The organism is Mesorhizobium sp. B1-1-5, assembly GCF_006443065.1.
Lineage (GTDB): Bacteria > Pseudomonadota > Alphaproteobacteria > Rhizobiales > Rhizobiaceae > Mesorhizobium.
On sequence record NZ_VFWS01000003.1, the window covers coordinates 1 to 55,053 of the forward strand.

Genomic DNA, 55,053 nt, shown 5'->3' on the forward strand with positions numbered 1-55,053 from the left:
GTCTCACTCCGCTGGAACACCCCTCATCCGTCTCGGCGCTGCGCGCCGATCCACCTTCTCCCACAAGGGGAGAAGGACAGGGCGATCACTTCCCGGCGGTCCCGACCGTTTCCAGCGTCTTCGGCTTAGCCAGCCGGCCATGGCCCGAGACCGCGTTGCCGGCCTCCGGCGCAAGCCGCATGAAAGTGATCGATGCCGCCGCCGAGACGGCTGCCACGATGAAGAAGGCGATGTGGAAATCCCGTAGGGTTAGCGGCCCGCCATGGATCGAGGTCGACACTTCGAGGATGCCGCCAGCTAGCGCCACGCCGAGCGCGATCGACAATTGCTGGAAAACCGCCGTGATCGGCGTCGCCTTGCTGGTGTCGGCGGGCATGATCTCGGCATAGGAAAGCGCATTGACGCCGGTGAAGAACATCGAGCGGATGAAGCCGCCGACCAAAAGGATCGCCAGCATCAGCGCATAAGGCGTCTGCGGCGTGAACAGGCCGTAGATGGCGATCGATGCGGCCGCGACAAGCGAGCCCCAGATCAGCACGCGGCGGAAGCCGGCGAGCCTGAAGATCAGCGCGGTCACGAACTTCATGCCGATGGCGCCGATCGCCGAGACGAAGGTGATCATGCCGGACTGGAAGGGCGTCAGCCCGAAGCCGATCTGGAACATCAGCGGCAAAAGGAACGGCACCGCGCCGATGCCGATGCGAAACAGCGAGCCGCCGAGCACCGAGGACCGGAAAACCTGGTTGCGGAACAGCTCCAGCGCCAGCAGCGGGTTCCCGGCGCGGCGGGCATGGAGGAGATAGAGCGCGCCCGAGATTACGCCGACGACAATGGTGACGAAGCCGGCCGTCGGCGGCAGCGCCGGCAAGCTGACGACGGAAAGGCCGAAGACGACGCCGGAAGCGGCAAGGCCGGAGAGCACGAAGCCCGGGAAATCGAGCGGCGGCGTCTCGGCGGGCTCCGTCCTGGGCAAATAGCGGGTGGCGAGCCACATGCCGATGAAGCCGATCGGCACGTTGATCAGAAAAATCCAGTGCCAGGTGAAGTATGTGGTGATGAAGCCGCCGATCGGCGGGCCGACGAGCGGGCCGACCAGCGCCGGCACGGTCAGCCAGGACATCGCCGCGACCAGCTCGCTCTTGGGCGTGGCGCGCACCAGCACCAGGCGGCCGACCGGCGTCATCATCGCCCCGCCCATGCCCTGCAGGAAGCGCGACACCACGAAAGCCGGCAGTGAATTGGAAAACGCGCAGGCAACCGAGCCGGCGATGAAGACGCCGATCGCAGCGCGAAAGACGTTTTTGGCGCCGAACCGGTCGGCCATCCAGCCGCTGATCGGAATGAAGATCGCCAACGACACCAGATAAGCCGTCAGCGCCAGCTTCAGCGCGATCGGGCTGGTGTGGATGTCGACAGCGATCGCCGGCAGCGACGTCGCGATCACGGTCGAATCCATGTTCTCCATGAACAATGCGACCGCCAGGATAAGCGGGATGATGCGGTTCAAGGGAAACGCCCTGATCTGTCTTCGCGATTCTAGGCCCGGCTTGGGGGCGAACCGGTGCGACCGGGCGGTTATCACGCCTCGGCCCGGATGTCGCATTAAATTGCTGTCACTTTTGCGGGAGCGCAACCAGTGGTAGGGCAATTTCTCGGCGGAATGTCGTTGTACCGGGCGTACCGTCATACTACCGATGCTGCATGGAGTGCTGACATGGACAACACCGTTTCCATAGCTGACGTCGAACGCAAACTCTCCTTCATCCTGCGCGGAGCCAGTGAAGGACGGAGCTATGTCGTCGTAAGCAATGGGCGGCCTATGGCGCGGATCGTCCCTGCCGACGCGCATGACTTATTTCCCCGCTCGCGCGCAGCGTTGTTGTCTCGGCTCAAACAACAGCCGGTTGTCGCTGTCGGAAACTGGACACGCGACGACACTTACGACGACTAACGATAAGGTTCTTGGCGCGAAACAGGAACGCGTCCCATCCCGCAACGATCGGCTTTTCAACCGCCCCAGGACGTGGTACCAGCCAGCGCCAATCCTGAAAGGGAAGATGAGAGTCGGCGCTGGCCAATCGGCCTGGCGCCTTTTCCGCATTCAAAAGGACTGGCCATGGCAAAAATCATCGAAACGTCCACCGGCGCGCTGGCGCTGACCTTCGACGACGTGCTTTTGCAGCCCGGCCATTCCGAAGTCATGCCTGGCGAAACCGACATCCGCACCCGCATTGCCGGCGACATAGATCTCAACGTGCCGATCCTGTCGGCGGCCATGGACACCGTCACCGAGGCGCGGCTGGCGATCGCCATGGCGCAGGCCGGCGGCATCGGCGTCATCCACCGCAATTTCTCGCCGTCCGAACAGGCCGAGCAGGTCAGGCAGGTGAAGAAATTCGAATCCGGCATGGTGGTGAACCCGGTCACCATCGGCCCCGACGCAACGCTGGCCGATGCGCTGGCGCTGATGCGCGCCTATTCGATTTCCGGCATTCCGGTGGTCGAAAATGGCGGCACCGGCGGCCATACGGTCGGCCGTCTGGTCGGCATCCTCACCAACCGCGACGTGCGCTTCGCCTCCGACCCGGCGCAGAAGGTCTACGAGCTGATGACGCGTGAGAACCTGATCACGGTCAAGGAGAATGTCGACCAGGACGAAGCCAAACGTCTCCTTCACAAGCACCGCATCGAGAAGCTGGTGGTGGTCGACAGGAATGGCAATTGCGTCGGCCTGATCACCGTCAAGGACATCGAGAAGTCGCAGCTCAACCCGCACGCCACCAAGGACGCGCAAGGTCGCCTGCGTGCCGCCGCCGCCACCAGCGTCGGCGATGACGGCTTCGAGCGCGCCGAGCGCCTGATCGACGCCGGCGTCGACCTTTTGGTCATCGACACCGCGCATGGCCATTCGCAGCGCGTGCTGGATGCGGTGACGCGGGCGAAGAAACTGTCGAACTCCGTGCGCATCCTGGCCGGCAATGTCGCCACGGCCGACGGCACGCAGGCGCTGATCGATGCCGGCGCCGACGCCGTCAAGGTCGGCATCGGCCCGGGTTCGATCTGCACCACCAGAATCGTGGCCGGTGTCGGCGTCCCGCAGCTGTCGGCGATCATGTCGGCGGTCGAGACGGCCAGCAGGGCCGGCGTCAGTGTCATTGCCGATGGCGGCATCAAATATTCTGGCGATCTCGCCAAGGCGCTTGCCGCGGGAGCAAGTGCGGCCATGATCGGCTCGCTGCTTGCCGGCACCGACGAGAGCCCAGGCGAGGTCTATCTGCACCAGGGCCGCTCCTTCAAGGCGTATCGCGGCATGGGTTCGGTCGGCGCCATGGCGCGCGGCTCGGCCGACCGTTACTTCCAGGCTGAAGTTCGCGATACGCTAAAGCTGGTTCCGGAGGGCATTGAAGGGCAGGTTCCCTACAAAGGACCTGTGGCTGGCGTGCTGCACCAGCTTGCAGGCGGCCTGAAAGCCGCTATGGGTTATGTGGGTGGACGTGACCTTGCAGATTTCCGCGAGCGCGCCACTTTTGTGCGCATATCCAACGCCGGACTTCGTGAAAGCCATGCCCATGACGTCACGATCACCCGCGAAAGCCCCAATTACCCGGGCGGAATTTGATCGGGAGGCCGATCGGCCCGACCGCCGGGGGCTGTGGCGTTACTTGAGCGTGGCGGTGCTGCGGCTGTCGCGTCACGCGGCGGCGCTCTCCATTGCCTCGATTGCGCTGTTCCTGGTCATGACGGCGCTGGAGTTTCTCTATTTCCAGCGCTTGAGCGGCGGCCTGGCCTCGCTCGACATGCGCGTCGCCGGCTTCACGCCCGACGAAGGCATGGCGTGGCTCACCGCGCTCGGCCGGCGCGGCGGCGAGATCATTATCGTCTGGCACTATTTGACCTTCGATCTTTTGTTCCCGGCGCTGCTGTCGCTTACGCTGGTGAGCCTTATCCTCGCCTTCGGGCGGCGACTCAGCACCTTCCGCGCCATGCCGGCGCAGTTGCAGGCCCTGTTCTCGCTGGTGCTGGTGGCGCCCTATGGGGTCGCAGACTACGCCCAGAATTTTGCCATGGCGCGGCTGCTCTCCGATTTCCAGCTGGCCAATCCCGATTCGCTGGCCTTCGCCTCTTCGCTGACGGTCACCAAATTCGCGCTGCTGGCGATCCCGGTCTTCGTCATCGCGGTCTTCGCGCTGGCCGGGCGGCGACGCTGAGGACAAGCAGATGCGCCAGACAGCCATCTTCTGGCCGATGCTGGCACATGTTCTTCTGGTCTATGTCGTCTATCTGGTGATGTTCAAGCGGCGCTATCTCGCCGTTAAGTCGGGCGAGGCCAGGATCGGCCAGTACAAGGTCCGCTCAACCGAGCCCGCCTCGAGCATCACCGTCGCCAACAACCTGATCAACCAGTTCGAGCTGCCGGTTCTCTTCCACGTGCTGTGCCTGGCGCTGTTCGTCACCAACGGCGTGAACTACCTGACGCTGACGTTGATGTGGCTGTTCATAGTCACGCGCTATGTCCACGCCTGGGTGCATCTCGACAGAAACCATGTGCTGCACCGCAGCCGCGCCTTCTTCCTTGGCGCCGGCATACTTCTCATCGCCTGGATATGGTTCGCGCTCCACCTGCTCGAGGTGGTGTGAGCTTTCCCTTCTCCCCCTGTGGGAGAAGGTGGCCGCGCAGCGGCCGGATGAGGGGTGTTCCAGCTTGACACGGACTTAAGCCAGCATTGGATGCCGCGATAAGAGATCGCCAGCGTTTCACTCCGCTGGAACACCCCTCATCCGTCTCGGCGCTGCGCGCCGATCCACCTTCTCCCGCAAGGGGAGAAGGGGGAGGCGCTACAGCTCGAACAACGCGATCCGGCGCTTGTCGAATTTGATGCCGATCTCGCCGCGTACCAGCCTTAGCGCCTGCTCGCCGAAAACGGCGCGCCGCCAGCCCTGCAACGCCGCCACGTCGGCTTCGTCGCCCTCGGCGGCTATGCGGTCGATATCGTCGCTGGAGGCAAGCACCTTGGTAGCCACGCCTTCCTTCTCCGCGACGATCCTGAGCAGCACCTTGAGCAGTTCCGCCGCCGCGCTCGACCCCTCCGGCGGCTGCACGCTTTTCGGCAGTTTCGGCATCGCGTCCTTGGGCAGCGCCAGCGCCGCGTTGACCGCGCCGAGCAGCGCGGTTGCCGTCGCGGAGCGTTCCCAACCTTTCGGCGTGGTGCGCAGCTTGCCGAGCGCGGCCGCATCGCGCGGCGCCTGCTGGGCGATCTCGTAGATCGCGTCGTCCTTGAGCACACGGCCGCGCGGCACGTCGCGCTCGCGCGCCTCGCGCTCGCGCCAGGCCGCCACCGTCTGCACGATCGCCAGCTCCTGCGGTTTGCGCAGCCGCATCTTCAGCCGTTTCCAGGCATCCTCGGGATGCGGATCGTAGGTGTCGCGCGAGGTGAGGACATCCATCTCCTCGTTCAGCCAGTGGCCGCGATTCTCGCGCTTCAGCTCGGCGCTGAGATGCTGGTAGACCTCGATCAGGTGGGTGACGTCGGCAAGCGCGTATTCGAGCTGCTTGTCGGAGAGCGGCCGGTGCCGCCAGTCGGTGAAGCGCGAGGACTTGTCCAGCCGGGCTCCGGTGACCTTCTGCACGAGCTGGTCGTAGGAAACGCTGTCGCCGAAGCCGCAGACCATCGCCGCCACCTGGGTGTCGAACACCGGATGCGGCACCAGATCGCCGAGATGGACGATGATTTCGATGTCCTGGCGCGCCGCGTGAAAAACCTTCAGCACCGCTTCGTTGGCCATGAGCCGGAAAAACGGTTTCAGGTCGATGCCGGGCGACAACGGGTCGATAAGCGCCTCAATCCCAGGCGCGGCGATCTGGATCAGGCAAAGGATCGGCCAGAAGGTCGTCTCGCGGATGAATTCGGTATCGACGGTAACGAATTCCGATTTTTCGAACGCCGCGACAACGCTCTCGAGTTCTTCTTGTGTGGTGATGACCTGCATCAAATCGCTTTTGGCACAATATTAGGCCTCTTTCAATTTCAGCCGCGCGCGCATTCGTCAAGCGCCGCGACGTCGTCACGCACCGCTAGTTTCGCGCGATGGCGATATGCGATGGCCCGGCGGGGCGGTTCAGGCCTCGCCGGCCTGCGCCTCCACGCTTTGCCTTGCGGTGTCCGCGGCTTCGGCCGATGGCCGTCGGCCAAGCGCGCCGGCTGTGGCCAGGCTGAGCAGGATGAACGGGATACCGATGCCATAGGCCGAGCGGATACCCCAGTGGTCCGACACGAAGCCGAGCAGCGGCGGGCCAAGCAGAAAGGCGACGAAGGAGATCTGCGACAGAGCCGCGACATTGATCGCCGCCGGACGGTCTGTGCGCTGCGCCGCAGCCGAGATCGCCAGCGGAAAGATGGCGCTGCTGCCGATGCCCAGAAGCGCGAAGCCCAGCATCGAGATGAGGGGCAGGGGCGAGAAGAAGACGATGAACACGCCGACCGCCATTGTTGCCAGCAGCACGCGCGCTACGCCGCTCGGCGAGTGGCGGTCGACAAAGCTGTCGGCGAAGAAGCGTGTCGTCGCCTGCGAGAAGGCGAACAGCGCCACGGTGAAGCCGGCAACGAAGGGGCCTGAGTCGAACACTGTGCGCATATAGATGGCGGACCAGTCCATGCTGGCGCCTTCCATCAGCATTGCCGACAGTGTCACCGCGACGAGGATGAGGATCGGCAGCGTCGGGCGGGCGAATATCGGCGGCTTGTCGCCGGTCGCGGCGAAACGGGCAGGTGCGGGTTCGAAGCCGCCCAGGAACAGCGCCATCGCAACCGCCACGGTCGGCACCACCAGCGCCAGATGCAGTTGCGGCGACAGGCCGAGATGCGCCAGCGCGCCGCCGAACAGGCCGGCGCCGAAGAAGCCGATGCTCCAGAACGAATGCGCCCGGTTCATGATGCGCCGCTTGAGCAGGAACTCGGTCCTGTCCGCCTCGACATTCAAAATGATCTCGATGCTGCCGATCATTAATCCGACCGGGAGCAGCATCAGGAACAGGGCCGCGGGGCCTGACGCATGCACCGCGACGGCATAGGCGAAGCCAAGCAGCGGCACCAGCCACAGCAGCGCGCGGCGGAAGCCGACGCGCTCCAGGATCGGCGTCGCCAGCGTCAGCGCGATCAGAGTGCCGATCGGCGTCCCGATCAGGGCGAGACCGAGCGTGCCGTCCTCGATCTGCATGGCCCGCTTGATATCGGGCAGCCGCGGAAAGATATTGCCCATGGCAAAGGAATAGATCGCGAAGCCGGCATAGACGCGGTGCTGGGGGGCGAGTTTCAGGCCAAGGGTCATCAGGCAAATCCGATAAGGAGTTTTTGGCGGCGGCTCTCAGGCTGCCGGTGACGTTGTTTCTTGCATGAACAGGCAAAACATGCAATAACGTGCACAAATAAATAGGATCGTGCATGCTTACTGAAGAACGCCACCAACTCATTCGCGACCGGCTTGCGGCCGACGGAAAGGTGCTGGCGGGCGAGCTCGCCAGCCGTTTCGGCGTGTCGGAGGACACTGTGCGCCGCGATCTGAGGGAACTGGCGAAGGCCGGGCAGCTGCGTCGCGTTTATGGCGGCGCTGTCCCATCGGGGCCCTTTGCAGCCGCGCCGCTCAGCCAGCGCAGCCGTCATGCGGTCGAGGAGAAAACCCGGCTCGCCAAGGCGGCTGTTGCGCTGCTCGGCGCGGGGCAGTCGCTGTTCATCGACGGCGGCACGACCAACGAGGCGATCGCCCGGGCGATCCCGCGCGACATGGAGCTGACCGTCGCCACCAACTCGCTGGGCGTCGCCTCGGCTCTGACGGACCTTCCCCTGGTCGAGCTGATCGTGCTCGGCGGCCGCTACGTGCCCGATCTCGGCACCTGCGTCGGGACCGATACGCTCGCCGCTGTGGCGCAGCTCGGCGCCGATCTGTTCTTTCTGGGCTCCTGCGGGCTGGATGTCGCGCGCGGCGTCACCGCCTTCGATTCGGCCGAAGCCGAGGTGAAGCGCGCCATGGCGAAAAACAGCGCCGGCATCGTCATTGCCGTCACCAACGACAAGCTCGCCACCGCGGCGCCCTATCGCGTGGCGGAGGCCGATGCGATCCGCCATCTCGTGGTGGAAAGGACCGCACCTGCTGCCACGCTCGCCGATTTCCAAAGTCGGGGTGTGCAAGTCCACTTTGCCTGAACGGTCGCAGCGGCGCGCCTGTGTGACCGCTTGCCTTGACAAAGCCGGCCTCTCATGCGCTTTTCGCGCCAATTTTCGAGCCGGGCCGGCGCCCGCAATTTCCGGACTTACCCCATGACCATGCATCGTTACCGCAGCCACACCTGTGCCCAGTTGAGAAAGAGCGATGTCGGCAATTCCGTCCGCCTGTCGGGCTGGGTGCATCGCGTGCGCGATCATGGCGGGCTGCTCTTCATCGATCTTCGCGACCATTACGGCCTGACCCAGATCGTCGCCGATCCGGATTCGCCGGCCTTCAAGGTCGCCGAGACCTTGCGCGGCGAATGGGTGATCCGCGTCGACGGCGAGGTCAAGGCGCGGCTGCCGGAAACCGTCAATCCGAACCTGCCGACCGGCGAGATCGAGATTTTCGCGCGCGCGATCGAAGTGCTGTCGGCCGCCAAGGAGCTGCCGCTGCCGGTGTTCGGCGAGCCGGATTACCCCGAGGACATCCGCCTGAAATACCGCTTCCTCGATCTGCGTCGCGAGACGCTGCACAAGAACATCGTCGCGCGCACCAAGATCATCGCCGAGATGCGCAAGCGCATGGGGGAGGTCGGCTTCACCGAGTTTTCGACGCCGATCCTCACCGCGTCGTCGCCCGAAGGCGCGCGCGACTTCCTGGTGCCGTCGCGCATCCATCCCGGCACCTTCTACGCGCTGCCGCAGGCACCGCAGCAGTACAAGCAACTGATCATGGTCTCCGGCTTCGACCGCTATTTCCAGATCGCGCCCTGCTTCCGCGACGAGGATCCGCGCGCCGACCGCCTGCCGGGCGAATTCTACCAACTCGACCTCGAGATGAGCTTCGTCGAGCAGGACGATGTGCTCTCCACCCTAGCGCCGGTGATGACGTCCGTGTTCGAGGCTTTCGCCAATGGCAAGCCCGTCACCAAGGAATGGCCGCGCATCCCCTATGATGTTGCCATGCGCAAATACGGCACCGACAAGCCGGACTTGCGCAACCCGATCGTAATGCAGGCGGTTTCCGATCATTTCCGCGATTCCGGCTTCAAGGTCTTCGCCAACATCCTGGCCAACGATCCGAAAGCGCAGGTGTGGGCCATCCCGGCAAAGACCGGTGGCAGCCGCGCCTTCTGCGACCGCATGAATTCCTGGGCGCAGGGCGAGGGGCAGCCTGGCCTCGGCTACATCTTCTGGCGCAAGGAAGGCGAAAAACTCGAAGGCGCCGGTCCGCTCGCCAAGAACATCGGTGAGGAGCGCACCGAGGCGATCCGCCTCCAGCTCGGCCTTGCCGACGGAGACGCTGCCTTCTTCGTCGCCGGCGACCCGAAGAAGTTCGTCTCCTTTGCCGGTGCGGCGCGCACCCGAGCCGGCGAGGAATTGAACCTCGTCGACCGCGACCGCTTCGAGCTCTGCTGGATCGTCGACTTCCCGTTCTTCGAATGGAACGAGGACGAGAAGAAGATCGACTTCGCCCACAATCCGTTCTCGATGCCGCAGGGCGGCATTGACGCCCTGACCAACCAGGAGCCGCTCGGCATCAAGGCCTTCCAGTACGATGCGGTCTGCAACGGCTTCGAGATCGCCTCGGGCGGCATCCGCAACCATCTGCCGGAAACCATGGTCAAGGCCTTCGAGATGGTCGGTCTGGATCGGCAGACGGTCGAGGATCGCTTTGGCGGCCTCTACCGTGCCTTCCAGTATGGCGCGCCGCCGCATGGCGGAGCGGCATTCGGCATCGACCGCGTCGTCATGCTTTTGGTCGGCGCCAAGAACCTGCGCGAGATCACCATGTTCCCGATGAACCAGCAGGCCTACGACCTGTTGATGAACGCGCCTTCGGAAGCGAGCCCGCAGCAGCTGCGCGAGCTGTCGCTGCGCGTCGCCGCGGCGAAGAAGGAAGGCTAAAAGCCGTAGCCAGGATATTCTTTTCGCTACAAGAACCGCCTTCAACAAGAAAAGCCCGGCATCGCTGCCGGGCTTTTCTTTGGACTGACTGTTCGATCAGTCCTGGTTCGCCTTGACCTTGACGCCAAGCGTCTTCGGCAGGTCGAGCGGGTTGGACATGGCGCCGGCCATGATCAGCGCGAACGGCACCGACGACGGCGGCTCGGCCGAGATTTCCAGGCTCTTTGGATTGTCGAGGAAGGTGTTGACCGCCGCCGAGACTTCCGCCGTCAGCTCGGGATTGTTGAGCTGCGCCATGCCGAACGGCACGATCGCCTTGGCCTGGTTGGCGACGTCCTTGGCCGACATGCCTTGTTGCTTGCCGACATAGTCGAGCACCTTGCCGGTGAGCGAATCGTCCTCGAAGCGCACCGATGCGCCGTTGAAGGAAAGCTGCTGCATCAGGCCGAGCATGGCCATGCCTTGCGCGGAATTGTCGGCGCCTTCCGGCTGGGCGGCGAGCTTCTTCTGCATCTCCTGCATCGACTTGATGAAGTCGAGCGTGTAGCCGCCGAGGTTGAAAGTCATGCCGAGCGTGCCGGCATTCTCGACCGATACGTCATATTTCGACAGCTCCATCTTGCCGTCGCTCGGCTGCCAAGTGCCGGCCATCGAGATGTTGCCCGAGATGTTCTGGTAGCCAAGCGCGTCGATCGCTTCCTTGGACTTCGGATCGTCGACCAGCGACAGGTCGGCGGTGAATTTTTCGGTGTTGGCGGTAAAGTCCATCGCCTTGCCGTCGGCCGGGGGGGTGATCTGGACGGCAAGCCCGTCCATCGCGAAAGCCGTCTTGTCGCCGACCTTGACCGTCATGTTGGAAAGTTCCGCCGACTTGTACATCATCAGCGAGCCGAGCGGATCGGTGCCGCCTTCGGCCGGGACCTTCATGTCGTGGACGACCACCGGGCTGAGATTGAGCGTAACGCCGTCCTTGCTGTGCTCGAAAGGCGAGGTCGAGAGGGTTGCGATCTCATAGCCGCCATTGGCTTCGCTGACTCCTTCCAGCTTCACGTCGCCTATCGGCAGCGCTTCCTTCTCGGCCGCCGGCTTGATGGAAACACCTTGCAGGACGGCGTTCGAATCGTCGCCGGAGACGCCTGTCCAGGAAATCTCGACGCCCTGGGCGGCAAGGGCCGCCTTGATGCGCTCGGCCACCGCCGGATCGGCGGCGAAGGCCGAATTGAGCGGCAGCGTCAGCAGAAAGGTCGAAAAGGCCAGTTTCTTGAGTGTTGAGCGTTGGATTGTCATGGCGAGTTCCCTGTCCTGGATTGCCTATTGTGAAATTATTTTTGACATCTGCTCCATCACCATTCCGTGACGAACGGGACGGGAAAAAGGCATTTCCGGGCCCATTTGTCGAAAACGGCGATGAAAAGCAAACGCCGGTCGGCAGCTATTGCCCGATGCGGTGAATTTGTCATGAAGACCGCGGCTTTCCTCCGCCAGCGCGTTGCATTGCCAGATAGCGGCCGCATGTAACGGATTGATGTTGGCCGGCGTTGTATTGCCGACTAAGCCTGTTGCAGATCGGCGGCAAATTGCAGCCGCCGCGGCGCCGCTTCCGTGAAATTCTTCACACCGCCGGCTGCGCATCTATAGCCGCGGCGAATGCGCCGACGTTCACGCGGCGCTTGCCGCGAATCACCCGCTCGGCTAGTCCAAATCCATGGGAAAAAGGCTTTTGCCGCCTGACGACAATGGCGGCGGCGATAAAATCGAACCGGTCGATCTGAAGGAAGCGCTCGAGCGGCGCTACCTCGCTTACGCGCTGTCGACCATCATGCACCGGGCGCTGCCGGACGTGCGCGACGGACTGAAGCCGGTCCATCGCCGCATCATGCATGCCATGCGGCTGCTCAGGCTCAACCCCGATCAGGGCTTCGCCAAATGCGCCCGCATCGTCGGCGACGTGATGGGCAAGTTCCATCCGCATGGCGACCAATCGATCTACGACGCCTTGGTGCGCCTCGCGCAGGATTTCTCGATGCGCTACCCGCTGGTCGACGGGCAGGGCAATTTCGGCAACATCGACGGCGATAACGCCGCGGCGATGCGCTACACCGAAGCACGCATGACCGAGGTGGCGAGCGAGCTGCTTGCCGGCATCACCGAGGACGCGGTCGATTTTCGGCCGACCTACAATGAAGAGGACGAGGAGCCGTCCGTCCTGCCGGGCGCTTTCCCCAACCTGCTCGCCAACGGCTCGTCGGGCATTGCCGTCGGCATGGCGACCTCGATCCCGCCGCACAACGCCGCCGAGCTTTGCGACGCAGCACTCCATCTGATCGAGCATCCCGAAGCGCCGGTGGCGAAGTTGATGGATTTCGTCCAGGGGCCGGATTTTCCGACCGGCGGCATCATCGTCGACAGCCGCGCCTCGATCCTCGAAGCCTATGAGACGGGCCGCGGCGGTTTCCGGGTGCGCTCCAAATGGGGCCAGGAGGACCAGGGCAGGGGCACCTGGAGCATCGTCGTCACCGAGATCCCTTATGGCGTGCAGAAGGCCAGGCTGATCGAGAAGATCGCCGAGCTTTTGATGGCGCGTAAGCTGCCGCTGCTCGAAGACATCCGCGACGAGAGCGCGGAGGACATCCGCATCGTCCTGGTGCCGAAGAGCCGCACGGTCGATCCCGGCATCCTGATGGAATCGCTGTTCAAGCTCACCGAGCTTGAAAGCCGCTTCCCGCTCAACATGAACGTGCTGTCGCGCGGCAAGGTGCCGAACGTCCTGTCGTTGAAGGGCGTGCTGAGGGAGTGGCTCGACCACCGCCGTGAGGTTCTGATCCGCCGCTCGAAATACCGGCTCGGCGAGATCGAGAAGCGGCTGGAAATCCTCGCCGGCTACCTGATCGCCTATCTCAACATCGACGAGGTCATCAGGATCATCCGCGAGGAGGATGAGCCCAAGCAGGTGATGATGGCCCGCTGGTCGCTCACCGACAACCAGGCCGAAGCGATCCTCAACATGCGCCTGCGCGCCTTGCGCAAGCTCGAAGAGATCGAGATCCGCAAGGAATTCGACGGCCTCACCGCCGAGAAGAAGCAGATCGAGGCCCTGCTGGCTTCGGACGCCAAGCAATGGTCGACGATCAAGTGGGAAGTCGCCAAGGTCCGCGACACGTTCGGTCCGCAGACCGAGCTCGGCAAGCGTCGCACCCAGTTTGCCGATGCGCCCGAGCACGACTTGACCGACATCGCGCATGCGATGATCGAGCGCGAGCCGGTCACTGTCGTTGTGTCGGAAAAGGGCTGGCTGCGCGCCATGAAGGGCCACCTGACCGACCATTCGCAGCTCACCTTCAAGGAAGGCGACAGCCTGAAGCTTGCCTTCCATGCCCAGACCACCGACAAGATCCTGGTCTTCACCACCGGCGGCAAGTTCTACACCATCGGCGCCGATCGGCTGCCGGGCGGGCGCGGCCATGGCGAGCCGATCCGCATCATCGTCGACATGGAGAACGACCAGGACATCGTCACTGCCTTTGTCCATGATCCGAAGCGCAAGCTGCTGCTCGTCTCATACGACGCCAACGGCTTCGTCGTTTCGGAGGAGGAGGTCGTCGCCAACACCCGCAAGGGCAAGCAGGTGATGAACGTCAAGGCGCCGGACGAGGCCAAGCGCTGCATTCCGGTTTCGGGCGACCATCTCGCCATCGTCGGCGAGAACCGCAAGTTGCTGGTCTTCCCGCTGGCCGAAATCCCGGAGATGGCGCGCGGCAAGGGCGTGCGGCTGCAGAAGTACAAGGACGGCGGCGTGCTGGACCTGAAGACCTTCACCCTGCAGACGGGGCTCTCCTGGCAGGATTCGGCCGATCGCACTTTCACCAAGTCGCGCGAGGAGCTGGCCGAGTGGATCGGAGCCCGCGCCGCCGCCGGCCGCATGGTGCCGAAGGGTTTCCCCAGGACGGGGAAATTCGGGTAGCGAGGCTCCACCTTCTCCCACAAGGGGAGAAGGCAAGGGCATCTATTTGGACTATCGTCACGATTGCTGCACTATGATGGTGCATAAGCATCCATCGAACCATCAGGCAGGGAGCAACGCCGGATTGAAGCGGGCTGAGATCCAGAAGCCGGGGCAGCGACTGTTCGGCCTGTCGACGCCGCTCAGGGCGGCCGTCATCCCGCCACTGTCGGCGGCGCGTTGGCTCCTGGTGCTGATCGTCGCCGCCGGTGTCTATTTCTTCCACGGGTTCCTGTTCCCGGTGCTGGCGGCGCTTGTCATCGCCTTCGCCAGCTGGCCGCTCTACCGCCGGCTCCTCGTCGGCGTCGGCGGCAACCGCACGGTCGGCGCGACTTTGGCGATCCTTTTCATCCTCACCTTCCTGGTGGTGCCGATCGCGCTTGCCGGCACCTATGCCATCAATGAGCTGCGCGAGTGGGTCACCTGGGCGATCGAGACCAATCGCCACGGCGCCGTGACACCGGGTTGGATCGCCACCATGCCGGTGGTCGGCGAATGGCTGAACGAGCAGTGGACGGCCTATCTCGGCCACCCCGGCGGCATCGGCGAGTTGATCCAGCTGATCAGCGGCTCCAACATCGGCAGCATCTATCGCGGCGCCCTGGCCGCCGGCGGCAGCGCCTTCAGCCTGATGCTGACGCTTCTATTCATGATGATTGCGCTGTTCTTCGCCTATCGCGACGGCGAAGCTTTCGCGGCCCAGATCGATCGCCTCGGCGAACGCATCCTGCCGACGCGCTGGGAGCGGATCTCGCGCGTCGTGCCGGCAACCATTTCCTCGACCGTGACGGGCATGACCATCATCGCCATCGGCGAGGGCCTGGTGCTCGGCATCGCCTATTGGCTGGCCGGCGTGCCGTCGCCGGTGACGCTCGGCGCGCTCACCGGCATCATGGCTCTGATCCCGGGCGGTGCGCCGCTCTCCTTCACCCTGGTGTCGATCTACCTCGCCGCCAGCGGCAAGCTTTTCGCTGGCACGGCGCTCTTCATTTGGGGCGCGGTCGAGCTCTTCATCGTCGACAAGACCTTGCGGCCCAAGCTCGTCGGCGGCCCGATCAAGCTGCCCTTCCTGCCGACCTTTTTCGGCCTGATCGGCGGCGTCAAGACGATGGGTTTTCTTGGCCTGTTCATCGGCCCGGTGTTGATGGCGCTGCTCGTCGCCATCTGGCGCGAATGGCTACGCGAGGTCGAGATCATGGACGAGCTTCCGCCTGTCGCCGACGAGGCCGGCGCGCCGCCGCAGATCGAAGCGGCGGCCGAGCCGAGGAAAGTTCAGGCCGGGTAAACCACGGCAAGCGCAGCACGGCGCTTGCGGCCCTCATGCAATTGCCACAGCGAATGCGCGACCAGCGTCACGATCAGGATCGTGCCGCCGATCAGGCTGTTGCGCGTGGGCGCCTCGGCGAAGATCAGCCAGACCCAGACCGGCGCCAGCACCGTCTCCAGAAGATAGAACATCGCCACCTCTGGGCCTGAAATGTATTTCGGTCCGTTGGCAAGGCAGAAGAACGAGATCGGCATGATCACGGCGCCGTTGAAGACGATCCACCACGGCGCGTTCACGTGAACGCCTTCGCCTGAAACCATGAAGACGGCGAGCGCCAGCGGCAGGATGACGCCGACCAGCGCGGTGAAGCCCATGTCCTTGCCGCTGGCGCGCGAAATGGTGATGGCGAGGGCGACGAAGAAGGTCGAGCAAAGCGCCATGAAATCGCCGAACAGATGCCCGGTGCCGACGGAGCCGCCGACGATGATCAGCACGCCGAAGATCATCGCGAGCATGGCGATGACGGTTGCAGGCCGTGGTCTTTCCTTGAGGAAGAGCCATGACAGCAGCGCCGCGAACACGGTGTTGAAGGCCAGGATGAAGACAAGGTCGGCTGTCGAGGTGTGATAGACCGCCGTGACGAAGCATATCCCGGTCATGCCGTAGCAAAAGGCCACGGCAAGTCCCGACCAGCCCGGGATGAGCCGGGGCGCATTCCGGTCGAACGACCGCCAGACGGCCCACACCACCAGCCCGGCCAGCAAGGTGGTGGCGGTGCGCAACATCATGATCGTCCAGGGCGTGCCGTCGGCGAGCCGGATCAGCGGTATGTCGATGGTCAGTGTGAGGCCGCCTACGGCGGTGATCAGGAGGCCTTTCTGGTGGTCGGTATGGGTGGACACTTGGGCATCTCGCAAACAATCTTGAGGAGGCGCACAGCGGCCACGCCGCGCTCGTTCCAGCCTGAGGGCCGAAAGACCGGCGTTCTCCTCCTTGAAACAGTTAAGGATGAAGCGTGGGGCGGTTCAGCGACTGACCGCTTCGTGGTCGTAGCGTTCCCAGCCTTTCGGGCCGAGATGCTCCTGCGGCATGAAGCGCATCTTATAATTCATCTTGCGCGAGCCGTTGACCCAGTAGCCGAGATAGACATGGGGCAGTCCCATCGCCTTGGCGCGGGCGATGTGATCGAGGATCATGAAGGTGCCGAGCGAGCGGTCCTCGAAGTCGGGATTGAAGTAGGAATAGACCATCGACAGGCCATCGGCCATCTTGTCGGTGAGCGCGACGGCTATCAGCTCGCCATGGCCCTTGCCGGTGATGAACGTGTCGGGGCCGCGACGCCGGTATTCGATGATCTTGGTGTCGACATGCGTGTCTTCCACCATCATCGCATAGTCGAGCACGGTCATGTCCGACATGCCGCCGCGGCGATGCCGGGCGTCGAGATAGCTGCGGAAGAGGGAGTATTGCTCGGTCGAAGGTTGCGCGTCATGCATGGCGCCGACGAGGTCGGCATTGTGCTGGATGACGCGGCGCATGTTGCGGCTGGGGCTGAATTCCTGTGCCAGGATGCGGACCGACACACAGGCGCGGCACGATTCGCAGGCCGGACGGTAGGCGATGTTCTGCGAGCGCCGAAAGCCGCCTTGCGTCAAGAGGTCGTTCATCTCCGGCGCCTTGTCGCCGACAAGATGCGTGAACACCTTGCGCTCGAACTGTCCCTCCAGGTAGGGGCACGGCGACGGCGCGGTCAGGAAGAACTGCGGCGACTGGGTCGGATGCTGCGTCATCTAATCTTGGAAACGCTCCTGCGAATCGCCCTACCTTTGGCCCGGTCGCCGAAAAATTCAACAGGATTATGCTGCCGCGATGGCCTTGGCCTGTTCATATTTAAGCACAGGCGACGCGGCGGTTTGATGCGCGCGGCCGTGAATCCGTCAGATATCGGTGCGGGTTACCACGGTGCCGAGCAGCAGGTCGTGCAGCGTGCGCTTGCGGTCGGAGAACAGCGTGACCAGAAGCACCAGCGGCGTCAGGATAACGTTGCCGGCCCAAAACAGCACAGAGTGCACCACGGCCGTCATGCCGTCGATGCGGCTGCCGTCGAGCTTCTCCAGGCGGATGCCCATGATCTTCATGCCGGTCGTCGCCTGGTCGCGGCTGCCCAGCGTGTTCCAGATGTAGAGGATGGCGACCATCGGCACCAGCACCGAAAACAGCGCCCAGCCGAGGCCGAAGGTCAACAGGCCGAGAATGGCGACCAGAATGGCGAAGGGAATGGTCAGTAGCGCGACGAAGAAATAGTCGAGCAGGAATGCGAAAATGCGCCTTGTCCGCACCCCACGATAGGCGCGGGTGTCCTCGAACCTCGTCGTGATGATCTCGCCGTCCAATACGCGTGCGTTCATATCAGTTCCTCGATCGCAGCACCCCCAGGGAATGCCTGCCGCCTTTTCAAATGGTGAAGGCGGCCTGGAATTCAAGGAACGTGCCCGTCACCGCCGGGCGCGATGTCAGAAGATGCCGGGACAGAGCCTGTAGCGAACCCGCCCGAGATAGTCGCGATACTCCTCAGTCAGCGCCAGGATGCGCTCCTCGCGCAGGATGCGATGGACCTGGAACAGGGTGATGATCGCGTAGACGGCGAAATTGTAGAGCGAGAAGCTCGACAGCAGGAACAGGATGTGCCCTGCCAGATAGCCGGCATAGATCGGGTGCCGCACGAAGCGGTAGGCGCCGCCGGTGACGACGCCGCGATTGGCAGGCAGGATGGCGAAGGAACGGCCAAGCGACATCTTGCCCCAGATCACCAGCCACAGCGCCAGGAATTGCAGCGGTGCCGCGATATAGAGCGGGATGATGGCGATGCCGTCCTGGAGCGATATGAAACCCGAGCCGAAACCGGCCGTCAGCGAGATGAATACCGTGAAAGGGCTCCAGTCGCGGACAATCGGTCGGCGCGCCAGCAGCAGCCAGGTAAAAGTCAGCACATCGGAGATCATGAGCAGCAGAATGTTCAGCCGGCCCGGATCGATGACCAGATGGTACGCGCCGCGATAGACGAAGACCGCGGCGACGGCCAGCGCGATGAAACGGAACAGGCCTTCGCGCAGGTCGGTGACAACCGCGCGGCTCTGAAGGCCGGACCAGAAACCGGTCTCTGCGCCAGGCAGCGCATCGCTTTTGGAAATCGCCAACTCTGTTGCCCCGGTGGTCCCCTCGACATGGACAATTGCACGCAAGCCTTGCCGTCCGGTTAAGGTTTCGCATGCTTTTGGTTGCGTCGGCGGATTCGCCTGCCGAGGGAATGGTGTTGCCTGTTGAACATGACATTCTTCCCGGTCTAGCTTGCTGCGGCGCACAAAGGGGACGGGACATGGACTACGACATGCTGGTCATCGGCAGCGGCCCTTCGGGGCGCCGCGCCGCGGTGCAATCGGCCAAGCTCGGCAAGTCGGTGCTGGTGGTCGACAGGGGCCGGCGCCTGGGCGGCGTCTCGGTGCATACCGGCACCATCCCGTCGAAGACGCTGCGCGAGACGGTGCTCAATCTCTCGGGCTGGCGCGAACGCGGTTTCTACGGACGCGGCTACCGGGTCAAGCAGGACATTTCGATCTCGGATCTGGTCGACCGGCTGCACAAGACGCTCGACCATGAGGTCGAGGTGCTGCAGCACCAGTTCATGCGCAACACGGTGAAGAGCGCGCGCGCCGCGGTGAAGTTCCTCACGCCGAACAAGGTCAGCCTGACCGCCGACAATGGCGACTACAGCGAAGTCGGATTCGCCAACGCGCTGATCGCCGTCGGCACCAGGCCGCACCGCCCGGCCGACGTGCCCTTCGACAAGAAGCGCGTCTTCGACAGCGACGAGATGCTGGAGCTCCATCATCTGCCGCGCACGCTGACGGTGATCGGCGCCGGCGTCATCGGCGTCGAATACGCCACCATCTTTTCCGCCCTCGACGTGCCGGTGACACTGGTCGAACCGCGCAACACCATCCTCGACTTCATCGATCGCGAAATCGTCGACGACTTCATCCACCAGATGCGCGACCGCGGCATGACCATTCGGCTGGGCAGCACGGTGAAGGAGATCGCCTCGAAACCCGACCACGCCGAAGTGACGCTGGCCGACGGCCGCACCATCCGCTCCGAGATGGTGCTCTACGCCGCCGGCCGCACCGGCAATGTCGCCAGCCTCGGCCTCGACACGGTCGGCATCGAGGCCGACGCCCGCGGCCGCATCAAGGTCGATCCGCATACCTTCCAGACCACGGTTTCAAACATCTATGCTTCCGGCGATGTCATCGGCTTCCCGAGCCTGGCTTCGACGTCGATGGAGCAGGGCCGGGTGGCGGCTTGCCACGCCTTCGGGGTTCACCTGCCGCCGCCGCCGGAAAGCTTTCCCTATGGCATCTACGCCGTGCCGGAGATTTCGACGGTCGGCCTGTCGGAAGAGCAGGTGCGCGACAGCGGCGCGGCCTACGAGGTCGGCCTGGCGCGTTTTCGCGAGACCTCGCGCGGCCACATCATGGGCGTCTCTAGCGGGTTCCTGAAGCTGTTGTTCTCGGTCGAGACGCGCCGCCTGCTCGGCGCCCACATCGTCGGCGAAGGCGCCACCGAGCTCATCCATATCGGCCAGGCGGTGATCAATCTCGGCGGTACGGTCGACTTCTTCGTCAACAATACCTTCAACTACCCGACGCTGGCCGAGGCCTACAAGATCGCCGGTCTGGATGCCTGGAACCGGATGGGGCAGGGGTGAGGGGATTGGCGCTGCGGAATCCGGCCAAGCTGGCCGGCTAACCTTCCATCTGCGACAGCAGCGAAAGCATCACGTCAGCCGAAGGCATCGGCAGCACCGCCTCGATCTCGGCTGGACGCACGCCGGCGATGGCGTCTGCATCGCCCGCCACGGTGCCGAGCGGCCCGCGGAACCCGTGCTTCGACCAGGCAAGTTGCTGCAGCTTCGGGCTGGTCAGCGCTTCGAGCAGCGGATCGACCGCCGGATCGATGACGATCAGCGGATGCGCCGAATAGACGGTAGGACGCGGGTAGAGGATTTCCGGCTTGGCGCCGGCGCCGGCCTGCACGCGCTGCCAGCGCGCCGGGTCGGCGAGCGCCCATTCCACCAACTGGTTCTCGTAGCCCACCGCCATCGGCTCGGCGCCGAGGCCGCCGGCGATATACTGGTCGAACAGCTTGCCCGACGAGGACGATTTCAGGCCCATGCTGCGGAAGATCGACTTTGCCTCCTCGCCATGCCGGGCAAGCAGTTCCTGCGTCGCCACGTCGCCGCTCAGCAGACTGAGCACCAGCCCTGCGAACATGAAGCCGGAATTGGAGCGGTTGGGATCGGTGGACACGATACGGGCGCGGCCGTAGAGCTCGGAGATGCCAAGATCCGACCAGTTCTTGCCGGCAAGGATGGCATCGAGGAACGCCTTGAGGTCGAGCTGGTTGTAGCCGCCCTTGGCCGCGACGGTGACCAGGCCGCTCTTCTTCAGACCTTCGACCACCGGTCCCCAAGTGTAGACGACGATCGGCGAATTGAGCACGACCTGGTCGTTGCGGATCGAGACGCCGCTCTTGCGTGCGAGATCGACCATGATCGACGAGGACGGCCATAGGAATTGCGGCTTCTGCGTCAAGAGCGCCGGCTCGCGCACCATCTCGACCGAACCAGCGACACGCGCGTCGAGCTCCAGCCCATAGCCAGCCAGCGCGCTGACGACATCGGGGTCGGAAAGGAAAGCCTGCTTCTCGCCGCCGACGAAGCCGAACAGATGCGCGCGGTTGCCGAGATAATCGCGGAATTCCGGCCGGTCCTTGAGCGTCAGATAGCCGCCCGTTCCGGCCGCGGCGGCGGCAAGCAGTCCCAGTCCGAAAGCGCGACGAGAAAGGGCCATCAGCGACCGATATCCTCTTTCAGCGACTCCTGGATGAGCCGAAGGTCAACGTCGAGCGTGCCAAGCTCGGAATCGGCCTGGCTGTCGGCATAATGCACGAAAGCATCCTGCAGCTTGGTGATCACCGCGCCGATAGTGGCAAGCCGCTGCTGACTTGGCGCGCGGCGATCGGCAAGCGCGGCATAGCCTTCCGCGACTTCCGCCGCCTGCGGCACGTAATAGGTCAGGAAGCGCCGGACGGAAGCAGCGCTCGCCGGCTTCGCCTCGACCTTGGATATGACGTCGGTGGCAATGTCGGACAAGTTTCTCACCTTGGCCTTCATATCCTTGTCGGCGATCGAGCCGGCGGCCGCCGCCAGGCGGTCGGCCGCCGGTTGCGCCTGCGCCAGCAATTCGCGCGCGAACGCCACCTGGCCGCCGCCGATCGAGCCGAGGTCGAGCCCTTCGAAAAGCTGGCGCGGCGCCAGCACGAAGATCAATCCGGCAAAGACCAGAACCGAGATCACGGCCGAGACCAGGAAGGGGAAGTGGGTGAGCGTGCTGAGACCAATCAGCAGCGCGGCCGACACCAGCCCCGCCACGATCCAGTTCCAGTCATTGCCGAACAAACCGCGCATCGTTGGCCTTAGTTGTAGCCGCGCGCGGCGCGGAAGGCACCGGCAAGGTCGCCGCCGCCGTCGAAGACGCGCGCCGAGGTCGCTTTGGCCAGGCTGTCGAGCTGGCTCTTGTCGGCGTCGCCGAAAGTGATGCCGAACACCGGCACCCGTACCGGCGCCTGGCGCCACTCAGCCAAAAACGGCTCGGCGCTGCCGTCGGTGCGGCCGTCGGTCATGATGACGATGGCCGGCAGGTATTTCGGCAGATTCGGGGTGGCCAGGATCTTCTGCAGCGCTTGCGAGGCGCAGGCGTACATGTCCGTGCCGCCGCCGGCGCGCTGCTGCGCCACGTCACCGAGCAGCTGGTTCTGGCCCGACGGATCGCCCGTCGCGTCGAAAATGTCGCGCACGGTGCTGTCGAAAGGCAGCACGAAGATGTGATCGGACCGCGTCCATTGCACCAGCACTTCGCTCGACTTTTCCGGCGTGAACAGGAACTGCGCGGCCGTCTGCAGCTGCTTTTCGCCCTGGTCCTCCATCGAGCCGGAGAAATCGAAGCACAGCGCCGTCAGCGACGGCTTGCGCAGCGCCTCCTGATAGAGGTTTAGCGCCGTCCGGATTACCGCCGGCTCCGGCATGCGGATCGAGGTCACTAGCTTGGCGGGGTCGAAATTCCAGTCGGGTTCGGCCGTCGCCTGGGCTGCGGCGCCGCCCAGCGGCAGCCGCCGGCCGGTGTCGGCGATGCGCTTGCGCACCGTATCCGACTGCAGATAGGCGAGCAGGCTGGTGAAGAATTTTTCGACGTCGGCGCCGCGCCCGTGATCGATGAAGCCGAGTGGGGAATCGCCGACCGCCACACCGTCGGCCGGATAGACCGCATAGAGCGGCTCGTCGCCCATCTGCTTCAGTTTGTCGTTGGTTTCTTTCAGCGTCGCCTCGTAATTCCACATCGCGTCATAGAGCGTCCCCTTGCGCGCGGAATCTACATAGAGGTCGGCCAGCCAGCCCGAAGAACCCGAAGAGCGCTCGACGCCTTGCAACAGCGCGCCGACGGTGTCTTGGACAGCGGGACTGTCGAGGTCGCCGGGCTGGATCACTTCCTTGCCGCCAAGCGCGCTGGAGAGCATCGCCAGATAGGCGCTGGCGCCGGAATTGGACTGCGTGGCCGAGGTCATCAGGAATTTGAGCTTGCCGTCCTTCACCGCGGCAAGAATGTCCTTCATGAACACGTCCTTGCCGATCCAGCCGAGTTCGGCGGCCTTGGATTTGCGCACGCCGAGGATGACCGGCATCTGCGCGATCGAAGTGAGGTTGCGGACCTTGCGGCCGGAATCGAACAGGTCGACCCAGACGCTCGATGCCGGCCAGACCGCGTCCTGATCGAGCCCGCTGGCCTTCTGCAGGCCGAGGCCGATGTCGAGCGAGCCCTGGTAGGAGATGGTACAGGTCGCGCCCTGCTTGGCGCAGAATTCCTGCACGATCGGCTCCAGCACCGTGTTTTCGGAACCGGAGACGATCGAGAATTTGACGTTGCTCGAATTGCAGGCCGCCAGCAGCAGTGCGGCCGCCAGCGCAAGAACGGACGAAAGCTTCATTGGCATCGAGGCTCCGTCAGCCCTCGAGCCGGACGATTCAGGTCCACTCGACCTGAAATCGTCCGGCTCCAAATCAAAGAGATTGAGCATGATGTCGTCCGAAACCGCTTCACACTTTTCGGCATCATGCTCCGGTGAGCGCTTTCTTGAGGTCGGCCGTCATCTGGTCCATCTGCTTTTCGGCATCGGCCCGCCTCTGCCGGCCTTGCTCCTGCACCTTGAGCACGCCTTGCACCGTGTCGATCAGGTCGCGGTTGGCCTGGGCCAGCGTCTCGACATCGACGATGCCGCGCTGCGCCTGCTCCTCGATGGAGATGGCCTGATCCTTCATCATCTTCGATGTTTGGCGGATCATCTCGTTGGTGGCATCGGTCACGGTCTTTTGCAGTTCCAGCGCCGACTTCTGGTTGGTCAGCCCAAGCAGGATGACCATTTTTTGCTTCCAGGCCGGCACGGTCAGCGCCGAGGTCGCCTGCAGGTTCTCGATCAGCGTCTCGTCGCCCGACTGCACGATGCGGATCTGCGGCAATTGCTGGATGCCGAGCTGGCGCGCCTGCACCAGATAGAAGATGCGCTTTTCCAGCCGGTCGAGTGCCTGCACGGCGTCCTGATAGGTCTGCGCCTCCAGCGCTCCAGCAGAATCGCTGGCCTTGGCGTCGGCCGCGGCTTTCAGCTTCGGCAACTCGTTGGCGCGGTATTCATCGACGAATTTCTTGCCGGCCTGCACATAAGCGTCGAGATTGAGGATGGAGTCCTTGGTCTGCTCATGCAGGTCGTCGAGCACGGCGATATCGCGGCGCAGCGTGTCCTTGTGGCGGTCGAGCTCCAGGCCGATGCGGTCGATCTGCCCGGCGACATCCTCATACTTTTCCTTGAAGCGCTCGAGCCGTGCCTTGAACGAGGAGAACAGGTTGCTCAAGAACCCTGCTTCCTTCAGCGAAGCAGGGTCGAGGTTCTTGGCCTTCATGATGATGTCGGTCAGCAGCGTGCCGGTGTCGCCGAGATCGCGGTTGCGAATCTGAGACAGGATCTTGTCGGCATAGTCGCTGACCGCCTGCTGGGCGCGGTCGCCGAAGACCGAAATCGCCGCGCGGTCGCGAATATCGATGCCGCCTTCAATCCTGGCGACCTCGCCTGGGCTGGCGGCAATGGCGGGCAACTTCGAAGTGTCGTCGAGCAGAGTGATGCTGTTCTCGTCGGCCATTGAGACCTCCCCCTCGGTGAACAGTATCTCGATAGACAGTGTGTGACAGACATATGACAGTAGGGCGGTATGCCGCCTTGGAGTGTGAAGTGCCTCACATTTTCAGCTCTTACCTGCGAGAGGCTGGCGCACGATTCAGGCAGGCGGCGCAGGCGCTGCCAGCCATTGCCGCAGGATCGCGGCGTCCGCATCGCCGAATTCGTGGCCCGAGGCAACAATGCGCGCGTCGACCTCGGCGCGGCGCTCGCTGAACAGTGTCACCAGGGCAGGGGTGAAAGGGCCATAGGTCTGGTCGGCCGCCCCGGCAATGATCAACACACGGCTGCCGCCGAGGTCGGCCATTGGCGAGATGTCGAGCACCGGCATCGCCCTCAACAGCGCTGCCTGTCTGACCAGGCCGGGATGGAGCAGCATCAGGCTGGAGATGACATTGGCGCCGTTCGAATAGCCAAGGAAGGTCGCGCGTTGCAGATCGAGCCCATGTTGGCGCGACACTTCCGTTGCGAACTGGGCATAGGCGGCCGTCTCGGCACGGATGGAGGTTTGCTCAAAACTGGTCGGCGTGATTCGCTCGAACCAGCGAAATCCGTCCTCCTGTGGAATGCGGCCGCGCGCCGCGACGATCACCGAACGCGGCGCGATCTGCCTCGCCAGCGGCAGCATCGTCGTCTCGTCGACACCCGACCCGTGCAGCACGAACAGGCACTCGCCGCTTGCGTTTGCCGGCCTCAGCAAACGGTAAGGGAAGGTGAGGTCCTGGCGCAGGATACTGTTTTTCTCGCCATATTCGGGAGCGCTCATATCCATTTGATTCCATGAGAGATTCGTTGATTTGCCGGCTTCAAAACGGAATATTTTCGCGCTCCGCGAAAGTTGATTGAACCAGGCGCAATTCAGTCCGTTTTTCCGCCGATACACTCCCCCGTGGGAGGAATCGAAGCGGTGCGCCCCGGGGGTCGCATTTGCTGGCTATGAACAACCAGCTTTGAGGCCTTTTGTCGATGACCACCCCTGTCCCTAACGACCGCGACAAGCGTGTCGGAGAGCGCGATACGCGCATCAACGATCGTGACACACGTATCAACGATCGTGACACGCGTATCGACGTGCTGCGCGCGCTCGCGTTGCTCACCATTTTCGTCGACCATGTGCCTGGCACCGTCTTCGAGAACTGGACCTACAAGAACTTCGGCTTTTCCGACGCGGCGGAAGCCTTCGTGCTGATCTCCGGCATCTCGGTGGCGCTGGCTTACGGCACGAAGTTCAAGCCGGGCGGCCGATTGCTAGCGACCTTGAAGATGTGGCGGCGCGCCGGGGTGCTCTACATCTCCCACATCGTCATCACGATGGTGGTGATCGCGCTGTTTAGCGCCGCCGCTCTGTTCGCGCACCGGCCGGAAATGCTGGCGATGATCAACATCGAACCCTTGATGCGCAACACGCCGCAGGCGCTGCTCGGCATCGTCACGCTCGGCCACCAGCTCGGCTACAACAACATCTTGCCGGTCTATGCGGCGCTGCTTCTTGCGGCGCCTGCTTTCGTGCTGTTCGTCAGCTATCGGCCGGTGCCGGCGCTGATCGTATCTGGCCTGCTGTGGCTAGCCGCCGGCATCTGGCAGATCGCGCCACCGAATTATCCGGAGCCCGGCCTCTGGTTCCTCAATCCGCTGTCCTGGCAATTTCTGTTCAACATCGGCCTTGCCGCCATGCTGCATGTGAAGCGCGGCGGGCGCATCCCGGTCAATCCGTGGCTGCTGGGTGCCGCCGGCCTCTATGTGGTCGGCGCGGCGATCTGGGTGCACACTCCGCTCTGGGGTCAGATCACCTGGTTCAACCTGCCGGTGGTGATCGGCGGCTTCGACAAGACCTTCCTGTCGCTGCCGCGGCTCTTGCACATTCTTGCGGTCAGCTATCTGATCGTCGCGCTGCCGGCGGTCTCCAACCTCTTCCGCGTCCGGCCCGACAATCCGCTCGCGATCCTGGGCAAGCGCTCGCTGCCGGTTTTCATCGCCGGCACGCTGCTTGCCATGGCGGCGCAGGTGCTGAAGCTGATCAACCCGGGCGGCCCGGCCTACGACACGCTGCTGATCGCGGCAGGCATCGCCATGCAGCTCGCGCTTGCGCTCTACCTCGAATGGCTTGCAAGCCTCGGCCCATCTCGCGCCAAGCCCGTGCGCGAGGAGCCTGCGCGTGCGACGTTCGGCGTGCAGCCGCTGCCGGCGCGGGCGGGCGGCTACTAACCGCAGGGCAAGGAAATGCCTGCGATCTATCCGAATTGCCTGAGCCCGCTCAGGCTTTCGGTGCCGGCCCGGTCGAACCTCTGATGACGAACTCGACGCCCATCGTCTCGCGCCGGACCGCGCCGTCGTGGTCGAGGATCATGCGCGCGGCGCGGCGGCCGATCTCGGTGATCGGCTGGGCGATGGTGGTCAGTGGCGGCGTGCTCAGCGCGCCGTCCGGCACGCCGTCAAAGCCGACAATGGAGACATCGCCGGGAACGTTGAGGCCGCGTGCCCTCAGCCAGTCGATGGCGATCAGGGCCATGCGGTCCGACATCGCCAGGATGGCGGTCGGCGGCTCCCCCTTGGCAAAGATCGCCTCGAGGCCGGCCCTGGTGCTTTTTTCCTCGTTCTCGGTCTCATAGACCGGGATAGTCGCCGTATCGATGCCGAAGCGGGAAAGCTCCTCGAAATAGCCGACAAGGCGATCGCGCGTTCCGGTATAGACCGCGCTGCGCACCACCTTCGGTGTCGCGAAGCCGGTGCGATTGTCGGCAAAGCCGAGCGACAGGACGGCAAAGCGGCGATGGCCAAGCTCGGCGAGATGGCGCGCGGCGAGCCTGGCGCCGGCGACATTGTCGACGCCGATGGCCGATACCGTCTCGTCCTGGAAGCCGAGCTCCAGCGCAACGAAGGGCAACCTGCGCTCGCGCGTCAGATCGACAAGGCGCGAGCCGCCTTCGATGCAGAACAGCACAAAGCCGTCGACAAGCGCGCTCTGAATGTTCCAGGCGAGCTTTTCCTGATTGGCGGCCGAGACCAGCGCGATGCCCGCGCCGGTGGCGTCGCAGGCTTCGGAAATGCCGGCCATCATCACGCGGGCGAACGGATCGTCGAAGAAGTAGGAGAGCGGCTCGGTCGTGGCGACGCCGATGGCGTTGACCTTGCCGGCGCGTAGCAGGCGGCCTTTCGGGTCCGGACCGGCATAACCCATCTGCTCCGCCACCGCCTTGACCCGCTCGCGCACTTCGGCGCGCACGATCTCGGGACGGCTGAAAACATTCGAGGCCGTGCCATGCGACACGCCGGCGGCCTTGGCGATGTCGGCCAGCCTGATCGGTCTTGCCTGGCCTTCGAGGAGTGATGCCATGTCGTTCCTCCGAATCCGGTCACGGGAAGAAGAACATGACCGCTGAATTGCTGCTGGTCATCTAACATTTTTGTTGGATCGATTCAAATTTCGCTTGACGTCGCATGATCGAGGTCTATGATTGAATCGATCCAAGTCATCCGCTTTTTGATGGAGCGGTTCCAACAGGAGGGATGCCATGCATCCGGTGAGTTATTTGTTTGAAGACATCTACCGCAACGATTGGGGCATCGCCTCGGCCGCCATTAGCCAGAAGCGGCGCGGCAGAGCGGGTCCCTGGCGCCGCGAGCTCCGCTTCCTCGTGGAGCGCAAGCGCGGCTGAACCGCGGCCATCTTCCGCATTTGTTTATTGGATCGATTCAACTTGAGGAGAATCAATCATGCATCCGATTGGCCATCTGTTTCAGGACATCTACCGCAACTATTGGGGCATCACGCGCGGAACCGAGCAGCCCGAGCGGCGCCGCGCCAACGACCTGGCTGCACGCAAGGCTAAGCGGCGCGCCGGTTAAAAACGCTCGCCGGAATACCTACGGTCGAGGACGCCACAGCGCCGAGACGGCAATCGCTACCCAGCCGGCAATCAGCAGGGTACCGCCGATCGGCGCCGACATCGGGAACAGCCGCGAGCCGAGAAAGTCGCGGGCGAGCAGATCGCCGCAGAACAGAAGCAGGCCCGCGAGCAGGACGAGGCTGGCGATCTTGAGGCAGCGGTTGCCGCCGGCAAGGCCGATGGCAAGGAACGCCGGCGCATGCATCAGCAGGAAATTGGCCGCCGTGCCGGTGAAGACGCCGCCGCGATGCGCGGCCGCCGCCGACAGCGCCACGCCGGCCGCGCCGACGAGGCCGGCTGCCAGCACGAGGACGCGGCTCCCGCCGTCTGATGTGTGCCCGGTAAGGCTCATCTTGGATGCTCCATGCTACGGTCAGGTAGAGGCGCCGGTTAGGATTCGCGGGCTTCGAGCAGCATATGCCGCGCCCGGCGCGACTGGACAATCCAGTTGTAGACCGCGCCAAGCGCCATCAGCACCGCTGTGCCCAGAAACACCGCGCGCATGCCGAAATGCCCGCCGACGAAGCCGCCGGACAGCGGTCCCGCGACCTGGCCGACATATTGCGCCGAGATCGCGAGGCCAAGCACATTGCCGCCGATCCCGTCAGGGATGTTGTGGCGGATCACGCTGGTGATGCAGGGCAACAGCCCGCCCAGCGCCAGGCCCATCAGGAAGCGCAGGCCAATCAATTGCCAGCCGTTGGTGACGAAGGCTTGCGGAATGAGCAGCAATGCCGAGACCGTCAGCGCGCCGACCACGACGTTCCAGTGGCCGACGCGGTCGGCGAGTTTTCCTAGCCAGGACGAGGATAGGATGGTCCCGAGCGCCGCCGCGGACATGACGACGCCCGCAACCATGGTCACCTTGCTCCGGTCCTCGACGAGCTGCTGCACATAGACGGTGATGATCGGCTCGATCGACATGGTGGCGAAGGCGAGCAGCATGCCGGTGGCCAGCATGGCGACGATCGGCCGTTTGTCGGGGATCTGCGACCAGCCGCTTTTCGGCGCCGCCCTCGAGGCGGGCTTGGGCGCCGGCGGGTTCTCCTTGATCAGGAAAGTCGTCGCCAGGAAGGCCAGGAAAATGACGGCGCCGGAGAGCAGGAAGGTCGCGCGGATGCCGATCAGCGGCGGCAGCAGACCGCCCAGCAGCGGCCCGACCAGCGAGCCCGCCGTGATGCCCGCCGCCAGCACGCCCAGCGCCCAGCCGGAGCGCTCCTTGGGCGTCTGCATCGCCACCAGGATCGTCGAACCCGATGAATAACCGCCGGCAAAACCGATCAGCAACCGAAGCAGCACCAGCTGCCAGACGCTCTCGACCATGCCGGTCAGCGACATGCAGATCGCCATGCCGAACGAAGCGCGCACCAGCATCAGCTTGCGGCCGTAGCGGTCGCCCAGCCGTCCCCACAAAGGCGCGACCAGCGCGGCCGCGAAGAAGGTCGCGCCATAGGCGATGCCCGACCACTGCACGATCGCCGCGTGGCCCTCGGCGCCGAGCTGCTCGACGTAAAGCGGCAGGAACGGAAGAAGCAGCGTCATGGCGACAAGCGTGCTGAACGAGCCGGCGAAGCAGACGGCGAGATTGCGTCGCCAATGGATGTTGAAGCCGCTCTGTTCGGATTCCTTGGGCGTCATGTCATGCGTGCCAATGCTGGGGTTGTTACGGATACCAATTTGGGATACCAAGCTGGTATCCGTCATGGACCTGACACTCGCCGCTGTCAATGCGGGCGCCGTCAACGCGGCTTGGAAAAGCAGGACGACAAATGTCGCAGATGCAAAATGTCGAGAGGCAGCTTCGCGAGATGATCCTCGGTTTGGAGATCGGCCCGGGCGAGCGGCTGACCGAGCGCTGGATCGAGAGCCGCTTCGGCGCGTCGCGCACGCCGGTGAGGGCCGCATTGCTGCGCCTGGAGACGGAAGGGCTGATCGCCCGCGACGGCCGCGGCTGGACGGTGGCGCCGATCAACCTTGCCGAACTCGGGCAGATCGCCGTCTACCGCGAGGCGGTCGAAGTCGCGGCGGTTCGCCTGACGGCGGCGCTCGACGACCGCGGCGGCATCGACGTGATCGCGGCGATGCTCGATTCCTGCGATGCTGAGACGCCGCGCGAGGAGTGGCATCGCGTCGGCCTGGATTTCCACATCGAACTGGCAAGGCTTTCCGGCAACGAGTTTCTGCTCAGGGCCGTGCGCGACGCGATAACCAGGTTGTCGCGTGCGCGCTGGCTGGAGGTGCGCGATGAGAAGGCGCTCGGCCGTGCCTGGGCCGAACATCATGCCATCCTCGCCGCCGTCAGGAGCGCCGATGCCGATGAAGCGGCGCGGCTCCTTTCCGCTCACATCGCCGGCAGCCGAGATCGGCTGGTCACCTCATTGCATGACGACCGGCGCGGTTTGCGCGCACGCGGATTTGCCGTGGTCGCGGCTTGAGGGAAAGCGTCGACACAATGCCGGTTGCATTAGCGGGCTTGCAACATGGCCGGGAGAATGCTGTAGGAGACGAGGGGGGACTTGCTGAACTCGCGGACGCATGGCCACACTCTCTCGAACCGCCGCAAAGCTGTTCTACTACGCGCGCAATTTCGCGCGCGACCGCGCACCGCAATCCCTGTTTCGCGACCGCCTCGCCAGCCGGCTTGAACAGGCCATGCTTTCGGGCAAGACGGTTCGCGAGCGGCTGAACTACTACAACAAGCTGGAACACCCGTTCATGCCCAGTCCCGATGCCATAGCCGTCGGCAAGCTGCCGTCCTCTTCCAGCATGTATTATTACGACCTCAAGGAATTCGCCCGCTATTTCGATCCCGGCCTGCTGATCGATTTCGAGTTCGGCGATGTTGTCGGCGTTCCGGAGTTCCCGAGGATCGTCAAGGACCGGCCCATCGGCGACGACAATGCGAACGGCGTGCTGATGAAGCTGAACAAGTTCCGTCACTTCTACATGCCCCCCGACAACCTGTCTTTCGCCGCCAAGCGTCCGATGGTGGTGTGGCGCGGTCATCTCAACAATCCGATTCGCACCCGCTTCGTCGAAAAGGCCGCCGACCTGCCGATTTGCGACGCTGGTTCCCACAGGGCCGATGCGCCGGACGGATACCGCAAGCCGTTCCTGAACATCGAGCAGCAGCGACAGTATCGCTACATCGTCTCGCTCGAAGGCAATGATGTCGCGACGAACCTGAAATGGATCATGAGCTCCAATTCACTCTGCCTCATGCCGGAACCGACCTACGAAACCTGGTTCGCCGAAGCCCAGGTCGAGCCCAATATCCATTACGTGCCGCTGCAGCCGGATTTCTCCGACCTGGTCGACAAAGTGGCCTATTTTGAAAAACATCCCGACGAGGCGGGACGCATAACCGCCGCCGCCAACGCCCATTGCCGCAAATTCGGCAATGAGCAGGACGAGCAGGCGATTTCGCTGCTCGTCCTCTATAAATATTTCGTGCTGAGCGGACAGATAAAGCCCGACGCGGAAGTCTGGCGCTTCATCGCCGGCTGAGCGTTTTAAGCGTGGGAGCGGTCAAGCACCCGATCGGCCGGCCCGAACCGGTCCCTGGCGGTGAACTGCTGGTGCCAATAGGGATAAAGCACCGGCGGCCGGCTGACGACGTCGAGACGCTGCCGTTCGTCCTCGGTGAGCGACAGGCTTGCCGCGGCGAGGTTGTCCTTGAGCTGCGCCTCGTTGCGCGCGCCAATCACCAGCGAGCTTATGGCCGGTCGACCGAGCAGCCAGGCAAGCGCCACCTGCGCGCCCGAAACGCCGCGTGCCTTGCCGATGAAGTTGAGCACGTCGACAATGCGCCACAGGCGATCCTCGTCGCGGATCGGCGGTTCCGTCCAGCCGCCGATCTGGCGCGCGGTCGGGCTGTCGCGATGGTATTTGCCGGAGAGCAGCCCTCCGGCCAGCGGGCTCCAGACCAGCACGCCGAGGCCCTGGTCGAGCGAGATCGGCAGCAATTCATATTCGGCCTCGCGCGCTTCCAGCGTGTAGTGGATCTGCTGAGTGATGAAACGGGCCTGATGGCGGCTGTCGCTGACGGCAAGGGCCTTCATCACCTGCCAACCCGACCAGTTGGAGCAGCCGATATAGCGGATCTTGCCCTGATTGACCAAGGTGTCGAGCGCCGCGATCGTCTCCTCGACCGGGGTGAGTCCGTCCCACTGGTGGACGAAATAGACGTCGATGACGTCGGTCCTGAGCCGCTTCAGGCTCTTTTCGCACTCGCGGATCAGATGATGGCGCGACAGGCCTTCGTCATTGGGGCCGGTGCCGATACGCATGCGCGCCTTCGAGGCGATCAGCACATCGTTCTTGCGCTTGCCGCCAAGCGCCTCGCCGATGATCTCTTCCGACAACCCGTTGGAATAGACGTTTGCGGTGTCGATGAGGTTGATGCCGGCATCGATGCAGGTGTCGATGATGCGTTTGGCTTCCGAAAGATCCGAATTGCCGACGGCGGCGAACGGACCGGTGCCGCCGAAGGTCATGGTGCCAAGCGTCAATGTCGAGACTTTCAAGCCGGATCGGCCGAGCGTGCGGTATTCCATGTCGGTCCTCGCAATTTGTTTTGAAGAAGCGCCGTGGCGAGCGCCGGAAAGAGGGCGAAGGATTTGTAGGACAATTCCCGCCGCTTGTCGCCCCGCTATCGATACGGGGTCGATCACATATCTTCCATATCGATGCAACTGCCGGGCGATTGCAATAAAACCGTCATTGCGCCTCTGTATCTCAGTCGGCTTACGGAGTGTCCGGCCGGGGCTTCCGAAGCGGTGATGGCTGACAGGCAGACGGAGCAGCGCGATGAATGAACTGAAACCGAATTCCGGGGCCAAGGACTGGCTGGAGGCCGAGCTCGAGGATACGCTCGACGAGGACTATGAGCTGGAGCTGTCCGAGCCGGCGCTCTCGCTCGAGATCGCCAAGATCTACAAGAAGTCGCATCCGCCCTCCATCGAGCGCATGACCTATTTTCGCGAGCTGCTCAGGCTGCAGTCGGAGCTGATCAAGCTGCAGTCCTGGGTCGCCTACCACAAGAAGAAGCTGGTGGTGGTCTTCGAAGGCCGCGATTCCGCCGGCAAGGGCGGCGTCATCAAGCGCATCACGCAGCGGCTCAATCCGCGCATCGCCCGTGTCGTGGCGTTGCCGGCGCCGACCGAGCGCGAGAAGTCGCAATGGTATTTCCAGCGCTACGTGCCGCATCTGCCGGCGGGCGGCGAGATCGTGCTGTTCGACCGCTCCTGGTACAACCGCTCCGGCGTCGAGCGGGTGATGGGCTTTGCCAATGGGGACCAAGTCGAGGAGTTCTTCCGCGACGTGCCCGAATTCGAGCGCATGCTGGTCCGTTCCGGCATCACCCTGGTGAAATACTGGTTCTCGATCACCGACGAGGAGCAGCAGATGCGCTTCCTGATGCGCATCCACGATCCGATGAAGCAGTGGAAGCTCTCGCCCATGGACCTGCAGTCGCGCGTGCGCTGGGAGCAGTACACCAAGGCCAAGGAAGAGACCTTCGCCCGCACCAACATTCCGGAAGCGCCCTGGTTCATCGTCGAGGGCAACGACAAGAAGCGGGCGCGGCTGAACTGCATCGACCATCTGTTGCAGCAGATGCCCTATGAGGAGGTTCCGCACGAGGAAATCACGCTGCCGGAGCGCGTCTTCAACCCGCAATATGAACGCCAGGTGCTGCCGCGCGAACTCTACGTGCCGGAGAAGTATTGAGCGCCCTCCTTCTCCCCTTGTGGGAGAAGGTGGATCGGCGCGCAGCGCCGAGACGGATGAGGGGTGTTGGAAGAAATGAGGCGGTGACGATTTCCAGCTCGTTGCCAAGCTGGAGTACCCCTCATCCGACCTCGCTTCGCGAGGCCACCTTCTCCCACAAGGGGAGAAGGAGAAGCCTGGCCTACGCCCGCCCAACCATCACATGCGTCGCATCGGAGGTCGCAACCTGTTCCGTGCACTGATACCCCAGCTTCAGCATGTCGAGCCCGGCGAACAGATGCTCACCTGAGCCGAGCAGGATAGGCGAGATGGCCAGATGCATCTCGTCGATCAGCGTCTCCTCGAGATACTCCCGTACAGTCGAAACGCCGCCGCCGACCCGCACATCCTTGCCGCCGGCCGCTGCCTTCGCCTGTTCGAGCGCCGAATGGATGCCGTCAGTAACGAAGTAAAAAGTCGTGCCGCCTTCCATCTCGATCGGTGCGCGTTTGTGGTGCGTCAGCACGAAAGTCGGAACATGATAGGGCGGGTTGTCGCCCCACCAGCCTTTCCATTTGTCGTCCGGCCATTCGCCGCGGCTCGGCGCGAACATGTTGCGGCCGAGGATCCACGCGCCGACATGCTCGAAGCTGCGGACCGCAAAATCGTTGTCGGTATCCGTGGTCCCGCCATCCTTGCCGATCATCTGGTGGAAAGAGCGGGTCTTGATCATCCATTTGTGCAGATTTTCGCCGCCGACGCCCAGCGGTGTGTCGAGGCTTTGGTCGGGACCGGCGCCGTAACCGTCGAGCGACAAGGTGAAAGCGTTGACACGCAACTTGGACATGGCTGCCTCCTAAACCAATTGTAATTTGAAATCAGTTTTGGAGTAGCTTGACTGATTGCAAAATGCAAGCGGTATTTTCTGGCACGATCGAGTCGGGCATTGTCGGGGATCGTCGCAGGAATGGTAGCTGCCCGGGAATATTGGTGCGAAAGGCGGTAAGGGATGCCGTCGCAATTTTCGTCGAGAAACGCGATTAGCTGGGCAACTCTCGGTCGGCTGCATCAAGGATGCGTTCAATGGCAACGCGTAGCGCCGGCAAGTTGTCTGTCACGACAGCCCAGACAATGGCTTCGGAAGTCTTGTGATATTCATGACGCAGGATGTTGCCTATGCCACGAACCTGTTTCCAGGAAATTTCTGGGGCAAGAGCGATTAGATCGTCAGGAATGTGCCGGGTGGCTTCGGAAATAATCTCGATACCGCGCTCGATGCCGTGGCGGAGCAGCCAATCACTACGGAAATCTTCCAGCGTCTTGCCGGTCGTCGCAGCATCGATACCATCCAGAGCCGCAACGATCTCGGCGAGGATCGGCTTGATCCGACGCGGAGCCATCAAAATATACGCACGGCCGATCGTTCGATATCAGCTTTCAACATCGGATGAAGGCTATCCCGCGTAGTAATGTCGATTTCGGCCGACATTTTCTCTTCGAGAAATTGTTTGATGCCGACGAGGTCGATCAAGGAAAAGCGTCGCGCCGGATCGTAGTCTATGAAGAGATCAAGATCGCTGTCCGAACGTGCGTCGCCGCGCGCGGCCGACCCAAACAGATAAAGCGAAGTCGCGCCCATGCCTCTGATGGCATCTGCGTTCTTCTGCAACCGTTCGATCACTTCGTTCCAGCTCATGGGTCCATTCTAACGGATCTCGTTAGAATTCCAAAATCGCGAGGCGAGCCCTAACCCCTCAGCATCTCCGCCACCACCGGCGCGAAATAGGTGAGCACGCCGTCACAACCCGCCCGCTTCAGCGCAAGCAGCGATTCCAGCATCGCCTTTTCGCCGTCGATCCAGCCATTGGCGGCCGCGGCCTTGATCATCGAATATTCGCCCGACACCTGATAGGCGAAGGTCGGCATCCGCAGCTCGTCCTTCAGCCGGCGGATGATGTCGAGATAGGGCAGGCCGGGCTTGACCATCAGCATGTCGGCGCCTTCGGCGAGGTCCTGCTCGGCCTCGCGCACGGCCTCGTCGGAATTGGCGTGGTCGATATAGTAGGTTTTCTTGTCGCCCTTGAGCAGGCCGGCGGTGCCGACCGCCTCGCGGTACGGTCCGTAGAAGGCCGAGGCGAACTTCGTCGCGTAGGACATGATCGCCACGTCCTGGAAACCGTTGGCGTCGAGCGCGTCGCGGATGGCGCCGATGCGGCCGTCCATCATGTCGGACGGCGCGATGATGTCGGCGCCCGCCGCCGCCTGGATGACGGCCGCGGCGGCGACCTGCTCCACCGTCTCGTCATTGACGATGATGCCGTCGCGCAGGATGCCGTCATGGCCGTGGCTGGTGAACGGATCGAGCGCGGCATCGGTGATGATGCCGATCTCCGGCACCGCGTCCTTGATGGCGCGCGTGGCGCGGTTGATGACATTGTCGGGGTCGAGGATGTGCGATCCCGTCTGGTCGCGCAGCGCAAGCTCGACATTGGGGAAAGTGGCGATGGCCGGGATGCCCAGCCTGGCCGCGCGCTCGGCTTCCTTCACCGCGAGGTCGATGGAAAGGCGATAGACGTCGGGCATCGCGGCGATAGGCTCGCGCGTGTTCTTGCCGTCGATGACGAAGATCGGCCAGATCAGGTCGTTCACCGAAAGCTGGTTCTCCTGCACCAGCCGTCGCGACCAGTCGGCCTTGCGCATGCGTCGCAGCCGCCGGCTGCCGGTGATCTCGTCGACGCTGCGCGCGCCGGCGGGCTTTGCGGGAGTGAATTTGTTCATCGCCGAAACTCTCTTTTGCGCCGGCTTTTACCACGCGTCTCCGCCGCTGACCAATGCGACACGATTGTGCCAGGCACGCGCCTCACGGCGGCCCGTGTCCTGACAGGATCTGCGCCGCGCCCCTGACCGCGACCCGGAAGGCCTCGTCGAAGCTGACGCCGCGCGCCTGCCAGCGATAGGTCTTGCCGCGATCGGCCAGCCGCCAGTCGGCGATCCAGCCTAGGTCCTTGTCGCTCCACACGATGCTGCCGGCCAGCGCTCGGGCCGCTTCCGCTTTTTTTGCGAGCTTGTCGAGTCTTGCCATATCGGCCCCGGAAAGCGCCTTTTCATCCAGGCCGCCAAGCTGCCCGGCCTTTGGAAAGGTGACGCGCATCAGCAGCGGACCGGCAGCATTGGCGAAGGATTCGCGCATCGCGTCGCCGCGCTGCTCGTCTTGCGTCAGCATAAAATGCCGCGGGCCCTGCTCGGCGGTCATGAAGACGGCGATAGGCGGCCGCTCGCCGAGCCAAGGCCTGCTGCCGAGCTGCGCCAGGAGCTTGTCGATGACAGCCGGCTTGTAGAGGCAGGTGAGATCATGCGGCCTGTCATGTGTGCCTTGCTCGTCATGGATCGGGATGCCTTCGAGTCGGTCGTGATAGCGGAAGGACTGCACGAAGTCGGCCGCCTTGTCGCGCAGAGCCAGCATCTCCGTCTTCTGCGTCAGGCGCTGGTCGCCCGAGACCTTGACCAGCACCTTGTCGAGGCAATCTTTGAAGCCGATCTCGCGATTTGCCTCGCCAGTGCCGGTGACGATCGCCTGCGCCTGGTAGAGCTCGGCGATTGGCGCGGCGCGGACCGGCAGTCCCAGACATAGGAGACCGACCAATCCAATCGCGAAGCGGAAAATTCCAGGCATGTCGATCTGCTCGAAACCTGTCGGGCGCGGGCACAGTGCTTTGCCGGTTACCTAACACCTGGCGCTGCCGCCCGCCAGCGCAAGGAGCGCTCCCCAGTAACCGTCGCCATTGACGCGTCTCCGTGCCGCCTTTAGCACTTCTCTCCCCCGGCGGGCGGAGAGAGGGATTCTCTGGTGATGGATTTTGGCGGAGGCGACGAGATCCGCTTCGAGCGGCTGGGCAAGGCGGGTGTGGTCACTTTGACCCGACCCAAGGCGCTCAACGCCGTCACGCACGATATGGTCAAGGCGCTCGGCAGGGCGCTCGACGCCTGGGAGGAGGACACGGGCGTCGGTGTCGTCGTCGTCAAGGCCGAGGGCAGGGCGTTTTCCGCCGGCGGCGATATCCTGCACATCTACGAGGCCGGCCGCGCCGGCGAACCTCCGGTCGATTTCTTCGCCGACGAGTACCGGCTCAATGCCCGCATCGCCCGCTTCCAGAAACCTTATATCGCTTTGATCGACGGCATCGTCATGGGCGGCGGCGTCGGCATCTCTTTCCACGGCTCGCATCGGGTGCTGACCGAGAACGCGCAGTTCGCCATGCCGGAGGTCGGCATCGGCTTTTTCCCGGATGTCGGCGCCAGCCATTTGCTGCCGGATCTGGGCGGCTCCTTCGGCATGTATCTCGGATTGACGGGAAATCGCATCCGCTACGGCGATGCGCTGTGGTCTGGGCTTGCCACGCACACCATCAAGGCGCAGGCCCAGGCGGGATTGCTCGATGAGTTGGCGACCAGCAACGATCCGAATGCCGAGCTGCGCGATTTCTTCGTGCCGGCAAAACGCGAGACGGACCAGCAGGACCTGGATTCGATCGCGCGCCATTTTTCGCAAAGCTCGCTTGCCGATATCATCGCCAGCCTCGACGAGGCCGCCGCCGGCGACGCTTTCGCCGCCAGGACGCTTGCCACGATCAAGACCCGTTCGCCGACCAGCCTCCACGTCGCCTGGCGCGAGATCAGCGCCGGCTCGACGTTGTCGATGGACGAATGCATGAAGATGGAATTCCGCATCCTCAACCGCATGCTTGCCGGCCACGATTTCTATGAAGGCATCCGCGCCGCCATCATCGACAAGGGCTCGAAGCCCGCGTGGCGGCCGGCAGGACTGGATGAGGTCCGGACGGCCGACATCGACGCCTATTTCGCGCCGCTCGGGGACAAGGAGCTTGTCCTGTGAGCGAGGTCACCTCCAGGCGCGTGGTGCTGCAGCCATCGACCACCGAGGTCATCTTCGCCTGGTTCCAGCGCGTCATCGCCGGCTACTGCCTGTTGTTCGGCATCCTCTATTGGATCCGCCTCATCGGCATTTATCCGGGCGAGCTGTGGCGCTTCGACCTGATGCCGGTGCACTGGCAGGTGGCGGCAGCGATGCTCGCGGTGTTCTTTCCCTTCGCCGCCGCCGGCCTCTGGATGCTGGCGTCGTGGGGTCCGGTGATCTGGTTCATCTGCGCCGCGACCGAGACGGTGATGTATGCCGGTTTCCCCGATCTCTTCGGCAATCGGCTGCTAATCGTCGTATCGCACGCCTGCGTGGCCTTGCTCTACATCGTCTTTCGGGTCACCATCTGGCTGCAGAAGCGCCGGCTCCGCCAGTGAGCGTGATGCCGAAAAGTGTGAAGCGGTTTTCGGACGACATCATGCTCCACCCATAAAGCCGGCCGAGGGCCGGCCTTCGGGGCCGATCTCGCGGCCCCGTTTCACTGCAAGATCCATTGGCTAATCTTTAGGTTAATTGTTCTTGCTCGGGTGACCGATCGTTAAGCGTCTTCCGAAACCTCTTACCGGTAAGCTCTTGTTAGCCCTGGCGTTTAAGTCGAATTTTATGAGTATTCGATAGTGTCGCGATCAAGGTGAAAAACAAAAAATCACCAAGGCGACAAACGAGAGGCAAAGACAATGATCAATTCGCGTCCGGCGGCGAAGACCGCAAACGTATCCGACGATCGCCGCGAGGCTATCCGCTCGCTTTACATGGAATCGCTGCAGCTGGTGGAGCGTCTGCACCGCCGCCTGCTTGACGTGATCAAGGACGAGTTCGACCGCAACGGCCGTTCCGACATCAACGCCATCCAGGCGCTGCTGCTCTTCAACATCGGCAACTCCGAGCTGACCGCCGGCGAGCTGCGCTCGCGTGGCTATTATCTCGGCTCGAACGTCTCCTACAATCTAAAGAAGCTGGTCGACCTCGGCTTCATCAACCACCAGCGTTCGCGCATCGACCGCCGTTCGGTCCGCGTCTCGCTGACGCCGAAGGGCAACGAGGTGGCCGACGTCGTCGCCGGCCTCTACGAGCGCCATGTCGGCTCGATCGAGGCGGTCGGCGGCATCAACACCGACGAGTTCAAGCAGATGAACCGCGCGCTGCAGCGCCTCGATCGCTTCTGGAACGATACGATCGCTTACCGGATGTAAGCGCTTCGAAATTGGGGACGGGAAAGCCGCGCCGAAGAAGCGCGACCGGGAGAAGAGTACGGGACCGGTGCTGAAGCGCACCGGTCCTATTCTTTTTGCGAAGGCAGGCATCTGCGGGAGTTCGCTCTGCGCATTGAAGCTCCGCGCCTGAAGGGCAGGGTGCTTACTTCGCAAGGACGCGCCGGCGTTGCCGCCGATGCAAAAAAGCATCGCTGCCTTTTCTTTCACCGTGCCGCCGCAGGCAAATCGCGGGCCAAGGCCACGTTGCCGCCATAATCGCGGTCAATGCGATTTGTGAGTGACGCTGCGGGCCTGTGCCTTGCGCTCCTTGGAACCTGCGTGGCGGCAGCGCGTTTCTGGCGGCCGACGATGTGGGTCATGGTTGGCGAATTGTTAAGTTCGCCACCCCTAGAGTGCGGACAAGCCGCCCGGCAAGCGAATTGAGCGAGAGCGAATAGCCAAGAATGTCTGCCATGAGAACCAGCCGCCGTTTCTTCCTCACTGGAGCCTCCGCGCTCGCCGCCGCTGTTGTCGCCGGCCATGCCAGCGCGCAGGATGTGGTCGGGGATATCCTCAAGTCCTCGACGCGCGGCAATTGGGACGACCAGTTCGACGCCCGCGCCAACAACACAAGCAAGGTCGCCTCAACGCTGCCGATCTTCAGCCAGCAGACGGTCGCCTTCACCGAGCAGGCGGTGGCGCAGTATCAGAACATCGTCTCCCAGGGCGGCTGGGAACAGGTTCCGGCGACCAAGAAATTGCAGCTCGGCGTCGACGATCCGGATGTCGTCCCGCTGCGCAAGCGCCTGATGGTCTCGGGCGACCTGCCGCAGAGCGCCGGCATTTCGACGGCCTTCGATTCCTATGTCGACTCGGCGGTTAAGCGCTTCCAGCTCCGGCACGGCCTGCCGGCCGACGGCGCCATGGGCAAATACACTTATACGGCAATGAACGTCTCGGCGCAGATCCGGCTCGGCCAGTTGCAGACCAATCTGCAGCGCCTGAAGGAAAAGGCCGGCACGCTGGGCGACCGCTACGTGCTGGTCGACATTCCGGGCGCCCAGATCGAAGCCGTCGAGAACGACCGTGTCGTGCTTCGCCATACCGCGATCGTCGGCAAGATCGACCGCCAGACGCCGATCGTGAACTCGAAGATCAACGAGATCATCGTCAATCCATACTGGAACGCGCCGGTCTCGATCGTGCGCAAGGACATCATTCCGCTGATGCGGAAGGACCCGAACTACCTCAAGGACAGCCACATCCGCCTGTTCGCGCCGGACGGCAGCGAGGTCGATCCGATGACCATCGACTGGTCGACGGACGACGCCGCGAAATACCGTTTCCGCCAGGACCCGGGCAACAACAACGCGATGGCCTCGGTCAAGATCAACTTCCCGAGCCCGGACGGCGTCTACATGCACGACACGCCGCAGCAGAGCCTGTTCGGCAAGCTGATGCGCTTCGATTCCTCGGGCTGCGTGCGCGTCCAGAACGTGCGCGATCTCGTCACCTGGATCCTGCGCGACACGCCCGGCTGGGACCGCCAGCATTTCGAGGCGGCGATCAAGACCGGCGAGAACACGCCGATCCAGGTCGTCAACCCGGTGCCGGTTCACTTCCTCTATCTGTCGGCATGGTCGACCGCTCCGGGCGTCGTGCAGTTCCGCGACGACATTTACGGCCTCGACGGCGCCGCCGAGCTGCAGATCAGCTCTGCGCTTTAAGTGCCTGATCTAAAAAGAAAAAGGCCGCTCTTGTAGCGGTCTTTTTGGTCGGATCAGCCGCAACTGCCAGCAAGCAGAACGACAGCCTCGGCGCTGGACGGCGCGCCTTCGATTGCGCATCGGATTGAATCAGCGATCGAACTGGGCTTAAGCCATGCCGGCATCGAGGCCGAGCGCGCCGAACTGCGGGGCGATGCTTCGCCGAGGCGACATCAACGACCATACGGCGCGCAAGCTGTTCACCGAAATCACCTTCTCAGAGGCGCTGCTGAAGCCGCGAACCGCGCGATTAGCACCCGCCAGGCTTGGCTTGACGCAAACCGGCCAGCAAATTTCGCGCCGCAAACGTGGCGGGCCGAAAACAACTGTGTTAATGCGCGGCGAACTCGCAGACCTCCGGCCCCAAGGGAAAGCAAGCCATGTCTAATGCCGCGGCAGCCTCCAGCAAATTCGAATCCTTCTTCGAGACCACGCTTGCCGATGCCGATCCGGAAATCTTCGGCTCCATCCGCAACGAGCTCGGCCGCCAGCGCCATGAGATCGAGCTGATCGCTTCCGAAAACATCGTGTCGCGCGCCGTGCTCGAGGCGCAAGGCTCGATCATGACGAACAAATATGCTGAGGGCTACCCGGGCAAGCGCTACTATGGCGGCTGCCAGTTCGTCGACGTGGCCGAGGAACTGGCCATCGAGCGCGCGAAGAAGCTGTTCGGCTGCAACTTCGCCAACGTCCAGCCGAACTCGGGCAGCCAGATGAATCAGGCAGTGTTTCTGGCGCTGCTGCAGCCCGGCGACACGTTCATGGGCCTCGACCTGAATTCGGGCGGCCATCTCACCCACGGCTCGCCGGTCAACATGAGCGGCAAGTGGTTCAAGGTCGTCTCCTACGGCGTACGCAAGGACGACCATTTGCTCGATATGGACGCGATCGAGAAGACCGCGCATGAGACGAAGCCGAAGCTGATCCTGGCCGGCGGCACCGCCTATTCGCGTATCTGGGATTGGAAGCGTTTCCGTGAGATCGCCGATTCGATCGGCGCCTATCTCATGGTCGACATGGCGCATATCGCCGGCCTCGTTGCCGGCGGCATGCATCCGTCGCCGCTGCCCCACGCCCATGTCGTGACCACGACGACCCACAAGTCGCTGCGCGGCCCGCGCGGCGGCATGATCCTGTGCAATGACGAGGAAATCGCCAAGAAGATGAACTCGGCGGTGTTCCCGGGCCTGCAGGGCGGACCGCTGATGCATGTCATCGCCGCCAAGGCGGTGGCGCTCGGCGAAGCGCTGAAGCCGAGCTTCAAGGCCTATGCCGAAAGCATCGTCGCCAATGCCAAGGCGCTGGCCTCCAGCTTGCAGGAGACTGGCCTCGACATCGTCTCGGGCGGCACCGACAATCACCTGATGCTGGTCGACCTTCGTCCGAAGAACGCCACCGGCAAGCGCGCGGCAGCAGCCCTTGGCCGCGCCAACATCACCTGCAACAAGAACGGCATTCCGTTCGATCCGGAAAAGCCCTTCGTCACCTCTGGCGTGCGCCTCGGCACGCCGGCGGGTACCACGCGCGGCTTCGGCCAGGCCGAGTTCCGCGAGATCGGCAAGCTGATCGCGGAGGTGCTGGACGGGCTGAAAGCGGCGAATTCCGATGAGGGCAACGCAGCGGTCGAGGCCGCTGTGAAGGCCAAGGTCACGGCGCTGACCGATCGCTTCCCGCTCTATCCCTATCTCGGTTGACCGGGCGCCACGCGTCATCTTTTATCCTGCGCTCGCGCCGCTCCTCTGGGCGGCGCGGCTTACTGGAGATCCGATGATGCGTACTTCCCGTCTCGCCGCGGCCTTGCTTGGCCCGCTTGCCGCCTTCGCCACCTCCGCCGCGATGGCTCAGGACGAAACCAAGCCGGATGCTGATCTGCCCGCCACCAATACCTTCGGCAGGTGGACCACCATCATCGATACGCTCGATACCGGCCAGGACGCGCACAAGACCTGCGCCGCCTCCACGGCCTTCCTCGACGGCGCCGGCAATGCGGGCTCCCTGACGCTGTCGATCTCGACGGGCGACGCGCTGCCGCCGGATGCGTATCCGACCATCATGTTCATCGTCGACAACAAGACCTTGCCGACCGGCGACAAGATCGCCGCGACCTTCGGCGACCCCGGCGTGAAGATCGCCGCGACGGTCTCCTCCAACGCGGCCGCCGGCGGCCGTCCGAGCTGGATGGTCGACAACCAGGCCAAGACCAGCCTGGCCTTGCTGCGCGCCATGCGCAAGGTCACCTCGCTCGATGTGGTCTTCGGCAAGCAGGCCGTCGCCAGCATCCCAATGGACGGCTTCACCAAGGCCTATCGCAACCTCGGCACGTCCTGCGGGTTTTCGACCAAGGACGTCGCGCCCTGACGCTGCCGGCCTTGGGGTAGGGCGCTGGCAATTGTTCTTGCGCCTCGCTATCTCTGATAGAAAGGCTCCGCGCTTTGCTATAGCGGCAAAACGAACTAAGCCTTCCGGTATCCTACAGAATCGCCAAACCGAAAGCTTCCCATGCGTTGTCCCTATTGCCAGTCCGAAGATACGCAGGTGAAGGATTCGCGTCCCGCCGAGGATGGCGCGGCCATCCGCAGGCGCCGCGTCTGTCCTGACTGCGGTGGTCGTTTCACCACCTTCGAACGCGTGCAATTGCGTGACCTTGTGGTTGTCAAGAAGTCCGGCCGCAAGGTGCCGTTCGACCGCGACAAGCTGCTGCGCTCGGTCGAGATCGCGGTGCGCAAGCGCAATGTCGACCCCGAGCGTATCGACCGCGCCGTCACCGGCATCGTGCGCCAGCTCGAAAGCTCCGGCGAAACCGAGGTCGCTTCGGGCGAGGTCGGCCGGCTGGTCATGGAGGCGCTGAAGTCGCTCGATGACGTCGCCTATGTCCGCTTCGCCTCCGTCTATCGCAATTTCCGCGAGGCCAAGGATTTTCACGAGCTGCTGGGCGAATTGAAAGGCGACGAGGAGAAGACCGAAGAGGACGCCGGCTGATCATGGTGGGACAGCGACTGGATGAGGCCGCGCAGGCGGCCCTTGATCGCCGTTTCGTGGCCGCGGCCATCAGGCTGTCGCGCCGCAATGCCGGCCGCACCTCCACCAACCCTTCCGTCGGCACCATCATCGTGCGCGACGACGGCGCCGGCCCGATGATTGTCGGCACCGGCGTGACGGCCGTGGGCGGCCGCCCCCATGCCGAGACCGAAGCGCTGGCCGAGGCCGGCGAGCTTGCGCGGGGTGCCACGGCTTACGTCACTTTGGAGCCCTGCGCCCATCACGGCCGCACGCCGCCCTGCGCCAACGCGCTGGTCAATGCCGGCATAGCGCGCGTCGTCGGCGCGGCCAGCGATCCCGATCCGCGCGTCTCCGGCAAGGGCTACGCCATCCTGCGCGCCGCCGGTGTCGAGGTGGTGGAGAAAGTACTGGCCGCCGAGGCCGCCGAGCAGATGGCCGGCTATCTGACTCGTTCTCTGAAAAAACGCCCGGAAGTGACTCTGAAGCTTGCGCTTTCGAGCGACGGCAAGATCGGCCGCAAAGGCGCCGGACAGGTCGCCATCACCGGCGAGATCGCCCGGCGCGATGTCTATCTGATGCGCGCCGAGGCGGACGCCATCCTGATCGGCATCGGCACCGCGCTCGAGGACGACCCGGCGCTGACCGTGCGCCTGCCCGGGCTGGAGAACCGTTCGCCGGCGCGTATCATCCTCGATCGGCAGATCCGGTTGCCGGAGACGTCCAGGCTGGTGTCCGGCGTCGACCGCGTGCCGCTCTATGTCGCCGCTTGCCTGGAGGCCGATCCGCATCGGCGGGCAGCGCTCGAACGCGCCGGCGTGCGCTTCATCGGCACCGAAACCTATGATGGCTTCGTCGCTCTGCCGGAATTGCTGGAAGACCTTGCCGCGCTCGGGATGGCAAGCGTTTTGGTCGAAGGCGGTGCCAGGGTGGCCAAGGCCTTCCTGGAGGAAGACCTGGTCGACCGCATCGTCCTGTTCCAGGGGCCGGAGGCAATCGGCGAGGATGGGATTGCATCGCCCATCGACGCCGACCATATCCCGGCAGGCTTTCGCAAATTGCGCGACATGCGGTTTGGCGAGGACAGCTATGCCGAATGGGTAAGACCATGATCGCGAAAAGTGGGAACCGGTTTTTGTGCGAGATCATGGTCAAAACGAAAGACGCTCTCTGATGTTTACAGGAATTGTCACGGATGTGGGCGCTATCGCTTCGGTGAAGCCGCTGGCGGAAGGCGTCGGCCTGCGCATCGACACCGCCTATGATCCCGAGACCATCGCGATCGGCGCCTCGATCTCTTGCGGCGGCGTTTGCCTGACGGTCACGGCGCTGCCCGAGCACGGCTCGAATGCGCGCTGGTTTGAGGTCGAGGCCTGGGAGGAAGCGCTGAGGCTGACCACCGCGTCGAGTTGGAAGCCCGGCACCAGGATAAATCTCGAACGCGCGCTGAAGATCGGCGACGAACTCGGCGGCCACATCGTCTCCGGACATGTCGACGGCACCGCCGAAATCGTCGAGCGCAAGGAAGAGGGCGATGCCGTGCGCTTCACGCTGGAGGCGCCACGCAATCTGGCGAAGTTCATCGCGCCCAAAGGATCGGTCGCGCTCGACGGCAACTCGCTCACCGTCAACAAGGTCGAAGCGACCCGCTTCGACGTGCTCCTCATCCATCACTCGCTGAGCGTCACCACCTGGGGCGAGCGCCAGGCCGGCGACCGCGTCAACATCGAGATCGACACCATGGCCCGCTATGCCGCGCGCCTGGCCGAGGCAGCGAAAGAGGGGCTTTGAGGACAGGCCTTGAAGTTGCCGGCCATTGGCCGTACATTGTCTTCAGGAGAAACGATGATGACGGTACATGCACATCCACCTCGCAATCGCGCCCGTGGTGAACGCCTAGAAGCTCGCATCACTGCGGATCAGAAGAGCCTGATTGAGCGTGCTGCAGCGCTGCAAGGCCGCACCGTGACTGACTTCGTGCTGAGCAGCGTCCAGGAGGCTGCCCGCCGGGCCATCGAAGAGCACCAGCGCCTTGAACTATCTGTCAGCGACAGCAGGGCATTCGTGGATGCTCTAGTCAATCCAAAACCAGTGAACGATCGCCTGCGCGATACGGTGCGTCGGTATCGCCAAGCCACTGGCATCTGAGGGTGACGGGCTCGACCGAGGCCTCTTTGCGAGTTGAGGTGCTCGGTTCGCAGCACGACAGAAACTCGTTCGAATGCGGCGTAGAGCCACTTGATCGATATCTTCGAATGCAGGCCGGACAAGACGCTCGCAAGAACATTGCAGCACCGTTCGTGCTGGTCATGCCGGACGGAGCTATTGCAGGCTACTATACCCTCTCATCGACTGCGGTGAGTGTCGGTGAATGGCCTGTTGAGACGGTCCGCAAGCTGCCGCGTTATCCGCTGATTCCGGCGACGCTGCTCGGGCGCCTAGCGGTAGATCGACGGCAACAGGGCCGGGGTTATGGCCGATACCTCCTGGCCGATGCCCTGCTTCGATCTCTCCGCAGTGAGATTGCTGCGTTTGCGGTAATCGTTAATGCAAAGGACGGGAACGCGCGCCGGTTCTATCAGCGAGAAAGTTTTTTGCCATTTCCGGATCAGCCGATGAAACTATTTAGGCCGATGGCCGATATCGCGGAACTGTTCAGATGAGAAAGGGAACTCCAACGGAGGGTGAGAATTCCAAGCTCAAAGAACGGCTGACCCGCGAAGCAATGGCCGATGTGGATGCCAGCCGTGTGGTGGATCACGGAGCCGTTCTTGTCTGGGCTGAAAGCCTGGGTACCAGCTGTCCGCTTCCACCGCCTCGGATAAAGATGCGATAGACCAAGCGGCACCCCGCCAATCTTCCGCTTGCGGTCAACACGGCTTCGGCCTAAGTCACCGGCAACCCCCCGGAGACTTTTATGGCTGGCACATCCCAACATGGCAAAGCGTTCATTCGCCCGAAGGCGAAGGCGCATCTGCTCATTGTCGAAGCGCGCTTTCACGACGATCTCGCCGACGCCCTGCTCGAAGGCGCGACCGGCGCGCTCGAGGAGGCCGGCGCCACCTATGACGTGGTGACGGTTCCCGGCTCGCTCGAAATACCTGCTGTCATCACCTTCGCGCTCGATGGCGCGGCCGAAGGCGGCACGCATTACGACGGTTTTGTTGCGCTCGGCACCGTCGTCCGTGGCGACACCTATCATTTCGACATCGTCGCCAATGAATCGAGCCGCGCGCTGATGGACCTTTCGGTGCAGGAGGCGATCGCGATCGGCAACGGCATTCTGACCACCGAGAACGACGCGCAGGCATGGACGCGCGCGCGCAAGACGGAAGGCGACAAGGGCGGCTTCGCCGCACGCGCGGCGCTGACCATGATCGCCCTCAAAGAAAAATTCGGAGCCCAATCGTGAGCGATCCCGCCTCGACCGGAGCGGCGCGCCACGCCAATAAGCGTGGGGCTGCCCGTCTTGCCGCCGTCCAGGCGCTTTATCAGATGGATGTGGCCGGCAGCGGCGTCTTCGAGATCACGGCCGAATACGAGACCTTCCGCCTCGGCAAGGAAGTCGACGGCGCGCTTTACCGCGAGGCTGACGCGCAATGGTTCCGCGCCATCCTGACCGGCGTCGTCGAGAACCAGAAGACCATCGATCCCGTCATCCGCCAGGCGCTGACCGAGGATTGGCCGCTGTCGCGGCTGGATTCGACGCTGCGCGCCATCCTGCGCGCCGGCGTCTACGAATTGATGAAGCGCGAGGACGTGCCGGTGGCCGTCATCGTCTCCGAGTATGTCGACATCGCAAAAGCCTTTTACGAGGAAGACGAGCCGAAGCTGGTCAACGCCGTCCTCGATCGCGTCTCGCGCCGGGTTCGCGGCGAGGGGCGAGGCAAGGACGCTTCGTGACGACCGCAATGGCCGCGATCGCCGAGACCGGCAGGGAAGGGCGCCGCACGGCGGTGCTGCTTGCCGCTGCGCAGGCGATTGTCGGTTCGGCAGCTCCGATCGCCATTTCGCTCGGCGCGCTTGCCGGCCAATATCTGCTCGGCCCGGACAAGTCGCTGGCGACGGCGCCGGTCACCGGCTTCAATCTTGGCGTGGCGCTCGGGTCCTTGCCGGCCGCCGCCATCATCCGCAGCCTTGGCCATCGCGGCGGCTTCATGACCGGCACCATCGTTACCGCGCTCGGCGGCCTGATCGCGACGCTTGCGCTCTATCAGGCAAGCTTCTGGCTGTTCGCCTTCGGCCTCTGCGTCATCGGCGCCGGCGGCGCTTTCGTCCAGCAATTCCGCTTCGCCGCCGCCGACAACGCGCCGCCCGAGTTCAAGGCGCGCGCCATCTCCTTCGTGCTGGCGGGCGGCATCATCACCGCCGTCCTCGGGCCGCAGATCGTCATCTACACGCGTGAATTGCTGGCTCCGGTGATGTTTGCCGGGTCCTTCGTCTCGATCCTGCCCCTGGCGGCGGTTGGCGCGCTCATCCTGTCGTTCCTGCGGGTTTCCTCCCGGACCGGCGCCGTCACTGAAGCTGCTGCAAGCGATGCCCGCCCGCTGATTGAAATCGTCGCTCAGCCGCGTTTCATCGCCGCATTGTTCTGCACCGTCGGCAGCTACGCGCTGATGAGCTTCGTCATGACCGGCGCGCCGCTCGCCATGGTCGGCTGCGGCCTGTCGGAAGACAATGCCACTCTTGGCATTTCGTGGCACGTCATGGCCATGTTCGGGCCGAGCTTCTTCACCGGCTCGCTGATCCATCGCTTCGGCGCCGAACGCATCGTCGCCACCGGCCTTGTCCTGCTGATCGGCTGTGCTGCCGTGGCGCTTTCCGGTTTGGCGCTCTGGCAGTTCTGGACGGCGCTGATCCTGCTCGGGCTCGGCTGGAATTTCGGTTTCATCGGCGCCACCGCAATGGTCGCGGCCAGCTACCGGCCCTCCGAGAAGAGCAAGGTCCAGGGTTTCCACGACTTCGTCCTGTTCGGCTCCGTCGCATTCGCTTCGCTGATGTCGGGCGCGATCTACAATGCGTGGGGCTGGACTATGCTGAACTGGATCGTCTTCCCGGTCGTCGCGCTCTGCTTCCTGGCGCTCGGGACCCTGAAGCTGACGGGCTTGCGCGCCGCCAGCTGACATCACGCTGTCGGGACTGCCTGCCGCGCTTCCCTGGCGTGGGGAACAAAGATATTGCGCTGATCCCCTCAATTATGAAACCGTGTACCCCGACTGGCCGTTATAGCCGTGCTCACATGCGGCCACCGATTAATCGGTCCACAGCAAGGGATTTTCACAATGTTTTCAATCCGAAAGCTCGCCGTAGCAGCCGTCGCTCTCGGCATTGCGACGGCCTCGGCCAGCGCCCAGGTGGTCGTCTCGTCGAAGATCGATACCGAAGGCGGGGTGCTGGGCAACATCATCCAGCTCGTGCTCAACGCCAACAACATCAAGACGACGGACCGCATCCAGCTCGGCGCGACGCCCGTGGTGCGCAAGGCGATCACCGCCGGCGAGATCGACATCTATCCCGAATATACCGGCAATGCCGCCTTCTTCTTTCAGAAGGCCGACGATCCTGTCTGGAAGGACGCCGCCAAGGCCTACGAAACCGCCAAGAAGCTCGACTATGACGCCAACAAGATTGTCTGGCTGTCGCCGTCGCCGGCCAACAACACCTGGGCGATCGCGCTGCGCAAGGAAGTGGCCGACGAGAACAAGCTCGTCACCTTGACCGACTTCGGCAAATACGTCGCGGGCGGTGGCAAGGTTGTGCTGGCGGCCTCCGCCGAGTTCGTCAATTCGGCGGCGGCGCTCCCGGCCTTCCAGACGACATACGGCTTCACGCTGAAGCCGGACCAGCTGATCACGCTCTCCGGTGGCGATACCGCCGCGACCATCGCAGCCGCCGCCAACCAGACCAACGGCGCCAATGCCGCCATGGTCTACGGTACCGATGGCGGCATCCAGCCTTCCGGCCTCGTCGTGCTCGAGGACGACAAGGCTGTGCAGCCCGTCTATCAGCCCGCACCGATCATCCGCGAACAGGTCCTGAAGCAGCATCCCGAAATCGAGGCGCTGCTGAAGCCGGTCTTCGCCAAGCTCGATCTCGTCACGTTGCAGGAGCTCAACGGCCGCGTTCAGCTGGGCGGCGAGCCGGCGAAGGGCGTGGCGGAGGATTTCCTTAAGAAGAACGGGTTTTTGAAGTAAGATAAGCCCGCCTTGAAAAGCGAGAAGTCGTTGCGAGGCGCCCCCCTCTGTTTTGCCGGACATCTCCCCCTCAAGAGGGGAGATTGGCAGTTGCTGCGCCTCGCTCCCTTCTCCGGCCTTGGTGATTGGCGAAGGCCCACGCGACATCTGATCTCCCCCGCAGATGGGGAGATGGCCGGTAGGCCAGAGGGGGGCGCCTCGCGCAAACGCGCGTCATGACCCTGCGCCTCGACAAGCTCGGCGTCGTCATTGCCGCGATCGTGGCCTATGCCACGTTCCTCGCCCCGTTCGCCACGTTCCGCGCCAACCGTATCGTGCCCGGGCAGGCGCGCTCGATCCTAGAAGCGCTGCCGTCCATGCTTGGCATGCTATTGCTGGCGATAGTGATAGCGGTCGCGATCGTCGCCCTGCTCAGGACGCCCCTTGTGCTCAGGCTGATCGCCGGCGTCCTGGCGCTGGTCGCGCTATCGGTCCTTATCGGTGTTGCCGGCGGTTTTCTGACGCCCGCCGGCAATACGTTCGCTCGCGTCTCGCCGGCCTCCGGTTTCTGGCTGCTGATCTTTGCCTTCACCTTGCTTCTCGCGGACGTGTTGACCCGGCTCAACCTGTCGCCCTGGGCGCGCGTCGGCGTGCTCGTGCTGGCCGCTTTAGCCATTGCCGCGTTGCTCGTTTCGGGACGTTGGGACAGTCTTTCCATCCTCAAGGAATACGCCAGCCGCGCCGACAGTTTCTGGGCCGAAGCTTCCAAGCACGTCACGCTGGCGCTTGGCTCGCTGGCCGGCGCGGTGATCGTCGGCATTCCGCTCGGCATCTTGTGCCATCGCGTCGAGAAGTTGCGGGCAGGGGTGCTCAATGTGCTCAACATCATCCAGACCATTCCGTCGATCGCGCTCTTCGGTTTGCTGATCGCGCCGCTCGGCTGGGTCGCCGTGCATGTGCCGGGTGCCGCCGCGGTCGGCATCAGGGGCATCGGCACCGCGCCGGCTTTTGTTGCCCTCTTCCTATATTCCCTCCTGCCGGTGGTGGCCAACACCGTGGTGGGACTCGCCGGCGTGCCACGCGCCGCCAACGATGCCGCGCGCGGCATGGGCATGACCGATCGCCAGCGCCTCTTCGAGGTCGAATTCCCGCTCGCCTTTCCGGTGATCCTGACCGGCATCCGCATCGTGCTTGTTCAGAACATCGGGCTTGCCACTATCGCCGCGCTGATCGGCGGCGGCGGCTTCGGCGTGTTCGTTTTCCAGGGTGTCGGCCAGACGGCGATGGATCTGGTGCTGCTCGGCGCGCTGCCGACCGTGGCGCTGGCCTTTGCTGCGGCGATCATCCTCGACGCCGTCATCGAGATGACCGCCACCAAGCGCAGGGTTGAAACGGCATGATCGAGATCGAAGGCATCACCAAGCGCTATGACGAAACGACGGTGGTCGATAATGTTTCGATGGTCATCGAGCCGCGAACCATCGCCACCATTGTCGGCACGTCGGGATCCGGCAAGACGACGCTGCTCAGGATGATCAACCGGCTGGTCGAGCCGAGCGCCGGCGTCGTCAAGCTCGACGGCGCCGACAACCGCTCGGTGCCCGGCTATCAGCTGCGCCGCAGCATCGGCTACGCCATCCAGGGCCACGGCCTGTTTCCGCATCGCACGGTGGCGCAGAATATCGCCACCGTGCCGTTGCTGCTCGGCTGGGACAGGGATCGCATCAAGGCCCGTGTCGACGAGTTGATGACGCTCTACCAGCTCGACCCCCAGGCATATGGCCCGCGTTACCCGCACGAGCTTTCCGGCGGCCAGCAGCAGCGCGTCGGCGTTGCCCGCGCTTTGGCCGCCGAGCCCAACGTGCTTTTGATGGATGAGCCCTTCGGCGCGCTGGATCCGATCATCCGCACCAAGGCGCAAGAGGACCTGCTGGCGATCCAGAAGCGCTTCGGCACCACCATCATCCTCGTCACCCACGACATGGAAGAGGCCGTGCATCTAGGCGACAAAATAGCCGTCATGGATGCCGGCAAGCTGGTGCAATACGCAAGACCGGCGGAGATTCTGGCCAGGCCGGCAAACGGCTTTGTCGAGACACTGGTCGGCGCCAGCGAAAGGCCGTTCCGGCTGCTGTCGCTCGGGCCTGTGCGCGATGCGGTGGAGCCCGGCGGTGCCGAAGGCGAGGCGATCCCCGGCGAAGCCACGCAGCGCGACGCCCTGGCCGAGCTCTTGTGGTCGGGCCGCCCGGCGCTGCCGGTGAAAGGCGCCGACGGCAAGCTGCTTGGCCGCGTCACCGTCGAAGGCCTGGTCAAACGCGCGGCGAGGCCGCAATGAAAGCCTGGCTGCCCGCGCTGCTGAGGCTGGCTGTCCTCTTGCTGTTGGCGGTCTTCATCACCAGCCCGAACTGGTTCGAGCCGCTGCTGAAACCGCTGACCGAGAATGGCGCGCCGGCGATCTACAACCAGGGCAGCCTGCTGACGCTGACATTGCAGCATCTGCGGATCGTGCTGATGGCGACGGTGGCGGCGACGATCGTGGCCGTGGCTTTAGCCATCCTGGTCACCAGGCCGGCAGGCGCCGAGTTCCTGCCCTTGTCGCGCAGCCTGGTCAATATCGGCCAGACCTTCCCGCCGGTTGCGGTGCTGGCGCTTGCCGTGCCGGCCGTCGGCTTCGGCGAGAAGCCGACGCTGATCGCGCTCTTCCTCTACGGCCTGCTGCCGATCTTCGAGAATGCGCTGACGGCGCTCACCGCGCTGCCCGGCAACGTGATGGAAGCGGCGCGCGGCGCAGGCATGACCGGCTGGCAAAGGCTGATGAAGGTCGAGCTGCCGCTGAGCGCGCCGGTGATCCTCGGCGGTATCCGGCTCTCGGTGGTCATAAGCCTCGCCACCGCGACCATCGGCTCGACGGTAGCCGCCAAGACGCTCGGCGAGGTGATCATCGCCGGCCTAATCTCGAACAACCTTGCCTTCGTGCTGCAGGGCGGCCTGATTGTCGCCGCGCTAGCCGTGTTGATCTATGACGGCCTGTCGGCGATCGAACGCTACGCTGCGCGGCGTATGGGGCAGGGGGCGCAGTAGCTGCCCTCAAACGTCGTTTTCGTCGATTTGCGCCATCTTCAAAAGATGTCGCAGGAGGCCGGTCTTGAGAGGCTTGTTGCCATGTATCGGAATGGAGAGACGTACGATGCTTCCCTCCTTTCCATAGATGTGATGGCTTCCGGCAATGCGCAGAAGCAGCCAGCCTTGCCGCTCGACAATACGGGCAAGGTCCTTGCCGGAAATGGGCTTCAAACGGCGATTTCCACTATCCTGCCTGGCTCAGAAGTGAATGACGATGGCAGGTCGACAGAAAGGCAGCCCTCAATGGCCTCACGCAGGTTTGCCAGAAGCTCGTCCAAGGTTTCTCCCTGAGTCGCGCATCCGGGGATGGCCGGGACCTCAGCCCAGAATCCACCCTCCTCGGCTTCGTGGACGATAGCCTTGAATTTCATCGATCAACTCCTGTCTTGCCTGGAAGATATGCTCACAATGAGTATTTGCAAAGCGAACGCTCCAGCCCCTTGAGGCATATGAGCGTTAGATCGCGGCGCCCGCCATCACCGGTGAGCTGGTCCCGTTTGCTGCGCTCGTTCTATTTCAATCGATCTAATTCCATGGCTGTGACAGGGCGAACG

58 protein-coding genes are annotated in these 55,053 nt (G+C 63.6%); 33 read left to right on the forward strand and 25 right to left on the reverse strand.

What is annotated here, in order from left to right:
* Positions 1 to 85: 85 nt before the first annotated feature.
* Positions 86 to 1,507 carry an MFS transporter gene (locus FJ980_RS01755; RefSeq protein ID WP_140541245.1) on the reverse strand — a complete coding sequence of 474 codons (1,422 nt, stop codon included), beginning with the start codon at positions 1,505 to 1,507 and terminating at the stop codon, positions 86 to 88.
* 207 nt (positions 1,508 to 1,714) lie between these two features.
* Between FJ980_RS01755 and FJ980_RS01760 the strand changes: the two genes are divergently transcribed.
* The 4 genes from FJ980_RS01760 to FJ980_RS01775 all read left to right on the forward strand — a co-directional run bounded on the left by FJ980_RS01760 (position 1,715) and on the right by FJ980_RS01775 (position 4,638).
* Positions 1,715 to 1,951 (forward strand): type II toxin-antitoxin system prevent-host-death family antitoxin, encoded by a 237-nt coding sequence (locus tag FJ980_RS01760; RefSeq protein WP_140541246.1) that lies wholly within the window; start codon positions 1,715 to 1,717, stop codon positions 1,949 to 1,951.
* 165 nt (positions 1,952 to 2,116) lie between these two features.
* Positions 2,117 to 3,619 (forward strand): IMP dehydrogenase, encoded by a 1,503-nt coding sequence (gene guaB, locus FJ980_RS01765; RefSeq protein WP_140541247.1) that lies wholly within the window; start codon positions 2,117 to 2,119, stop codon positions 3,617 to 3,619.
* Between the two features lie 43 nt (positions 3,620 to 3,662).
* On the forward strand, positions 3,663 to 4,208 hold the full coding sequence (locus FJ980_RS01770; protein ID WP_246676277.1) for a hypothetical protein: 546 nt from the start codon (positions 3,663 to 3,665) through the stop codon (positions 4,206 to 4,208).
* Between the two features lie 10 nt (positions 4,209 to 4,218).
* Positions 4,219 to 4,638, forward strand: coding sequence for an MAPEG family protein (locus FJ980_RS01775; protein WP_140541248.1), 420 nt, complete (start codon positions 4,219 to 4,221; stop codon positions 4,636 to 4,638).
* Between the two features lie 198 nt (positions 4,639 to 4,836).
* Here FJ980_RS01775 and rnd read toward each other — a convergent pair whose 3' ends face one another.
* Positions 4,837 to 5,988 (reverse strand): ribonuclease D, encoded by a 1,152-nt coding sequence (rnd, locus tag FJ980_RS01780; RefSeq protein WP_140541249.1) that lies wholly within the window; start codon positions 5,986 to 5,988, stop codon positions 4,837 to 4,839.
* A 129-nt stretch (positions 5,989 to 6,117) separates the two neighbouring features.
* Positions 6,118 to 7,326 carry an MFS transporter gene (locus FJ980_RS01785; protein ID WP_140541250.1) on the reverse strand — a complete coding sequence of 403 codons (1,209 nt, stop codon included), beginning with the start codon at positions 7,324 to 7,326 and terminating at the stop codon, positions 6,118 to 6,120.
* 113 nt (positions 7,327 to 7,439) lie between these two features.
* Here FJ980_RS01785 and FJ980_RS01790 point away from each other — a divergent pair, with 113 nt between their 5' ends.
* Together FJ980_RS01790 and aspS are read left to right on the forward strand one after the other, a co-directional pair.
* Positions 7,440 to 8,198 (forward strand): DeoR/GlpR family DNA-binding transcription regulator, encoded by a 759-nt coding sequence (locus FJ980_RS01790; RefSeq protein ID WP_140541251.1) that lies wholly within the window; start codon positions 7,440 to 7,442, stop codon positions 8,196 to 8,198.
* A gap of 120 nt (positions 8,199 to 8,318) precedes the next feature.
* Positions 8,319 to 10,109, forward strand: coding sequence for an aspartate--tRNA ligase (aspS, locus tag FJ980_RS01795; protein WP_181181079.1), 1,791 nt, complete (start codon positions 8,319 to 8,321; stop codon positions 10,107 to 10,109).
* A gap of 96 nt (positions 10,110 to 10,205) precedes the next feature.
* Here aspS and FJ980_RS01800 read toward each other — a convergent pair whose 3' ends face one another.
* Positions 10,206 to 11,396, reverse strand: a complete 1,191-nt coding sequence (locus FJ980_RS01800; RefSeq protein WP_140541253.1) for a hypothetical protein — start codon at positions 11,394 to 11,396, stop codon at positions 10,206 to 10,208.
* A gap of 24 nt (positions 11,397 to 11,420) precedes the next feature.
* Positions 11,421 to 11,741 carry a hypothetical protein gene (locus FJ980_RS01805; protein ID WP_140541254.1) on the reverse strand — a complete coding sequence of 107 codons (321 nt, stop codon included), beginning with the start codon at positions 11,739 to 11,741 and terminating at the stop codon, positions 11,421 to 11,423.
* 73 nt (positions 11,742 to 11,814) lie between these two features.
* Between FJ980_RS01805 and parC the strand changes: the two genes are divergently transcribed.
* Complete coding sequence (gene parC, locus FJ980_RS01810) at positions 11,815 to 14,070, forward strand: DNA topoisomerase IV subunit A (protein ID WP_140541255.1); 2,256 nt, start codon at positions 11,815 to 11,817, stop codon at positions 14,068 to 14,070.
* A 124-nt stretch (positions 14,071 to 14,194) separates the two neighbouring features.
* Complete coding sequence (locus tag FJ980_RS01815; protein WP_140541256.1) at positions 14,195 to 15,394, forward strand: AI-2E family transporter; 1,200 nt, start codon at positions 14,195 to 14,197, stop codon at positions 15,392 to 15,394.
* On the opposite strand, the gene FJ980_RS01820 is transcribed toward FJ980_RS01815, so the two are convergent.
* From FJ980_RS01820 to FJ980_RS01835, 4 genes are all read right to left on the reverse strand, one after another.
* Positions 15,382 to 16,278: a DMT family transporter gene (locus tag FJ980_RS01820; RefSeq protein WP_140541257.1), complete on the reverse strand. Its 897-nt coding sequence runs from the start codon at positions 16,276 to 16,278 to the stop codon at positions 15,382 to 15,384. The genes FJ980_RS01815 and FJ980_RS01820 overlap by 13 nt on opposite strands.
* Before the next feature lie 123 nt (positions 16,279 to 16,401).
* On the reverse strand, positions 16,402 to 17,166 hold the full coding sequence (locus tag FJ980_RS01825; protein ID WP_095767708.1) for an arginyltransferase: 765 nt from the start codon (positions 17,164 to 17,166) through the stop codon (positions 16,402 to 16,404).
* Positions 17,167 to 17,313: 147 nt separating this feature from the next.
* Positions 17,314 to 17,784, reverse strand: a complete 471-nt coding sequence (locus FJ980_RS01830; RefSeq protein ID WP_073989170.1) for an RDD family protein — start codon at positions 17,782 to 17,784, stop codon at positions 17,314 to 17,316.
* Between the two features lie 105 nt (positions 17,785 to 17,889).
* Positions 17,890 to 18,618: an isoprenylcysteine carboxylmethyltransferase family protein gene (locus tag FJ980_RS01835; protein ID WP_246676278.1), complete on the reverse strand. Its 729-nt coding sequence runs from the start codon at positions 18,616 to 18,618 to the stop codon at positions 17,890 to 17,892.
* A 134-nt stretch (positions 18,619 to 18,752) separates the two neighbouring features.
* Here FJ980_RS01835 and sthA point away from each other — a divergent pair, with 134 nt between their 5' ends.
* A complete protein-coding gene (gene sthA, locus FJ980_RS01840) occupies positions 18,753 to 20,141 on the forward strand; it encodes a Si-specific NAD(P)(+) transhydrogenase (RefSeq protein ID WP_140541258.1) in 1,389 nt (462 codons plus the stop codon).
* A gap of 37 nt (positions 20,142 to 20,178) precedes the next feature.
* Here sthA and FJ980_RS01845 read toward each other — a convergent pair whose 3' ends face one another.
* The 5 genes from FJ980_RS01845 to FJ980_RS01865 all read right to left on the reverse strand — a co-directional run bounded on the left by FJ980_RS01845 (position 20,179) and on the right by FJ980_RS01865 (position 25,481).
* Positions 20,179 to 21,285, reverse strand: a complete 1,107-nt coding sequence (locus FJ980_RS01845) for a hypothetical protein (RefSeq protein ID WP_140541259.1) — start codon at positions 21,283 to 21,285, stop codon at positions 20,179 to 20,181.
* Positions 21,285 to 21,902: a 5-bromo-4-chloroindolyl phosphate hydrolysis family protein gene (locus FJ980_RS01850; protein ID WP_140541260.1), complete on the reverse strand. Its 618-nt coding sequence runs from the start codon at positions 21,900 to 21,902 to the stop codon at positions 21,285 to 21,287. Before FJ980_RS01850 ends, FJ980_RS01845 begins: the two co-directional genes overlap by 1 nt.
* Positions 21,903 to 21,910: 8 nt before the next feature.
* Positions 21,911 to 23,482: a substrate-binding domain-containing protein gene (locus tag FJ980_RS01855; RefSeq protein ID WP_140541261.1), complete on the reverse strand. Its 1,572-nt coding sequence runs from the start codon at positions 23,480 to 23,482 to the stop codon at positions 21,911 to 21,913.
* Between the two features lie 118 nt (positions 23,483 to 23,600).
* A complete protein-coding gene (locus tag FJ980_RS01860; protein WP_140541262.1) occupies positions 23,601 to 24,680 on the reverse strand; it encodes a toxic anion resistance protein in 1,080 nt (359 codons plus the stop codon).
* Positions 24,681 to 24,815: 135 nt separating this feature from the next.
* A complete protein-coding gene (locus tag FJ980_RS01865; protein ID WP_140541263.1) occupies positions 24,816 to 25,481 on the reverse strand; it encodes an alpha/beta hydrolase in 666 nt (221 codons plus the stop codon).
* Positions 25,482 to 25,681: 200 nt separating this feature from the next.
* On the opposite strand from FJ980_RS01865, the gene opgC reads away from it, so the two are divergent.
* Positions 25,682 to 26,920: an OpgC domain-containing protein gene (gene opgC / locus FJ980_RS01870; protein ID WP_140541264.1), complete on the forward strand. Its 1,239-nt coding sequence runs from the start codon at positions 25,682 to 25,684 to the stop codon at positions 26,918 to 26,920.
* Positions 26,921 to 26,969: 49 nt separating this feature from the next.
* Here the strand turns inward: opgC and FJ980_RS01875 are convergent, their stop codons facing one another.
* Positions 26,970 to 28,049: a LacI family DNA-binding transcriptional regulator gene (locus tag FJ980_RS01875; protein WP_140541265.1), complete on the reverse strand. Its 1,080-nt coding sequence runs from the start codon at positions 28,047 to 28,049 to the stop codon at positions 26,970 to 26,972.
* Positions 28,050 to 28,227: 178 nt separating this feature from the next.
* On the opposite strand from FJ980_RS01875, the gene FJ980_RS34570 reads away from it, so the two are divergent.
* Together FJ980_RS34570 and FJ980_RS35790 are read left to right on the forward strand one after the other, a co-directional pair.
* Positions 28,228 to 28,371 (forward strand): hypothetical protein, encoded by a 144-nt coding sequence (locus FJ980_RS34570; protein ID WP_181181077.1) that lies wholly within the window; start codon positions 28,228 to 28,230, stop codon positions 28,369 to 28,371.
* A 58-nt stretch (positions 28,372 to 28,429) separates the two neighbouring features.
* Positions 28,430 to 28,561 (forward strand): hypothetical protein, encoded by a 132-nt coding sequence (locus FJ980_RS35790; protein ID WP_281405830.1) that lies wholly within the window; start codon positions 28,430 to 28,432, stop codon positions 28,559 to 28,561.
* A gap of 18 nt (positions 28,562 to 28,579) precedes the next feature.
* Here the strand turns inward: FJ980_RS35790 and FJ980_RS01880 are convergent, their stop codons facing one another.
* Both FJ980_RS01880 and FJ980_RS01885 read right to left on the reverse strand, forming a co-directional pair.
* Positions 28,580 to 28,954 carry a DUF423 domain-containing protein gene (locus FJ980_RS01880; protein WP_140541266.1) on the reverse strand — a complete coding sequence of 125 codons (375 nt, stop codon included), beginning with the start codon at positions 28,952 to 28,954 and terminating at the stop codon, positions 28,580 to 28,582.
* Between the two features lie 38 nt (positions 28,955 to 28,992).
* Positions 28,993 to 30,240 (reverse strand): MFS transporter, encoded by a 1,248-nt coding sequence (locus tag FJ980_RS01885; protein WP_140541267.1) that lies wholly within the window; start codon positions 30,238 to 30,240, stop codon positions 28,993 to 28,995.
* Between the two features lie 131 nt (positions 30,241 to 30,371).
* Between FJ980_RS01885 and FJ980_RS01890 the strand changes: the two genes are divergently transcribed.
* Entirely contained in the window at positions 30,372 to 31,037 is a 666-nt protein-coding gene (locus FJ980_RS01890) for a GntR family transcriptional regulator (protein ID WP_140541268.1), read from the forward strand.
* 100 nt (positions 31,038 to 31,137) lie between these two features.
* Positions 31,138 to 32,109, forward strand: coding sequence for a glycosyl transferase family 90 (locus tag FJ980_RS01895; protein WP_140541269.1), 972 nt, complete (start codon positions 31,138 to 31,140; stop codon positions 32,107 to 32,109).
* A 5-nt stretch (positions 32,110 to 32,114) separates the two neighbouring features.
* Here FJ980_RS01895 and FJ980_RS01900 read toward each other — a convergent pair whose 3' ends face one another.
* A complete protein-coding gene (locus FJ980_RS01900) occupies positions 32,115 to 33,158 on the reverse strand; it encodes an aldo/keto reductase (protein ID WP_140541270.1) in 1,044 nt (347 codons plus the stop codon).
* Between the two features lie 253 nt (positions 33,159 to 33,411).
* On the opposite strand from FJ980_RS01900, the gene ppk2 reads away from it, so the two are divergent.
* A complete protein-coding gene (gene ppk2 / locus FJ980_RS01905) occupies positions 33,412 to 34,332 on the forward strand; it encodes a polyphosphate kinase 2 (protein ID WP_140541271.1) in 921 nt (306 codons plus the stop codon).
* A 181-nt stretch (positions 34,333 to 34,513) separates the two neighbouring features.
* On the opposite strand, the gene FJ980_RS01910 is transcribed toward ppk2, so the two are convergent.
* The 5 genes from FJ980_RS01910 to FJ980_RS01930 all read right to left on the reverse strand — a co-directional run bounded on the left by FJ980_RS01910 (position 34,514) and on the right by FJ980_RS01930 (position 37,984).
* Positions 34,514 to 35,158, reverse strand: coding sequence for a dihydrofolate reductase family protein (locus FJ980_RS01910; RefSeq protein WP_140541272.1), 645 nt, complete (start codon positions 35,156 to 35,158; stop codon positions 34,514 to 34,516).
* 193 nt (positions 35,159 to 35,351) lie between these two features.
* Entirely contained in the window at positions 35,352 to 35,711 is a 360-nt protein-coding gene (locus FJ980_RS01915) for a HepT-like ribonuclease domain-containing protein (protein ID WP_140541273.1), read from the reverse strand.
* Entirely contained in the window at positions 35,711 to 36,007 is a 297-nt protein-coding gene (locus FJ980_RS01920) for a nucleotidyltransferase domain-containing protein (protein ID WP_140541274.1), read from the reverse strand. Before FJ980_RS01920 ends, FJ980_RS01915 begins: the two co-directional genes overlap by 1 nt.
* A 50-nt stretch (positions 36,008 to 36,057) precedes the next feature.
* Positions 36,058 to 37,089 carry a porphobilinogen synthase gene (hemB, locus tag FJ980_RS01925; RefSeq protein ID WP_140541275.1) on the reverse strand — a complete coding sequence of 344 codons (1,032 nt, stop codon included), beginning with the start codon at positions 37,087 to 37,089 and terminating at the stop codon, positions 36,058 to 36,060.
* A gap of 82 nt (positions 37,090 to 37,171) precedes the next feature.
* Positions 37,172 to 37,984 (reverse strand): DUF2066 domain-containing protein, encoded by an 813-nt coding sequence (locus FJ980_RS01930; protein WP_140541276.1) that lies wholly within the window; start codon positions 37,982 to 37,984, stop codon positions 37,172 to 37,174.
* Positions 37,985 to 38,161: 177 nt separating this feature from the next.
* Here FJ980_RS01930 and FJ980_RS01935 point away from each other — a divergent pair, with 177 nt between their 5' ends.
* From FJ980_RS01935 to FJ980_RS02030, 18 genes are all read left to right on the forward strand, one after another.
* Positions 38,162 to 39,205: an enoyl-CoA hydratase/isomerase family protein gene (locus tag FJ980_RS01935; protein ID WP_140541277.1), complete on the forward strand. Its 1,044-nt coding sequence runs from the start codon at positions 38,162 to 38,164 to the stop codon at positions 39,203 to 39,205.
* Positions 39,202 to 39,624, forward strand: a complete 423-nt coding sequence (locus tag FJ980_RS01940; RefSeq protein WP_140541278.1) for a DUF6163 family protein — start codon at positions 39,202 to 39,204, stop codon at positions 39,622 to 39,624. The genes FJ980_RS01935 and FJ980_RS01940 overlap by 4 nt, the downstream gene beginning before the upstream one ends.
* Before the next feature lie 300 nt (positions 39,625 to 39,924).
* The gene (locus tag FJ980_RS01945; protein WP_040983294.1) at positions 39,925 to 40,440 is read left to right on the forward strand and encodes a MarR family winged helix-turn-helix transcriptional regulator; all 516 of its coding nucleotides are present in this window, start codon (positions 39,925 to 39,927) and stop codon (positions 40,438 to 40,440) included.
* Between the two features lie 473 nt (positions 40,441 to 40,913).
* Positions 40,914 to 42,167, forward strand: a complete 1,254-nt coding sequence (locus FJ980_RS01950) for a L,D-transpeptidase family protein (protein ID WP_140541279.1) — start codon at positions 40,914 to 40,916, stop codon at positions 42,165 to 42,167.
* Positions 42,168 to 42,586: 419 nt separating this feature from the next.
* The gene (gene glyA / locus FJ980_RS01955) at positions 42,587 to 43,900 is read left to right on the forward strand and encodes a serine hydroxymethyltransferase (protein ID WP_140541280.1); all 1,314 of its coding nucleotides are present in this window, start codon (positions 42,587 to 42,589) and stop codon (positions 43,898 to 43,900) included.
* Between the two features lie 73 nt (positions 43,901 to 43,973).
* Positions 43,974 to 44,564, forward strand: a complete 591-nt coding sequence (locus FJ980_RS01960) for a hypothetical protein (RefSeq protein WP_246676279.1) — start codon at positions 43,974 to 43,976, stop codon at positions 44,562 to 44,564.
* Positions 44,565 to 44,705: 141 nt separating this feature from the next.
* Positions 44,706 to 45,185: a transcriptional regulator NrdR gene (gene nrdR / locus FJ980_RS01965; protein WP_140541281.1), complete on the forward strand. Its 480-nt coding sequence runs from the start codon at positions 44,706 to 44,708 to the stop codon at positions 45,183 to 45,185.
* 2 nt (positions 45,186 to 45,187) lie between these two features.
* Positions 45,188 to 46,315 (forward strand): bifunctional diaminohydroxyphosphoribosylaminopyrimidine deaminase/5-amino-6-(5-phosphoribosylamino)uracil reductase RibD, encoded by a 1,128-nt coding sequence (ribD, locus tag FJ980_RS01970; protein ID WP_181181078.1) that lies wholly within the window; start codon positions 45,188 to 45,190, stop codon positions 46,313 to 46,315.
* A gap of 61 nt (positions 46,316 to 46,376) precedes the next feature.
* Positions 46,377 to 46,994 (forward strand): riboflavin synthase, encoded by a 618-nt coding sequence (locus FJ980_RS01975; protein WP_140541282.1) that lies wholly within the window; start codon positions 46,377 to 46,379, stop codon positions 46,992 to 46,994.
* Between the two features lie 57 nt (positions 46,995 to 47,051).
* On the forward strand, positions 47,052 to 47,351 hold the full coding sequence (locus FJ980_RS01980; RefSeq protein ID WP_140541372.1) for a DUF1778 domain-containing protein: 300 nt from the start codon (positions 47,052 to 47,054) through the stop codon (positions 47,349 to 47,351).
* Between the two features lie 2 nt (positions 47,352 to 47,353).
* Positions 47,354 to 47,866 (forward strand): GNAT family N-acetyltransferase, encoded by a 513-nt coding sequence (locus FJ980_RS01985; protein ID WP_140541283.1) that lies wholly within the window; start codon positions 47,354 to 47,356, stop codon positions 47,864 to 47,866.
* Positions 47,867 to 48,120: 254 nt separating this feature from the next.
* Positions 48,121 to 48,615, forward strand: a complete 495-nt coding sequence (locus tag FJ980_RS01995; RefSeq protein WP_140541284.1) for a 6,7-dimethyl-8-ribityllumazine synthase — start codon at positions 48,121 to 48,123, stop codon at positions 48,613 to 48,615.
* On the forward strand, positions 48,612 to 49,106 hold the full coding sequence (gene nusB, locus FJ980_RS02000) for a transcription antitermination factor NusB (protein WP_140541285.1): 495 nt from the start codon (positions 48,612 to 48,614) through the stop codon (positions 49,104 to 49,106). Before FJ980_RS01995 ends, nusB begins: the two co-directional genes overlap by 4 nt.
* 8 nt (positions 49,107 to 49,114) lie before the next feature.
* Positions 49,115 to 50,326, forward strand: coding sequence for an MFS transporter (locus tag FJ980_RS02005; protein ID WP_140541373.1), 1,212 nt, complete (start codon positions 49,115 to 49,117; stop codon positions 50,324 to 50,326).
* A 159-nt stretch (positions 50,327 to 50,485) separates the two neighbouring features.
* Positions 50,486 to 51,397 (forward strand): ABC transporter substrate-binding protein, encoded by a 912-nt coding sequence (locus FJ980_RS02010; RefSeq protein ID WP_140541286.1) that lies wholly within the window; start codon positions 50,486 to 50,488, stop codon positions 51,395 to 51,397.
* Between the two features lie 215 nt (positions 51,398 to 51,612).
* Positions 51,613 to 52,776 carry an ABC transporter permease gene (locus FJ980_RS02020; RefSeq protein WP_140541288.1) on the forward strand — a complete coding sequence of 388 codons (1,164 nt, stop codon included), beginning with the start codon at positions 51,613 to 51,615 and terminating at the stop codon, positions 52,774 to 52,776.
* Entirely contained in the window at positions 52,773 to 53,711 is a 939-nt protein-coding gene (locus FJ980_RS02025; protein WP_140541289.1) for an ABC transporter ATP-binding protein, read from the forward strand. Before FJ980_RS02020 ends, FJ980_RS02025 begins: the two co-directional genes overlap by 4 nt.
* Positions 53,708 to 54,457 (forward strand): ABC transporter permease, encoded by a 750-nt coding sequence (locus tag FJ980_RS02030; protein WP_140541290.1) that lies wholly within the window; start codon positions 53,708 to 53,710, stop codon positions 54,455 to 54,457. The genes FJ980_RS02025 and FJ980_RS02030 overlap by 4 nt, the downstream gene beginning before the upstream one ends.
* Before the next feature lie 6 nt (positions 54,458 to 54,463).
* Here the strand turns inward: FJ980_RS02030 and FJ980_RS02035 are convergent, their stop codons facing one another.
* Positions 54,464 to 54,670 carry a type II toxin-antitoxin system HicA family toxin gene (locus FJ980_RS02035; protein WP_140541291.1) on the reverse strand — a complete coding sequence of 69 codons (207 nt, stop codon included), beginning with the start codon at positions 54,668 to 54,670 and terminating at the stop codon, positions 54,464 to 54,466.
* Positions 54,667 to 54,870: a type II toxin-antitoxin system HicB family antitoxin gene (locus FJ980_RS02040; RefSeq protein WP_140541292.1), complete on the reverse strand. Its 204-nt coding sequence runs from the start codon at positions 54,868 to 54,870 to the stop codon at positions 54,667 to 54,669. The genes FJ980_RS02035 and FJ980_RS02040 overlap by 4 nt, the downstream gene beginning before the upstream one ends.
* Positions 54,871 to 55,053: the final 183 nt, after the last annotated feature.

Excerpts from the sequence above, each read along its gene's own strand:
- nrdR (WP_140541281.1), top strand. The coding sequence starts at position 44,706 with ATGCGTTGTCCCTATTGCCAGTCCGAAGATACGCAGGTGAAGGATTCG.
- FJ980_RS01785 (WP_140541250.1), bottom strand. The coding sequence starts at position 7,326 with ATGACCCTTGGCCTGAAACTCGCCCCCCAGCACCGCGTCTATGCCGGC.
- FJ980_RS01935 (WP_140541277.1), top strand. The coding sequence starts at position 38,162 with ATGGATTTTGGCGGAGGCGACGAGATCCGCTTCGAGCGGCTGGGCAAG.
- hemB (WP_140541275.1), bottom strand. The coding sequence starts at position 37,089 with ATGAACAAATTCACTCCCGCAAAGCCCGCCGGCGCGCGCAGCGTCGAC.
- FJ980_RS01900 (WP_140541270.1), bottom strand. The coding sequence starts at position 33,158 with ATGGAATACCGCACGCTCGGCCGATCCGGCTTGAAAGTCTCGACATTG.
- rnd (WP_140541249.1), bottom strand. The coding sequence starts at position 5,988 with ATGCAGGTCATCACCACACAAGAAGAACTCGAGAGCGTTGTCGCGGCG.
- FJ980_RS01845 (WP_140541259.1), bottom strand. The coding sequence starts at position 21,285 with ATGGCCCTTTCTCGTCGCGCTTTCGGACTGGGACTGCTTGCCGCCGCC.
- FJ980_RS34570 (WP_181181077.1), top strand. The coding sequence starts at position 28,228 with ATGCATCCGGTGAGTTATTTGTTTGAAGACATCTACCGCAACGATTGG.
- FJ980_RS01860 (WP_140541262.1), bottom strand. The coding sequence starts at position 24,680 with ATGGCCGACGAGAACAGCATCACTCTGCTCGACGACACTTCGAAGTTG.
- FJ980_RS01945 (WP_040983294.1), top strand. The coding sequence starts at position 39,925 with ATGATCAATTCGCGTCCGGCGGCGAAGACCGCAAACGTATCCGACGAT.
- FJ980_RS01975 (WP_140541282.1), top strand. The coding sequence starts at position 46,377 with ATGTTTACAGGAATTGTCACGGATGTGGGCGCTATCGCTTCGGTGAAG.
- ribD (WP_181181078.1), top strand. The coding sequence starts at position 45,188 with ATGGTGGGACAGCGACTGGATGAGGCCGCGCAGGCGGCCCTTGATCGC.
- aspS (WP_181181079.1), top strand. The coding sequence starts at position 8,319 with ATGCATCGTTACCGCAGCCACACCTGTGCCCAGTTGAGAAAGAGCGAT.
- FJ980_RS01895 (WP_140541269.1), top strand. The coding sequence starts at position 31,138 with ATGGCCACACTCTCTCGAACCGCCGCAAAGCTGTTCTACTACGCGCGC.
- FJ980_RS35790 (WP_281405830.1), top strand. The coding sequence starts at position 28,430 with ATGCATCCGATTGGCCATCTGTTTCAGGACATCTACCGCAACTATTGG.
- FJ980_RS01930 (WP_140541276.1), bottom strand. The coding sequence starts at position 37,984 with ATGCCTGGAATTTTCCGCTTCGCGATTGGATTGGTCGGTCTCCTATGT.
- FJ980_RS01910 (WP_140541272.1), bottom strand. The coding sequence starts at position 35,158 with ATGTCCAAGTTGCGTGTCAACGCTTTCACCTTGTCGCTCGACGGTTAC.
- opgC (WP_140541264.1), top strand. The coding sequence starts at position 25,682 with ATGACCACCCCTGTCCCTAACGACCGCGACAAGCGTGTCGGAGAGCGC.
- FJ980_RS01920 (WP_140541274.1), bottom strand. The coding sequence starts at position 36,007 with ATGAGCTGGAACGAAGTGATCGAACGGTTGCAGAAGAACGCAGATGCC.
- FJ980_RS02010 (WP_140541286.1), top strand. The coding sequence starts at position 50,486 with ATGTTTTCAATCCGAAAGCTCGCCGTAGCAGCCGTCGCTCTCGGCATT.
- FJ980_RS01915 (WP_140541273.1), bottom strand. The coding sequence starts at position 35,711 with ATGGCTCCGCGTCGGATCAAGCCGATCCTCGCCGAGATCGTTGCGGCT.
- FJ980_RS02025 (WP_140541289.1), top strand. The coding sequence starts at position 52,773 with ATGATCGAGATCGAAGGCATCACCAAGCGCTATGACGAAACGACGGTG.
- parC (WP_140541255.1), top strand. The coding sequence starts at position 11,815 with ATGGGAAAAAGGCTTTTGCCGCCTGACGACAATGGCGGCGGCGATAAA.
- FJ980_RS01880 (WP_140541266.1), bottom strand. The coding sequence starts at position 28,954 with ATGAGCCTTACCGGGCACACATCAGACGGCGGGAGCCGCGTCCTCGTG.
- FJ980_RS01865 (WP_140541263.1), bottom strand. The coding sequence starts at position 25,481 with ATGAGCGCTCCCGAATATGGCGAGAAAAACAGTATCCTGCGCCAGGAC.
- FJ980_RS02005 (WP_140541373.1), top strand. The coding sequence starts at position 49,115 with ATGGCCGCGATCGCCGAGACCGGCAGGGAAGGGCGCCGCACGGCGGTG.
- FJ980_RS01800 (WP_140541253.1), bottom strand. The coding sequence starts at position 11,396 with ATGACAATCCAACGCTCAACACTCAAGAAACTGGCCTTTTCGACCTTT.
- sthA (WP_140541258.1), top strand. The coding sequence starts at position 18,753 with ATGGACTACGACATGCTGGTCATCGGCAGCGGCCCTTCGGGGCGCCGC.
- FJ980_RS01805 (WP_140541254.1), bottom strand. The coding sequence starts at position 11,741 with ATGCGCAGCCGGCGGTGTGAAGAATTTCACGGAAGCGGCGCCGCGGCG.
- FJ980_RS01960 (WP_246676279.1), top strand. The coding sequence starts at position 43,974 with ATGATGCGTACTTCCCGTCTCGCCGCGGCCTTGCTTGGCCCGCTTGCC.
- guaB (WP_140541247.1), top strand. The coding sequence starts at position 2,117 with ATGGCAAAAATCATCGAAACGTCCACCGGCGCGCTGGCGCTGACCTTC.
- FJ980_RS01875 (WP_140541265.1), bottom strand. The coding sequence starts at position 28,049 with ATGGCATCACTCCTCGAAGGCCAGGCAAGACCGATCAGGCTGGCCGAC.
- FJ980_RS02020 (WP_140541288.1), top strand. The coding sequence starts at position 51,613 with ATGACCCTGCGCCTCGACAAGCTCGGCGTCGTCATTGCCGCGATCGTG.
- FJ980_RS02030 (WP_140541290.1), top strand. The coding sequence starts at position 53,708 with ATGAAAGCCTGGCTGCCCGCGCTGCTGAGGCTGGCTGTCCTCTTGCTG.
- FJ980_RS01890 (WP_140541268.1), top strand. The coding sequence starts at position 30,372 with ATGTCGCAGATGCAAAATGTCGAGAGGCAGCTTCGCGAGATGATCCTC.
- glyA (WP_140541280.1), top strand. The coding sequence starts at position 42,587 with ATGTCTAATGCCGCGGCAGCCTCCAGCAAATTCGAATCCTTCTTCGAG.
- FJ980_RS01995 (WP_140541284.1), top strand. The coding sequence starts at position 48,121 with ATGGCTGGCACATCCCAACATGGCAAAGCGTTCATTCGCCCGAAGGCG.
- FJ980_RS01950 (WP_140541279.1), top strand. The coding sequence starts at position 40,914 with ATGAGAACCAGCCGCCGTTTCTTCCTCACTGGAGCCTCCGCGCTCGCC.
- FJ980_RS02040 (WP_140541292.1), bottom strand. The coding sequence starts at position 54,870 with ATGAAATTCAAGGCTATCGTCCACGAAGCCGAGGAGGGTGGATTCTGG.
- FJ980_RS01980 (WP_140541372.1), top strand. The coding sequence starts at position 47,052 with ATGACGGTACATGCACATCCACCTCGCAATCGCGCCCGTGGTGAACGC.
- FJ980_RS01775 (WP_140541248.1), top strand. The coding sequence starts at position 4,219 with ATGCGCCAGACAGCCATCTTCTGGCCGATGCTGGCACATGTTCTTCTG.
- FJ980_RS01855 (WP_140541261.1), bottom strand. The coding sequence starts at position 23,482 with ATGCCAATGAAGCTTTCGTCCGTTCTTGCGCTGGCGGCCGCACTGCTG.
- FJ980_RS01830 (WP_073989170.1), bottom strand. The coding sequence starts at position 17,784 with ATGAACGCACGCGTATTGGACGGCGAGATCATCACGACGAGGTTCGAG.
- FJ980_RS01885 (WP_140541267.1), bottom strand. The coding sequence starts at position 30,240 with ATGACGCCCAAGGAATCCGAACAGAGCGGCTTCAACATCCATTGGCGA.
- FJ980_RS01850 (WP_140541260.1), bottom strand. The coding sequence starts at position 21,902 with ATGCGCGGTTTGTTCGGCAATGACTGGAACTGGATCGTGGCGGGGCTG.
- FJ980_RS01790 (WP_140541251.1), top strand. The coding sequence starts at position 7,440 with ATGCTTACTGAAGAACGCCACCAACTCATTCGCGACCGGCTTGCGGCC.
- FJ980_RS01760 (WP_140541246.1), top strand. The coding sequence starts at position 1,715 with ATGGACAACACCGTTTCCATAGCTGACGTCGAACGCAAACTCTCCTTC.
- FJ980_RS01825 (WP_095767708.1), bottom strand. The coding sequence starts at position 17,166 with ATGACGCAGCATCCGACCCAGTCGCCGCAGTTCTTCCTGACCGCGCCG.
- ppk2 (WP_140541271.1), top strand. The coding sequence starts at position 33,412 with ATGAATGAACTGAAACCGAATTCCGGGGCCAAGGACTGGCTGGAGGCC.